Origin of the sequence: Halomonas sp. SL1, from assembly GCF_003030865.2 — a bacterium.
Classification (GTDB): Bacteria; Pseudomonadota; Gammaproteobacteria; order Pseudomonadales; family Halomonadaceae; genus Halomonas; species Halomonas halophila.
Map to the genome: position 1 here is coordinate 140,162 of NZ_PYUQ02000012.1, position 56,099 is coordinate 196,260.

Below are 56,099 nucleotides of genomic sequence, written 5' to 3' on the forward strand. Positions count from 1 at the left end.
GCGACAGCCTGGACATCCGCATCGAGGACACCGCGCCCGAGGCCAGCGACGACTCAGTAGTCACCGAGGAAGATACCTCGGTCACCTATGATGTCCTGAGCAATGACGATCAGGGGGCGGATGGTTCCAGCCTGACGTCGGCCAGTCTGGCGGCCGGATATGCGGGTGCCGGGACGGTGAGCATCGATCGGGACACCGGTGAAGTGACCTTCACCCCCACCTCTGGTTTCGAGGGTGAAGTAATCATTGACTACACCATCGCCGATGCCGATGGCGATACCAGTGACGCCAAGTTGCATGTGACGGTCAACGAGGATTCCAAGCCCGTGCTGTCGTCGCTTGTTGGTACCGATGGCGTGGTCGATGAGGCGGGCTTGCCAGACGGCAATCGTCCGGGTGATGGCTCGAATGTCACCAGCGGCACCTTCGGTGCCACCGTGGGTGGCGACGGACCGGCCAGCCTGACGATCAATGGCGTGGCAGCCAATGATGGCGGCACCTTCCAGGGAGAGTATGGCACGCTCGAGGTAACCGATAACGGCAATGGCGAATACGGCTGGGTCTATACCCTGACCGAGAACTCCACCGAGCATACCAGCCAAGGAACCGGCATCGACGGTGTTCAGGATGTCTTCGATATCGAGCTCGCCGATAGTGAGGGGGATACGACCAGTGGCGCGCTGAATATCGATATCATCGACGATGTGCCGAGGGTGGGATCGCCCACGGGTCAGCTCACGGTCGCCGTCAGTGAGCAGAGCATTGGCGACCTGGAGGCTCGTTGGGAGAATATGGATACCACTGGAGGTTGGTACAGCGTCGATCAGTACCGGGGCGAAGATGGTGTGTATCTGCGCTGGGGGAGTTACGCTGACGCCCGCTCTGGGTATGACTTTGAGTATGCCGATGGCGTGACAAGCAATACTGGCGTGACAACCGACTCTCTTTTCTCTCTGGGAACTTTAACTCACAACAATTTCCCGATTTCTGGCTACTCCGATATTCTTGAAACCATTGATATGGTGGTAGAGTTCACCGTAGATATCGATGGGGTGTCTCAGACTGTCGAAACAACTGTTGGCCTGAAGCACACGGAGACGGGGGGCGGATATTATGACGGTAATTATTATTCCAATGCCCCAGATAAGATAGAAATCACCAACCCCGATCAGCAGCAGACCATCACCGTCGGCGATCGGGAGTTCGTACTCAGCATCGAGGGCTTCCGGGATGAGGATGGTGAGCTGGTGGATACCGTCAGGACCTATGAGAACGGCTCCACGTCCTTCGATCTCTACGCCAAGATCTCGTCCACCGATGACCTGCCGACTTCGTCCGGCACCATCGCCGACGATATCGAAGGCTGGGGAGCGGACGACCTGGCCTCCGGCGATAGCCTGGTCTGGCAGGGGGGCATCCAGAACGGCGTCATCCAGGGCGATTACGGGACCCTTACGGTGGCCGAGGATGGCAGCTATACCTATGAGCTTGGCCGAGATGTCCGCGATGGCATGGACGTGGGCGAAACGCTGACGGACGACTTTACCTACACCCTGACGGACAACGACGGCGACCGCGTACAGGGCAACCTGGAAATCACGCTGAATGGTCAGGCCAACAACGTGCAGATGAGCACGCAGGCCTCGTCCGCCCGGGGGCTCGGGCTGCTGAACTTCGATGAGATCAGCCTGGCGCCGGAAAGCGAGCCATCGACGACCGATGTGCCCGCGTCCGGGAATGGCCGTGGCAAGGCCGAGGGACATGCCAAGGGGCGCGGCGGCAAAGAGTCGGCCGATACCGATGACGGGCAAGCCCTGCTGGCCGAGGATCTGCTGACCGATGGCCAGGACGACCTGTTCGTGAATGATGAGCCGGCGCCCGTGTCCCAGCCGTCCGACGTGAAGGACAATGGCCAGCAGGGGCCCGCGGTGGGCCCGAGCCATGATGACAAGGTGTTCGACATTCCGCACAATCCGATCGACTGAGGGGCGGGTTGCCTGGATGAAGAATCGCGAGGCTGCGCTGCACTATCGAGGGAGGTGGAGGCAAGGCGATGTATGTGAAACGTGATGGGGAAGGCGAGATCCTGCTGGTCAGTCGTGAGCTGACCCCGCAGTGCGACGAGTATCTCGCCGCCGATTCCCGCGAGCTGCTGGACTTCATGTTCGAACAAGAGTCGCGCAATGACCTGGCGCATTTTCAGGCGTCCGACCTGGCGTTCGTGCGGGTCCTGGAGGATGTCATCGAACTGCTGATGGACAAGGGCGTGATCCGGTTCACCGAGCTGCCGGAGGCGGCACAGCAGAAGGTCATGGAGCGCCAGTCGATGCGCCATCGTCTCAATGGCCTGCACCTCGTGGCGGACCAGGATGAGGACGACGGCGTGATATGACGGCCGGTGCCTTCCCGCCATGCCTGCGCCAGCCGCCGACCCCAGGGTCGGCGGCTGGCGTTGACGGCTAGCTCTCCGGCATATCGCTGTAGCGAACGCCTGGGCCCGTCACGCCGTCCAGGCCAAGCTCGAAGAGGGTGCGTGTCTCGTCCTCGGATTCGACGCCCTCGGCGATGGCGAGCATGCCCAGCGAGTGGCACAGCGTGGCCATGCCGCGCAGGATGGTTTGCTGGTTGTGGGCGTCCTGTATCCCCTGGACCAGGCTACTGTCGATCTTCAGGTAGGCCAGGCCCAGGTCATGCAGGTCGGCGATACGGGTAAACTCGGCTCCGACGTGTTCCAGCCCCACCTTGCAGCCAAGCGGGCGCAGCTCCCGACACAGGCTGCGGAAGCCATCCAGTTCGCGTATGGCCTGGTTGCCCGGCAGTTCGAGCCACAGTAGGTGGGCGATCTCCGGCCGCGCATGGAGTCGGGATCTGAGCTCCAGCACGAAGCGAACATCCCGAATCGAGGCCGCCGAAAGGTTGATGCCCACAGCCCGGCGGTGGTGGGCAATATCCTGCAAGGCGGCGTCCACCACGGCGAGGTCCAGCGTCGCTTCGAGCCCCAGTCGAGAAATCCAGGGAATGAAGACACCAGCCGGCTGCCATTGTTGCTGAAGGCGCAGGCGGGAAGGGCACTCGAAGTGCAGTAGCTTTCCCTGCTGATCCAGTACCGGGTAGTGGGCCAGGTAGACGCCCTCCTGGATGGCATCGCGCAGTGCCGCTCGCCATTCGGCATGACTGGTGAACAGGCTCCTGGGCCGTTTGTCATCGACGATGGCGAGACGGTGATGTGCGTGAGTTTCGGCCATGGAGAGCGTGCCATCGAGTTCCGCCAGGAGGGTGCTGCGTCGGTCGCCTTGCGCGTAGTGGCTGATCGCGCCCGGCAGTGAGAGGGGGCTCTCTCGTTGTTCGGCCAGTGCCTCCAGGCGTTGGCGTATCTCCCGATGTGCAAAATCCAGGTCGTGCAGCCCGGGCAGCAGCAGCGCAAAGTCACGGCCGTTGAGTCGCCCGGTCAGCCCGCTGCCATGTATCTGGACCAGTTGCTCGAGCGATCCGACCAGTTCTCGCAGCAGCACGTTCGCCTCATCATGGCCGAGTTGCTCGTTGAGTTGCTCCAGGCGCTCGACGCGGATCAATGTCAGGCAGCCGCTGGCCCGGAAGTCCTGGCTCTCCAGGTGGATCTGTAGCTGAGCCAGGAAGGCCTCGCGGTTCAGTGCCTCGGTGACGGCATCGTGCTGCAGGCGACGACGCAGGGCGTCGAGCTGCTGGCTCTCGCGGCTGAGCATTCCGCCCACGTCACCGGCCAGGCGGTTCATGGCCTCGACCACCTCGCCCAGTTCCCGGGTGCGTGGCACCTCGGAGGTGGAGAAACGGCGCATGCCGATATCCTTGGCCTGTTCGACCACACGATGGAGTGGGCGGCGGATGCTGCGCACCAGCCACCAACCCAGCAGCAGGCTGATCAGACCGGCCAGCAGGAACCACCCCGTCAGCTTCCAGGTGCTCTGCCACAGTGAACGATAGGCGTAGCTGTGCTGGCTCTCGACGGTCAGGGAGCCGAACTGCTGCCAGCCGTCCTGTATCACCGCGACGCCGGGGGCCACCTGGAAATCGACCAGCTCGACGAACCAGCTCGGTACGTCGCCGATCGCCTCATCGGCCTGGCGCGACTCGATGATCTCGCCATCGGGGGCGCGCAGCTCGATGCGACGGTAGTAGCCGGTGTCGAACTGGGCGGCGATCAGCAACTCGAGGGTGACGGCGTCCTTGGGCATCTGTGTCATGGTCAACGCCAGCGCATTGGCATTGTCGGCATTCTTGATGCGCACTTCCTGCTCGATATAGGCACGACTCGTGGATACGCCGATCAACAGGCTGGCCCCGAAGGACAGCAGCACGAGGCCCATGATGATCAGCCAGAGCTGCTTGATGAGTGACATGCATTATCCTCCTTGGATGAAACCCTGTCGTCGCATGCGGTCGATGGCGCTTCGCCAGCGCGAGAGGCGCGCGAGGGGGTCGGCGCGAGAGCGGCTGGAGCCGCCGGCCCACAGGCCGCTGCCGTTGAAGCTGAATAGCGGGTCGAGATCGGTGCGTCGGCTGGCCGGCGTGATCGACGTCACCAGATTGTCCAGCACCATGGGTTCCGCGCCGGGCGAGGCATAGTAGCCGAGCACCATGTGCGCCTGGGTGATCCGGCTGCGGCCGATGCTAGCCTTGACGTAGATCAGTCGCAGCTGTGACTCGGGCACGTCCAGCTCGCGCAGCGACACGTACTTGGCGATGGTGAAGTCCTCGCAGTCGCCGGCGCCGCGGCCCAGCGTCTCCAGCGGCGTTGCCCAGTAGTCTTCCTGACCCCAGACCCTTTCATCTTCCAGCCAGCGCACCCGGCGGTTGACGAAGTCGTTGACTCCGCGCAGCTGGGCGTCGATGTCGGCACCCCTCAGCTCGTCGAGCATCGCCAGCCATTCTTCCAGCACCGAGACGCCGTTCTCGCCATAGGCCTGACGCATGCTGACGCGCAGGCGCGCACGGTCGAGGCGTGCCTGAGCGTCGGCGGTATGCAGGCCCAGGACGCCCGCCGTCAGCAGACCGCCCAGCAGGGCCAGGCAGCGCCGGCGGCCGGGCGATATCGGGCCGGGGCGAAGGGCGTCGGACATGTCGTCCCGCTAATGAAGGATGGTGGCCTGCATCTTAGGCGGGTAGTGGCATCAATGCGAGAGCATGAATCGCGCTCAGGCGCGTCCCGGCCCTTGCCAGAGCCGCAGCCGGCCCAGCCAGTCGAGGTCGGCGGCCGCGCGCCGCAGGTCGGTCGCGGCATCATCCAGATCGAGCGCCTCCGGTGCCGCCAGATACAGCGACACGTCGATGCGATCGTCCAGGTAATGCAGGTCCAGGTCGATGCGGGCCCGCCAGGCCGGGGAATAGCCCCAGGCATCGTCGAGCAGCGACTCGACATCGTCACGCAGCGGCAGGCCCGGGCGCCGGCTGTGCTCGGTCTGGCCTTCGTCGTCCTCCGGGTCGATATGGAAGGTGATGTCGGCCAGATGAGGCATGGCCTCGCGCAGTCGGCGGCTGACGGCATTGCCGATCTCGTGGGCCTCGGACACGGTGACCCGCGGTGGCACCACGATATGCAGGTCGAGCAGGGCGTCGCCAGCGATGCGGCGGGTGCGCAGCTCGTGGACGCCATGGACACCGGGCACCGTCTCGGCGGTGCGCTTCAGCAGCGCCTGCTCGTCCTCGGGCAGCGCCGTGTCGATCAGCTCCTGGCTGGACTCCCACAGCAGGCGCCCGCCGATCCGGCCGACCATCACGCCGACGACGATCGCCGCCAGTGCGTCCATCCAGGCGTACCCCAGCTGGGTCGCGACCAGGCCGACCAGTACCACCAGGGTGGAGAGCGCGTCGGAACGGGAGTGCCAGGCGTTGGCCTCGAGCAGGCGTGAGCCGATACGCCGTGCGGCGCGCATCGTGTAGTGATAGATCGCTTCCTTGGCGAGTAGCGAGGCGAGCGCGATGGTGATCGCCCATCCGCCGGGGGCGGGGACCGCGTCGCCGCCGATCAGCCGGCCCAGGCTCGCCCAGGCGATGGCGCCGGCGACGAAGATCAGCACGCCGCCGAGCCACAGCGTGGCCAGGGTCTCGATGCGGCCGTGGCCGTAGGGATGTCCCTGATCGGGCGCCTGGCGGCCAAAATGCGTGGCCGCCATCACGAACAGATCGGTGAGGATGTCGGAGAACGAGTGAATGCCGTCGGCGACCAGTGCCGCCGAGCCCACCATCAGGCCGGCGATGAGCTTGGCCATGCCGACCAGGAAGTCCACCACCGCGCCGACCAGCGTGACCTTGTGGGCTTCCCGAGCCTGGGTGGCTCGCTGTTCGTGGCTCGGGGTCATTCAGGCTCTCCTGTCGGCGCTGGGGCGACGCTCCCTGTCACCCCACAGCATACGACAGCCGGGCTATATCCTGCCGTGAACGTGGCGTACCGGATTGGCGTACTGGGCCAGCCACCAGTCGCGCAGTTCCGCCGGCACCTCGGCCAGGCGAGCCTGGAAGCGGGCGCGGTCGGCGTCGGTGACCTCGCTCAGGTCGAGCAGCTCCGGGGCGTCCCCCAGCGCCTCGAGGGCCAGGTAGTGACTGGGGAAGAGGTGATAGCCGCCCAGTACCTGGCGGTCGATCTCCGCGGCGACCGCCTCGGGGCTGTCGAAGTCCGCCGAGAGCGGGGTGCCGAAGCGCAGGTGCACACGGCCCTTCTGACCGGTGATGCCGGCTACGATGGAGCGGATGTCCTCGAACTCGCTCTTGTCGTAGCCGCCGCTGGTGTGCACGGCATGCAGCTCGCGGGCCTTCTGGACGTCGCAGGGGTCGTACTCGTAGCTGATCGATACCGGCACCACGCGCAGCTCGGCGATGGCCTCGCCGATGCCGGCATCGCGGTCCTCGCTGCGTCGCGCCATGCTCAGCATCTTGACGATCGCCGGGTCGGTGCCGTCGATGCCGTCCTTGGCGCGGCCTTCGCGCTGGGCCATCCAGATCGAGTGGTTGTCGCCGGTGATCGAGTGGCGGATATAGGCCGAGAGCTTCTGATAGGCGGCCAGCATGGCGCGCTTGCCGCGGGCACTGCGTGGCACGATGAAACTCTTGTTGAGCCGCATCAGGTCGGTGACATAGGGCTTCTGCAGCAGGTTGTCGCCGATGGCGATGCGCACCGTGTTGCGATCCGCCAGATAGAGGGCGTAGTTGACGAACGCCGGATCCAGCGAGATGTCGCGGTGGTTGCCGATGAACAGATAGGCCGTGTCGGGTTCCAGCCGTTCGAGGCCATCGACGCGAAAGTCGGTGGTCGAGTTGCGGATCATCCGCTGCATGTAGGACGCGATGCGATCCTGGAAGCCGCGAACGGTGGTGACGCCGCGCACCTCGCGGCGTACCGCGGCGCTGGCGATGGCCCGCGACAGTCGCGGCATCCACCTGGCCAGGCGCGGCAGGCGGAAACGGGTCAGGGCATCGAGCAGTTCCGGATCACGGGCGAGGCGCTCGAGGACCTCGGGCACTTCGTCGTCATGATAGGGCCGAATCTCGGCCCAGGGATCGTTGTCGTGTTGGTCTTGCATGGTCGTCATGAGCGCGGGGCCGTGTCGGTCAGGCGGAAGGGGTGGCCTGGCCGGCCTGGGCTTCGCCGCCCAGCCAGGCCAGCAGGCGCTCGATGCCGTCGGCCAGCGCCTGGGTCATCAGCATGAAATCGGTTTCCAGTCGCACCAGGGCGTCGTCGCCGTCGTCGGTCTGGCCGGCCTCGTCGATCAGGGCGTCGTCGAAGCGCAGCGACTTGACCGCCAGGTCGTCGTGGAGCACGAAGGTCAGCCGGCCCTCCAGGCCCAGCGCCATCTTGCTGGCCTGGCGGCCGCTCTCCAGCAGCTGCTGGATCTCGTCGCTGTCGAGGTCGACCTGGCGGGCCCGCAGCACGCCGTCGTCGCCCTTGGCCTTGAGCTCGACCTGGTCGCCGAGTGCCATGTCCTCGGGCCGGGAGGCGGCATCGCCGAGCCAGGTGGTCATGGCGCGCATCGGCAGGGTCTGGCTGGCCAGTGGCGTGACCTTGAGGCTGCCCAGCGTCTCGCGCAGCAGATCGAGCAGCTCCTCGGCGCGCTTGCGGCTGCTGGTATTGACGGCGATCAGGCCGCGGCGGGTGTCCCACCACAGGTCGACCTTCTGGCTGCGAACGAAGGCTCGAGGCAGCAGTTCCTCGTAGACCTGCTCCTTGAGCGTGAGCTTTTCCTGGCGGCGCAGCTTGCGGCTCTCGGCGACCTCGATCGCCTCGACGCGCTCCTCCAGCTCTTCCTTGACCACGGCGGCCGGCAGCAGGCGTTCCTGGCGCAGGGCGGTGATCAGGCGCTGGCCCTGCAGCTCGTGGAGCAGCTGAGTGCCGGCCCGTCCGGCGGGGGCGCACCAGCCGAGGCGGCGCGCCTCACTGCCGCCCAGCGGGCGAAACGCCTGCTCGCCGAGCGCTTCCTCGAGGCGGGCGGCGTCCAGCTCGGGCGCGTCGTGCAGGCGATAGAGATGCAAGTGCTTGAACCACATGAATGAAGCGTTTCCTGGGCGAAAAGGAGGCACATTATGGCGAATGGGGAACGGGGGTGCCAGCACGCGAACGGCATCGGCTTCAAACTGCTGTTTGAATGTCGGCGGCGGGCCTGACTAGAATCGGTTTTCCTTCTTTCATGGTCCCGGGAGATTCTCATGGCTGATCGTCGTTCCACCATTTCGCTGCGCGTTCGCGGCTACCACCTGGACGGCTACGGCCACGTCAACAACGCCCGCTATCTGGAATTCCTCGAGGAGGGGCGCTGGAGCTTCTTCGACGAGCGCCCGGCGCTCGGCGAGGTGGTTCGCCGGGGGGAGGTGGCCTTCGTCGTCGTCAATCTCAACATCGACTACCGGCGTGCCGCCACGGCCGGCGACGAGCTCGAGGTCGTCACCGGCCTGGCCGAGCTTGGCAGCCGCAGTGCCCGCATGCACCAGGACGTGCGCCGGGCGCGTGATGGCAAGACCGTGGCCAGCGCCGACATCACCTTCGTGCTGCTGGACGTGGCCACCAACAAGGCGGTGAGCATCAGCGGCGATCTGTACGAGGCTCTGGCGCCGCTGGTTGTCGAATGAGGTGCCGCGGCGGCACGAGAAGGCGTCAGCGTCTCCTCTGGCGGGGTATCGCCGTCGCGGCATGCCAGGACGCCGTGAACGGCGATGGCCCGTCAGACCGCTGCTTTGCGGCGCCCGGAGTGGTATGATGCTCGGCTGAAATGGCGCGCCGTCTCACGGCCAGACGGCGCGCCAACCTCTTGCAGTGCAAAGGATTCGACGACCCATGGGTGACATCGCCAGAGAGATTCTGCCAGTCAACATCGAGGACGAGCTCAAGCAGTCGTACCTCGATTACGCGATGAGCGTGATCATCGGCCGTGCGCTGCCCGACGTGCGCGATGGCCTGAAGCCGGTCCACCGCCGTGTGCTGTACGCCATGCACGAGCTGGGCAACGACTGGAACAAGCCGTACAAGAAGTCGGCGCGCGTCGTCGGCGATGTCATCGGTAAGTACCACCCTCACGGTGACAGCGCCGTCTACGACACTATCGTGCGCATGGCCCAGGACTTCTCCATGCGCCACGTGCTGGTGGACGGCCAGGGCAACTTCGGTTCCATCGATGGCGACAACGCCGCCGCGATGCGTTACACCGAGGTGCGCATGGCCCGGCTCGCCCACGAGCTGATGGCTGACCTCGAGAAGGACACGGTCGACTGGGTCGACAACTACGACGGCACCGAGCGCATCCCCGACGTGTTGCCGACCAAGGTGCCGAACCTGCTGGTCAACGGCTCCTCGGGCATCGCCGTGGGCATGGCGACCAACATCCCGCCGCACAACATGACCGAGGTGATCGACGGCTGCCTGGCGCTGATCGACGATCACACCCTGACGGTCGACGACCTGATGGAGTACATCCCCGGTCCGGACTTTCCTACCGGCGGCATCATCAATGGCCGCGCTGGCATCCTCGAGGCCTATCGCACCGGCCGCGGGCGCATCTACGTGCGCGCCCGTCATACCATCGAGCATGACGACAAGACCGGTCGCGATCACATCATCGTCACCGAGCTGCCGTACCAGGTGAACAAGGCGCGGCTGATCGAGAAGATCGCCGAGCTGGTCAAGGACAAGCGCATCGACGGCATCGCCGAGCTGCGCGACGAGTCCGACAAGGATGGCCTGCGCGTCGTCATCGAGGTCAAGCGCGGCGAGTCCGGCGAGGTGGTGGTCAACAATCTCTTCGCCCAGACCCAGCTGCAGAACGTCTTCGGCATCAACATGGTCGCCCTCGAGGGCGGCGAGCCGCGCACGCACAATCTCAAGGAAGTGCTCGAGGCCTTCATCCGCCACCGCCGCGAGGTGGTCACCCGGCGCACCCTGTTCGAGCTCAAGAAGGCCCGCGAGCGGGGTCATATCCTCGAAGGTCTGACCGTCGCGATCTCCAACATCGACGAGGTGATCGAGCTGATCAAGGCCTCGCCGAACGCCGCCGAGGCCAAGGAGAAGCTGCTCGGCCGCAGCTGGTCGCCGGGTCAGGTCACCGGCATGCTCGAGCGGGCCGGCGCCCACTCCTGCAAGCCCGAGGACCTGGAGGAAGGGTTCGGCCTCAACGACGCGGCCACCGAGTATCGCCTCTCGCCGGCCCAGGCCCAGGCGATCCTCGAACTGCGCCTGCATCGCCTGACCGGCCTCGAGACCGAGAAGCTGCTCGACGAGTACCTGAAGATCCTCGAGCGGATCGCCGAGCTCACCGAGATCCTGGCCAGCGCCGAGCGCCTGCTGGAAGTGATCCGCGAGGAGCTCGTCGCCGTGCGCGATCAGTTCGGCGAGGCGCGTCGCACCGAGATTCAGGCCAGCCATCTCGACCTGTCCATCGAGGATTTGATCGCCGAGGAAGACATGGTGGTCACCGTGTCCCGCTCCGGCTACGCCAAGACCCAGCCGCTGTCCGACTACCAGGCCCAGCGTCGCGGCGGCCGCGGCAAGTCCGCCACCTCGATGAAGGACGAGGACGTCATCGAGCATCTGCTGGTGGCCTCGACCCACGACACCGTGCTGCTGTTCTCCAACCGCGGCAAGGTCTACTGGCTCAAGGTCTACGAGATGCCGGCGGCCAGCCGCGGCTCGCGCGGCAAGCCGCTGGTCAACCTGCTGCCGCTGGACGAGGGCGAGTCGATCAACGCCATCCTGCCGGTGCGCGAGTACGATCCCGAAAGCTACATCTTCTTCGCCACCGCCAAGGGCACCGTCAAGCGCACCAGCCTGGAACAGTTCTCCCGGCCGCGCAGCGTGGGCCTGATCGCCATCGAGCTGGAAGAAGACGACCGCCTGGTCGGTGCCGCCATCACCAGCGGTTCGGACCACGCCATGCTGCTGTCGTCCAACGGCAAGGCAATCCGCTTCGAGGAAAACGACGTGCGCGCCATGGGCCGCACCGCCCGCGGCGTGCGTGGCATGAAGCTGCAGGGCGGCGCCGAGGTGATCAGCCTGATCATTCCGCAGAGCCAGCGGATCGACACCGAGGGCGAGGACGCGTCGGTCGATAGCGTCGAGGACGTCAATGGCAACGGCGGACAGATCTACATCCTTACCGCCAGCGAGAACGGCTACGGCAAGCGGTCCCGCCTCGAGGAATTCCCGCTGCGTGGCCGCGGCGGCCAGGGCGTGATCGCCATGCAGACCAGCGAGCGCAACGGCGCCCTGGTGGCGGCGATGCAGGTCTACGGTGCCGACGAGATGATGCTGATCACCGACCGGGGCACCCTGGTGCGGACCCGCGTCGACGAGGTATCGATCAGCTCGCGTAACACCCAGGGCGTGATGCTGATTCGCCTGGGCGAGGCCGAGTCGCTGGTCAAGACGGTGCGCATCGACGAGCCCGAGGAAGACGCGGCGCCCGCCGAGGACGCAGAGGGTGACGAGAGCGGCGCCCCCGATGCCGAGGCCGGCGGTGAGCCGTCGGCCGCGGACGACGAGCAGTAATAGCTAACGGAACGACAACGCTGATGACACGCCATTTCAATTTCTGCGCCGGCCCTGCTGCCTTGCCGCAACCGGTGCTGGAACGTGCCCGAGACGAGCTGCTGGACTACCAGGGGCGCGGTCTCTCGGTGATGGAGATGAGCCATCGCTCCGCCGAGTTCGTGGCCATCGCCGAGCAGGCCGAACGCGACCTGCGCGAGCTGCTGGCGATTCCCGACAACTACCGGGTGCTGTTCACCCAGGGCGGGGCGACGCTGCAGTTCGCTTCCGTGCCCTTCAACCTGCTGGGCCGGGGCGGCAGCGCCAATTTCGTGCATACCGGGATCTGGGGCAAGAAGGCCATCGCCGAGGCGCGTCACCTGTTCGGTGCGGCGCCGGTGGTGGCCTCCAGTGAGGCGAACGGCCACAGCGCTGTGCCACGCCAGGCCGATATCGCGCTGACCGATGATGCCGCCTATCTGCACTACACCGCCAACGAGACCATCGGCGGTATCGAGTTCGATTACGTGCCGCAAGCGGTGCGCCCGGACGGCACCGAGGTGCCGCTGGTGTGCGACATGTCGTCGAGCATCCTGTCCGGGCCGCTCGATGTCTCGCGGTTCGGCGTCATCTATGCCGGTGCCCAGAAGAACATCGGCCCGGCGGGCCTGACGCTGGTGATCGTGCGCGACGATCTGCTCGACCAGGCCTGCGCCGAGATGCCGAGCCTGATGGGCTACAAGGCACAGGCCGAGGCGGGTTCCATGGTCAACACCCCGGCGACCTACGGCTGGTACCTGGCCGGTCTGGTGTTCCAGTGGCTCAAGCACGACATCGGTGGCCTGGTGGCCATGGATGCCCTCAACGCGCGCAAGGCCGAGAAGCTCTACGCCGCTATCGACGGCAGCGACTTCTACTCGAACCCAATCGCCCGGGCCAATCGCTCGCGGATGAACGTGCCGTTCGTGCTCGCCGACGACCGGCTCGACAAGGCCTTCCTGGCGGAATCGGAACATGCGGGACTGCTGAACCTCAAGGGCCACCGCAGCGTCGGCGGCATGCGGGCCAGTCTCTACAATGCCGTGCCCGAGGCCGCCGTGGACGCCCTGATCGACTTCATGGCCGACTTCGAACGACGCAACGGGTGAGGTGGGGGCGGGCGTCCATGCGGCGCCCGCCCTCGCGCCTGATATCTCCGTATGACAACGGGGCGTGGCCCCGAGACAAAGGGAACCACCGATGAGTGATGCCCCCATCAATCTCGATTCGCTGCGGCAGCGGATCGACGAGCTGGACACCGACATCCTGCGTCTGATCAGCGAGCGAGCCGAGTGCGCCCGTCGCGTCGCCGAGGTCAAGACCCAGGGCGACCCCAAGGCCGTGTTCTATCGGCCCGAGCGCGAGGCCCAGGTGCTGCGCCGGATCATGGAGCTCAACCCCGGGCCCCTCGACGGCGAGGAAATGGCGCGCCTTTTCCGCGAGATCATGTCCGCCTGCCTGGCGCTCGAGCAGCCGGTCAAGGTCGCCTACCTGGGCCCCGAAGGCACCTTCACACAGCAGGCCGCGCTCAAGCACTTCGGCGAGAGCGCGGTGAGCCTGCCGATGGCGGCGATCGACGAGGTGTTCCGCGAGGTCGAGGCCGGCGCGGTGAACTACGGTGTGGTGCCGGTGGAGAATTCCACCGAGGGCGTGATCAACCATACCCTGGACTCCTTCATGGACTCCGGCATGGGTATCTGCGGCGAGGTGGTGCTGCGCATTCACCATCACCTGCTGGTGGCCGACACCACGCGTCGCGACAAGGTCTCGCGGATCTACTCGCACCCGCAATCCTTCGCCCAGTGTCGCAAGTGGCTGGATGCCCACTACCCCCACGCCGAACGTATTCCGGTATCCTCCAACGCCGAGGCCGCACGCCTGGTGAAGACCGAGTGGCACAGCGCCGCCATCGCCGGCGACATGGCCGCCAAGCTCTATGGCCTGACGCGACTGGCCGAGAAGATCGAGGATCGCCCGGACAACTCCACGCGCTTTTTGATCATCGGCAATCAGCCGGTGCCGATGTCCGGCGAGGACAAGACCTCCATCGTGGTCGCCATGCGCAACCAGCCCGGCGCCCTGCACGACCTGCTCGAGCCGTTCCACCGCCACCAGATCGACATGACCCGCCTCGAGACGCGTCCGTCGCGCAGCGGCGTGTGGAACTACGTGTTCTTCATCGACTTCAAGGGCCATCGCGACGAGCCCCGCGTCGCCGCGGTGCTCGAGGAAGTGCGCCTGCGCGCCGCCGAGCTCAAGATCCTGGGCTCCTACCCCCAGGGTGTGCTCTAGGATGCAGCAGAAGGCAATGCCCTCCCGGCTGCTGATCGTCGGCCTCGGCCTGATCGGCGGCTCGCTCGCCGCCGCGCTCCGCGCCGCCGGCTTCGGGGCGGATGAAAAGGGCGCCTCTGGCTTCGGGGCCGCTGAAAAGCGTGCCGAGATCCTGGCCTGCGATCCCGACGCCGACGAGATCGCGCGAGGCATCGAGATGGGGCTGATCGACCGCGGTGACACTCGGCTGGCCTCGCTGCTCGAGGACGTCGACCTGGTGGTGCTCGCGGTGCCGGTGCTGGCCATGCGCCAGGTGATGGGCGAGCTCGCCGCGGCCGGCGCCGTCGAGCAAGGCCTGGTGATCACCGACGTGGGCAGCACCAAGGGCGCCATCCGTGAGGCGGCCGTGGAGGTGTTTGGCGGCATGCCGGCGAGCCTGGTGCTGGGCCATCCCATCGCCGGCTCCGAGAAGAGCGGCGTGGCGGCGGCCAACCCCGGGCTCTATGTCGGCCACAAGGTGATCCTGACGCCCGAGCCGAGCACCGATCCCGAGGCGCTGGGCAAGGTGCGCACGCTGTGGGAGGCCGCCGGCGCCGAGGTGCTGGAGATGGACGTGGCGCGCCACGACGAGGTGCTGGCCCGCACCAGTCATCTGCCGCACCTGCTGGCCTTCTCGCTGGTGGATACCTTGGCACGCCAGGACGAGCGTCTCGACATCTTTCGCTACGCCGCCGGCGGCTTTCGCGACTTCACCCGCATCGCCGGCAGCGACCCGGTGATGTGGCGCGATATCTTCGTCGCCAATCGCGACGCCGTGCTGCATGCCCTCGACGACTTCGAGGCCGGTGTGGCCCGGCTGCGCGAGGCGGTCGAGGGCGGCGACACCGATGCCATGCTGGCGACCTTCGATCGCGCCAGTCATGCCCGGCACTACTTCGATTCCCTGCTTAACCAGACCAGTTACCAGGCGGAATACCAGATGCAAGCACAAGACCAGCTGCGCTACCGGGTCAGCCCCGGTGGCGGCGTGACCGGGCGCATCCGCGTGCCCGGCGACAAGTCGATCTCCCACCGCTCGATCATGCTCGGCGCCCTGGCCGAGGGCGTGACCGAGGTCTCCGGCTTCCTGGAAGGCGAGGACAGCCTGGCCACCCTGCAGGCGTTCCGCGAGATGGGCGTGGCCATCGAAGGGCCGCACCAGGGGCGCGTCACCGTTCACGGCGTCGGCCTGCACGGCCTCAAGGCGCCGGCGGGACCGCTCTACGTGGGTAATGCCGGCACGGCCATGCGCCTGTTCGCCGGGCTGCTGGCCGGCCAGTCGTTCGACACCGAGCTGACCGGCGACCACTCGCTGACCAAGCGCCCCATGGGGCGCGTGGCCGATCCGCTGCGCGAGATGGGCGCGGTGATCGAGACCGCCGAGGGCGGTCGCCCACCGATGAAGATCAAGGGCGGCCAGCCGCTCAAGGGCATCGACTACGACATGCCGATGGCCAGCGCCCAGGTGAAGTCCTGTCTGCTGCTGGCCGGACTCTACGCCGAGGGCGAGACCCGGGTGCGCGAGCCGGCGCCGACCCGCGACCACACCGAGCGCATGCTCAACGGGTTCGGTTATGATGTCGGGCGCGAAGGCGATACCTGCTGGCTGCAGGGTGGCGGTCGCCTGACCGCGGCGCCGATCGACGTGCCGTCGGACATCTCCTCGGCGACCTTCTTCCTGGTGGCGGCGGCCATCACGCCGGGGGCCGATCTGGTGCTCGAGCACGTGGGCACCAATCCGACCCGCATCGGGGTGATCAACATCCTCAAGCAGATGGGCGCCGACCTGCGCCTCGAGAACGAGCGCGAGGTAGGCGGCGAGCCGGTCGCCGACCTGCACATCCGCTATGCGCCGCTCAAGGGCATCGACATTCCGGTCGACCAGGTGCCGCTGGCCATCGACGAGTTTCCGGCGCTGTTCGTCGCCGCCGCCAACGCCGAGGGCACCACCCGGCTGCGCGAGGCCGCCGAGCTGCGCGTCAAGGAATCCGACCGCCTCAAGGCCATGGCCGATGGCCTCTCCGCGCTGGGCGTCGAGAACCGCCTCTATGAAGACGGCATCGATATCGTCGGTCGTCGCGAAGGGCAGGGCGGCGACGGCCCGAGCTACGGCGGCGGACGCATCGACAGCCTCGGCGACCACCGTATCGCCATGGCCTTCAGCGTGGCGGCGCTGCGTGCCTCCGGCGAGATCGTCATCGACGACTGCGCCAACGTGGCCACGTCCTTCCCCGGTTTCGTGGACCTGGCCCGCCGCGTCGGGCTGACTCTCGCCGAAGAGCAGGAGGCCTCATGAGCGATCAGGCGCCGGTACTGACCATTGACGGCCCGGGCGGAGCCGGGAAGGGCACCATCAGCCGGCTGGTGGCCGAGCGGCTGGGTTGGCACCTGCTGGACAGCGGGGCCCTCTACCGGCTGACCGCCCTGGCCGCCACCAAGCACGACGTGGCCCTGGACGACGAGCCGGCGGTGGCGGCGATCGCCGAGACGCTGGATGTGGTGTTCCTGGCCGAGAACGGCGAGGCGAGCGTCCTGCTCGAGGGCGAGGACGCGACCCGCACCATTCGCACCGAACAGGTCGGTGACGCCGCCTCGCGCGTGGCCTCGCTGCCGGCGGTGCGCGAGGCGCTGCTCAAGCGCCAGCGCGACTTCCGCCAGGCCCCGGGGCTGGTCGCCGACGGGCGCGACATGGGCACCGTGGTGTTCGTCGAGGCGCCACTGAAGATCTTCCTCACCGCCAGCGCGGAGGAGCGGGCGCGGCGGCGCCAGCGCCAGTTGCGAGAGGCAGGGGTGGATGCTAGTCTATCGAGTCTTCTCAAGGAGATTCAGGCACGCGATGCACGCGATATGCAGCGCAGCGTGGCCCCGCTCGTACCGGCCGAAGACGCCGTCGAGCTGGACACCACGAGCCTGACGATACCGGAAGTGGTGGATCGGCTGACGGAGCTGCTGGCCCGGCGTGGGCTCGCCTCCGACACCTGAGCTCCCTTGCGGCGCCCCCGGAACGATGTGATGACGTGGTCGGGCACCTATGTGTCCCGTGAGCCCGGCCAGGTCGAACCAGCGCCAACATCCCCGGGGGCAGTCTGAAATGGCCCGTACTCGCTGGTGGTACGGAGGAGCGGCCCTGCCGCACAACGTTGATCACGTAGGAACATCATGAGCGAAAGCTTTGCTGAACTGTTTGAACAGTCTCTCCAGGACATCAACATGGAGCCGGGCGCCATCGTCGCGGCTGCCGTCGTCGACATCGAGGGTGACTGGGTCACCGTCAATGCCGGCCTGAAGTCCGAAGGTCAGATCCCCGCGGCCCAGTTCCGCGACGACAACGGCGAGCTGACCATCGCCGTCGGCGACGAAGTCCACGTCGCCCTGGAAGCCGTGGAAGACGGCTTCGGCGAGACCCGTCTGTCTCGCGAGAAGGCCAAGCGCGCCGAGGCCTGGAAGGTTCTGGAAGCGGCCTTCGAGAAGGAAGAGATCGTCAAGGGCGTGATCAACGGCAAGGTCAAGGGCGGCTTCACCGTCGACGTGGATTCCATCCGCGCCTTCCTGCCGGGTTCCCTGGTCGACGTGCGTCCGGTGCGCGACACCACGCACCTCGAGAACAAGGAACTGGACTTCAAGGTCATCAAGCTCGACCCGAAGCGCAACAACGTTGTCGTTTCCCGTCGTGCCGTTCTCGAAGCCGAGAACAGCGCCGAGCGTGAAGCCCTGCTCGCCACCCTGCAGGAAGGCCAGCAGATCGTCGGTATCGTCAAGAACCTGACCGACTACGGCGCCTTCGTTGACCTGGGCGGCGTCGATGGCCTGCTGCACATCACCGACATGGCCTGGAAGCGCATCAAGCATCCGAGCGAGATCGTGTCCGTGGGCGACGAAGTCAGCGTCAAGGTGCTGAAGTTCGATCGCGAGCGCAACCGCGTCTCCCTGGGCCTGAAGCAGCTGGGCGAGGATCCGTGGGTCAACATCAAGGCTCGCTACCCGGAAGGCACCAAGGTGCACGCCACCGTCACCAACCTCACCGACTACGGCTGCTTCGCCGAGCTGGAAGAGGGTGTCGAGGGTCTGGTTCACGTCTCCGAAATGGACTGGACCAACAAGAACATCCATCCGTCCAAGGTCGTTCAGGTCGGTGACGACGTGGACGTCATGGTGCTGGATATCGACGAAGAGCGTCGTCGTATCTCCCTGGGTATCAAGCAGTGCACCGCCAACCCGTGGGAAACCTTCAACGCCCAGTACAACAAGGGCGACCGCGTTGCCGGTACCATCAAGTCGATCACCGACTTCGGTATCTTCATCGGTCTGGAAGGCGGCATCGACGGCCTGGTTCACCTGTCCGACATCTCCTGGACCGAGACCGGCGAAGAGGCCGTTCGCAACTTCAAGAAGGGCGACGAGGCCGAAGCCGTCATCCTGTCCATCGATCCGGAGCGTGAGCGCATCTCTCTCGGTATCAAGCAGCTGGACAGCGATCCGGTCGCCGAGTACCTGGCCGTCAACGACAAGGGCTCCATCGTCACCGGCCGTGTGGTCGAGGTCGATGCCAAGGAAGCTCACGTCGAGCTGGCGACCGATGTCGTGGCCGTGCTCAAGGCCTCCGAGATCAGCGCCGACCGCGTCGAAGATGCGCGCAACGTGCTGAACGAGGGCGACAGCGTCGAGGCCCGCATCGTCGGCGTCGATCGCAAGAATCGTCAGATCAGCCTGTCCGTCAAGGCCAAGGATCAGGACGACACTCGTCGCAACATGACCAAGCTGCGCGAACAGCAGGAAACCGACCAGGATGGCCCGACCACCATCGGCGACCTGATCAAGCAGCAGATGGGTCAGGACTGAGATTCCCGGGCTCTGCCCACGCAGTGAATCTTGGCAAGACCGGAGGCGCCGCCCGCGAGGGCGGCGCCTCTTTTTTCGTTTGGGGTCTTGTCCGAGAGGCCGGGCGTCTTCCGTTTGTGAGCCAACCGATGACAGGCGTTGAATCGCTGCTATATAAAAAGCGTTAATAAAATGCATTTTATGAGTGAGTTGGCGCTTTATATTTAAACGCCTCGGTGCGTGAGTTAAGCATTGTGTAAACGTTGCGTTATATGCCGATAGACGCAATAATGTCGAGGCATTCCCGAGACTCCTCCCTAGACAAGGAATTTTTACATGTCCTCACTGCTCAGCAACTACATGCAGAAAGAACAGCAGCTCAAGCAACTTCAGGACGAACTCGATCGACTGGAGAATGACGAGCGCCTCAAGGCCGAGCTGGAATTCAAGACCAAGCTCGAAGCCCTGATGAAGGAATTCGACAAGAGCGCCAATGACGTCATCGAACTGCTGAATCCGAAGCCTGGCGCCGCGCCGAAGGCCGCAGCCCCCAGTGCCGGCACCCGTCGCAAGCGCAAGCTGAAGATCTACAAGCATCCGCAGACCGGCGAAGTCGTCGAGACGCGCGGTGGCAATCAGAAGACCCTGAAAGCCTGGAAGGACGAGTTCGGTGCCGAGACCGTCGAGTCCTGGCTGGTACGCACCGAAGATTGAGCACGATCGTCGGTCGAGCGACATCGGCAGACGGCAAGAGCATTCAGTAAAGACGCCGCCCGAAGGGGCGGCGTCTTTGCGTGCATCACAGCAGTGGGATGCGAAGTTCCAGACCGTGGCCGGCCTGCAGCAGCAGCGGCGCGTCGCCACTGATGGGCTCTCCCTCTCCGGAAACTCCGCGACAGGCCATGTAGAGCACGGCGGCGTCCAGTTGGCCGATGTCCTGCAGTGGCACGCAGGCGTGGCGCTGAGCCGGCAGATGAAGCGTGCGGAAGGCCGGCGGTAGTGCCAGGTTGGCGTCTCCGCCGCTCAGCTGCACGCCCAGGTCGAGTCGGGGCAGGGCGCCTTCCAGCGGTCGGTCGTGAAAGATGGCCACGGGGTGAGCCTTGTCGAGCCGAGCCGGCAGCGCTTCGGCGCCCGGGGTGTGACGCAGCCAGTCGCGCAGGTCGTCGCGAAGCCTGTCCGGGCGGTAGAGGCGTGTCAGCACGGCCTTCTGCGAGGGCTGTTCCCGAATGTCATAGTGAAAGTCTTCCGTCGCGTTCAGCCGGCGCTTGAGCGAGACGCGCACCGCCTGGCGAAACCGACGCGGAGACTGTTCGTAATGGCGCTGAAAGGCGCGTGAGAATGCGGAGTGATTCCGGTAGCCGCAGACGCCGGCAATCTGATTGATGTTGCTGGAAGTGTGAATCAGCAGGCGTGCCGCCTTCTCGAGCCGTAACCGGTCGCGATAGGCGCCCGGCGATAGTCCGAAATAATGTCGGAACCGGCGCCTGACCTGTGATGAGGAATAGCCCATCTTGCTGGCCAGCTCTTCGATTCCCTTCTGGCTGCCCATCGTGTCTTGCAGCCATATTTCCGCGCGCATCATGTCCTGGCACATGGCCTTCCCCTCGTACTGCGTTGTTCCCCGTGCGCCGCTAGTAATCCTTGGCTAGCAGATCTTGTGCCGGAATGTTGCCTGCGGTGGCAGTTGATATCGTTGTAGGGCCACAGTCACTGTTTTATGCCGCCTAACGGGGGGCGAAGGCAAGTTTGCCTCCGGGTATTGAGCGTTTCTGCACATAATGCGGGCGAGAACCGTCAGGCAGGTGCTTGTCGCAGAGCCGAGGGGTATAATCTCTGGGTATCTCGCCTGGCCATGGCCCTCGTTGTCGTCCTTCTCTGGCCAGGCCTTGAACCGACTGGTTTGCGAATGAAACAGCACAAATTTCAAAAGCCCATGGATGAGCGTGAGAAGTTACGCAAGTTCCGTGAACTCGATGATGCCTTCGCCGAGGCATTGCGCGAACTCGAGACCCCCGGCGCGGCCCCGGATATTCCCGCCGAGCCTTCCTCTACGGATGCACCGCATGCACGGCAGGTGGAATCGTCGGAGAGCCGCCAGCAGCTCTTCGAGCGCCGTCTCCGTGAGCTGATGCAGGATTATTCCCAGCAGGAAGACAGCGTCAGCGATCTGCTGCAGACGCTTCAGTCACTCGGGCGTATTGCCTGAGGCGCCTCACCTGAGACCCGGTGCGGCCGTCAGCGGCGGTAGCGATAGACCCTGAGGCTCGGGAGCAGCGGCTCCTGTTCCAGTCGCTCGTCGCGGCGACGCGCACGCGTGCGCGTCTGGGGCGGGTGGTCGGGGGGCAGGTTGTGATCCGGCAGACGCCCGTCGTCGGCCGGGACGAACAGCGGCAGTGCCACGTTCATGGCGCGTCGCCGATGGCCGTCTTCCAGGGGCTCGCGAAAGAACAGGTTGGCCCGCATCAGTGGCGCCTGGGTCTGCACCTGAGCCAGGGGCTCGCCGTCCGGAATGCCGGCCAGCTGACGCAGCTGGATGCGCACGTGCGGGGCGTCGGTATCCAGGGCCAGCAGCTTCTGTTCGGCCTCGCGCACGCTCAGTCGCTTGATGGAGCGCCCGCTCGAGTACCAGGCGAAGCGCACCCTGGCCACCGGCGCCGGGGCCAGCGGAATGGCTCGCCAGCACTGCTTGAGATGCAGCCTCGCCAGGCCGCTGCCACGTAGATGGGTATGCAGCTCGGGATGGCGAAAGGGCAGCACCGCCTTGATCTCGGGCAGCAGTGAGGGCTCCTCCTCCCGGATCCTGGCCAGCAGGTCGGCGAACGCCTGCTTGGTGTCGTTGACCCGCCGGGCGGCCTCCATGACCGCCGGCGTGGCGGCCACCAGGCCAACATGACTGCGCGTGCTGCGTCCGTCCTGCCCATCCTGATACCAGACGTCCAGCAGCGCCTCGTGCAGCCAGGCGGCATCGGCCTGTTCACGCCCGAAGGCCCAGGCCTGGCCACCCTCGTGACGCCAGGTGTTGACCAGTGTCTCGCTGGCCTCGACCAGGCCATCGAAGGCGGCCTCCAGTCGGGCCAGCAGCTGGTATTCGGGCGCGGGGGTGGGCATCGGCTCAGACGCCGCCGTCGCGGTCGGCGCGGGCCAGCAGGGCGTCGATGTCGGTCTCGTCCATGGCGGGCTCGCCGGCGATGCGATGCGATTCGTCGGCCCAGGCGCCCAGGTCGAGCAGGCGGCAGCGCTTGCTGCAGAAGGGGCGGTAGGGATTGTCCTCGCTCCAGGCCACCTTGGTGCGGCACTGGGGGCAGGCGACCTCGAGGGGGCGCTCGGACTCGGCTTGGCTCATAGGGATTCTCTCGGCGTCAGTCAATCGAGGAAAGGATGACGAATCAGCGCGCCGGGGGCAAACCGGAAAGCGTTCGATAGTGCCGGTCCAGCTCGGCCACCCGGGCGGCCAGGCCGGCCTCGTCGGTGGCGTTGTCCAGCACGTCGTCGGCGCGGGCCAGGCGCGTGTCGCGGGGCATCTGGGCGGCCACGATGGCGCGGGCCTGGGCGTCGTCGACGCCATCGCGGGCGGCGGTGCGTTCGATCTGCAGCGTCTCCGGCACATCGACGACCAGCACCCGGTCGACCAGTGTGTGCTGGCCCGACTCGAACAGCAGCGGCGAGACCAGCAGCGCGTAGGGGGCCGGGCTTTCGCGAAACTCGGCGAGGCGTTCGAGCAGGCGTTCGCGGATGCGCGGATGCGTCACGGATTCCAGCCAGCGCCGCTCGGCCTCGTCGGCGAACACGATCTCGCGCAGGGCTCGGCGATCCAGGCGGCCGTCCGTCTGCAGCACTTTCGTGCCGAAGCGCTCGGCGATGGCGGCGAGGGCAGGCTCGCCGGGCTCGACCACCTCGCGGGCGACGTCGTCGGCGTCCACCCAGGGAATGTCGTGCGCGGCGAAGGCGCGGGCCACGGTGGACTTGCCGGACGCGATGCCGCCGGTCACGCCGATGATCAGGGTCGTGTCGCTCATCTCTCTGTCATCTCCCATCACATCATCAGGGTCAGGTAGTGGGCCATCAGCGGCTCACCGACCAGCAGCGCGATCCAGCCGGCCGCGGCGAGCCAGGGGCCGAAGGGCATGGGGGCGCCGCGCAGGCGCGGCACGGCCAACTGGACGATCACGCCGACGATGGCGCCGGCCCCGGCGGCCAGGATCAGCACCAGCGGCAGGTAGACCCAGCCCAGCCAGGCGCCCAGCGCGGCGAACAGCTTGAAGTCGCCGTAGCCCATGCCTTCCTTGCCGGTCACCAGCTTGAACAGCCAGTAGAAGCCCCACAGCGAGAGATAGCCGGCCATGGCGCCGATCACCGCGCTCGGCAGCTGCAGCGGCTGGAACAGCAGCTGGTACAGCAGGCCGGCCCACAGCAGCGGCAGGGTCAGGGCGTCCGGCAGCAGCTGGGTGCGCAGGTCGATGGCCGCCATCGCCAGCAGGCTCAGGCAGGCGCCGAGGACGAACAGCCCCTCGAGGGTGGGGCCGAACAGTGCCGTCACCGCGAGCGTCAGCAGGGCGCCGGCCAGCTCCACCAGTGGATACTGGGGGCTGATGCGGGTGCCGCAGCGAGCGCAGCGCCCGCGGCGTTTCAGCCACCCGATCAGCGGCAGGTTGTCGTGCCAGGCGATGGGGGCCTCGCAACGTGGGCACATCGAGCGCGGCGTGGCCAGGTTGAAGGTCGAGGTGTCTTCCGCCTCGAGCTCCAGCGCCTCGCGGGCCTCGGCCCGCCACTCCCGCATCAGCATCACCGGCAGGCGAGTGATCACCACGTTGAGGAAGCTGCCGAGGCACAGGCCGACGATCGCGGCCAGCGGCCACAGCAGGCTAGGGGGAAGATCGACAGGCAAGGGATGCTCCTTATCCGCGAGGAGAGGGGGGTAAAGGGTGATGCGCATATTCTACGGAGGTGGCGACGGCTTGTCCGGGGTCTTCTATCTTCACATGCGAGGCGATATCGGGGCGGACTGTCGTCGGCGCCGGCTTTGGTCTAGAATCGCCTCCCTTCATCCGTCAGGAAGGCGAACATGACCCAGACGCTCGGACCGGTGATGCTGGACCTGGAAGGGACGCAGCTGCGCGATGAGGAGCGAGCGCTGCTGGCGCGACCGGCGGTCGGTGGCGTGATCCTCTTCGGCCGCAACGTCGAAGACGCCGCCCAGGTACGTGAGCTGTGCCGCTCGATCCGCCAGGTGCGCCCTGAACTGCTGCTGGCCATCGACCAGGAAGGCGGGCGGGTGCAGCGCCTGCGCGAGGGCGTGACCCGGTTGCCGGCTATGGGGCGGCTGGGTCGCGAGCACAAGGCGGCCCCCGAGGTCGCGCGGCGCCTGTGCCAGGATGCCGGCTGGCTGCTTGGCATGGAGATGGCGGCCTGCGGGCTGGATCTCAGTTTCGCCCCGGTGCTCGACGTCGACGATGGCCAGTCCACGGTGATCGGCGACCGCAGCTTCGGCGCCGATCCTGAGGTCGTGACGCGCCTGGCCGGCGCCTTCGTCGAAGGCCTGCACGAAGCCGGCATGGCCGCGGTGGGCAAGCATTTTCCCGGCCATGGCGGTGTGGTTGCGGACTCCCACCACGAGCTGCCGGTGGACGAGCGGTCCTTCGAGGCGCTGCGCGAGCGCGATCTGGTGCCCTTCGCTGGGCTGTCGGCACGTCTGGGAGGCGTGATGCCCGCTCACGTGGTGTACTCGGCCTTCGATCATCGGCCCGCGGGTTTCTCGCCCGCCTGGCTCGGGATGCTGCGCGAGTCGCTGGGCTTCAAGGGCACGATCTTCTCCGATGACCTGAGCATGGCCGGTGCGACCTGCGCCGGGGCGCCCGCCGAACGCGCCCGCCAGGCCCTGGAGGCCGGCTGCGACATGCTGCTGGTGTGCAACGATCGCGCCGCCGCCCTCGAGGTGGTCGAGGCCTGCGAGGGACGCACCACCAAACGCGCCGCCAAGCTGCGCTACGGCCGGGCCCGGCCCGATCTCGACGCGCTCGGCGCGCTGTCCCGCTGGCGTCGGGTGCATGCGCACCTCGAGGCCATGGCCGCCGACTGACGGTTCCCTGAATTTCGACATACGACGAGCTTCCGATGCCCAAACTCGATGCCAATGCCCTTCCGTCCCTGGCGGACATGCGTGAGGTCATGGATTCTGCCGATTGCCTGATCAGCCAGGAGGAGGTCGAGCGTGCCCTGGATCGCATGGCCGACGAGATCGCCAGCGATCTCGGCGACAAGCTGCCGGTCTTCTACTGCGTGATGAACGGCGGCCTGATCACCACCGGGCACCTGCTGACCCGCCTTGGTTTCCCGCTCGAGGTCGATTACCTGCACGCCACGCGCTATCGCGGCGGCACCCGCGGTGGCGAGCTGTTCTGGCGCGTCTCGCCGGAAGTGCCCATGGCCGGCCGCCACGTGGTGATCGTCGATGACATCCTCGATGAGGGCTCCACGCTCGCCGCCATCCTCGACTACTGCCGTGAGGCCGGTGCCGCCAGCATCTCCACCGCGGTGCTGGTCGACAAGCGTCACGATCGCAAGGCGATGCCGGATCTCAAGGCCGACTACTGCAGCCTCGAGGTCGAGGATCGCTACGTGTTCGGCTTCGGCATGGACTACAAGGGTTACTGGCGCAACGCGCCGGGGATCTTCGCGCCCAAGGGCATGTGATCACGCCCCTCGTTCGACGGTCACCGAGACGATAAAACCCCGCGAGCCCGAGGCTCGCGGGGTTTTTTTCGGCCTTGAGGATAGCCGTTACAGCGTCATGAACGGCGAGGCCTGCTGGTCACGGAACTGATAGACCTCGTAGGGTGCGTTCTGCGGTCCCGGCATGCCCGGGGTGCCGCTCGGCATGCCGGCCAGGCCGATGCCGTCGGTGTCGGGCCGCTGCTCGAACAGCGCCTCCACGGCGGCCATCGGCACGTGGCCTTCGATCACGTAGTCGCCCATCTCGACGGTGTGGCAGGAGCCCTGGCCGTAGGGGGCGCCGGCGTCCTGCTTGATCTCGCCGAGGGGCTGGTCATCGACCACGGTCACGTCGATCCCCAGGCGCTCCAGATGGCGCGCATAGCCGTCGCAGCAGCCGCACTGGGGATTCTTGTAGAGGATGGCGGTGTCCGGCAGTGCCGCGTGGACGGTGGTGGCCCCCAGGGCGAGACCGGCGGTCAGCAGCAGGTGTGAGAAGGCGGGTTTCATGAGCGATCTCCCTTGTGAGAGGTGAACAGATACTTGATGAGCGCGGCGATGCCGAGCCCCAGCAACAGCAGGCCGGCCAGTGGCATCAGCCAGCCGAACACGCCCATGTGGCCCATGGTGGCAAAGCATTCGTTATACATGGTGCGACTCCCTTGGCGCCGTCGTCGACGGGCCGATTCGTGCAGTGAGTGTCGGTTTTCGGGCATGGCCCGGGGGAGTCGTCAGGTTCGCGGGGGGCGACGCGGTGGCTGCGGGATGTGGTCACTGACGAGCGTGGCCACGGGGGCGGCCATGGCGTCAGGGGCCATGACCGCGGGGGAAAGCGAGGTGGCCGGGGCGGCACAGCCGCCGCAGGCATCACTGACATCGGGCCGCTCGTCGAACGACATCGACATCTGTGCACACTCGACCTGGCAGGCCGCTGTGGTCGCATGACCGGGCAGGGACGCGAGGGCAAACGCCAGCACCACCAGCAGCGCGATGAGGCGCTGCCAGGGGCGGTGGTGGGGGTGCGATGTCCTGGCCGGTGAGATCATGCGTCGGTCTCGAAGGGGCAATTTCGAAGGGTTCAAGTCGCATTGAAGCGCGACACGGCCCGCCGATGCAATCCCCGGCGGGCCGTCGAGTCTGCGGCGTGGCTGGCTGAGCTCAGCCGAGCCCCAGCTCGTGCGTCGCTTCCTCGCGCATCTTGAACTTCTGGATCTTGCCGGTGACGGTCATCGGAAACTCGTCGACGAACTTCACGTAGCGCGGGATCTTGTAGTGGGCGATCCTGCCCTGGCAGAAGGTCTTGAGCCCGTCTTCGTCGAGGGGCTGGTCGTCGGCAAGCTTGACCCAGGCCATGACCTCTTCGCCGTATTTATCGTCCGGCACGCCGATCACCTGGACGTCCGAGATCGCCGGGTGGGTGTAGAGGAAGTCCTCGATCTCGCGCGGATAGATGTTCTCGCCGCCGCGGATGATCATGTCCTTGATGCGCCCGACGATGGCCACATAGCCGTCGTCGTCCATGGTGGCCAGGTCGCCGGTGTGCATCCAGCCGGCTGCGTCGATGGCCTTGGCGGTCGCCTCCTCGTTGTGCCAGTAGCCGAGCATCACGCTGTAGCCCCGGGTGCACAGCTCGCCGGGCTCGCCGCGCGGGACCGCGGCACCGGTGCCGGGATCGACCAGCTTGACCTCCAGATGCGGATGGATGCTGCCGACGGTGGTCACGCGTTTCTCGAGCGGTGCATCGGTGCGGGTCTGCAGGCTCACAGGACTGGTCTCGGTCATGCCGTAGCAGATGGTTACGCCCTGCATGTGCATGCGCTCGATCACCTTGCGCATCACCTCGATGGGGCAGATCGAGCCGGCCATGATGCCGGTGCGCAGGCTGGAGAGATCGAAGTGCTCGAATTCGGGATGCTCCAGCTCGGCGATGAACATGGTCGGCACGCCGTAGAGCGCGGTGGCGCGCTCCTCGGCCACCGCCGCCAGGGTGGCCTGCGGATCGAAGCCGTCACCGGGATAGATCATCGCCGCGCCGTGGGTCATGCAGCCGAGATTGCCCATCACCATGCCGAAGCAGTGGTAGAGCGGCACCGGGATCACCATGCGGTCGGCCTCGGTGAGGTCGAGGGTGCGGGCGACGAAGAAGCCGTTGTTGAGGATGTTGTGGTGGGAGAGTGTGGCGCCCTTGGGGGCGCCGGTGGTGCCGGAGGTGTACTGGATGTTGATCGGCTCGTCGAACTCGAGCCCGGACTGACGCTCGGCCAGCTGCTCGTCACTGATCCGGTCGGCGTGGGTGAGCATCGTCTCCCAGCTGTGCATGCCGAGCCGTGCCCGGGCGCCATCCAGGCAGATCACCCGCTCGAGCTCGGGCAGGGTGGCGCTCTTGAGGTCGGCGGGGGTGGCGTCATCGAGCTCCGGCACCAGTTCGGCCAGCATCGCCACGTAGTCGGTGGTCTTGAACTGCCCCTGCAGGATCAGCGTCGAGGTGCCGGACTGGCGCAGTGCATACTCCAGCTCGTGGGTGCGGTAGCTGGGATTGATGTTGACCAGGATGGCGCCGATCTTGGCGGTGGCGAACTGGGTGATGGCCCACTCGGCGCAGTTGGGCGACCAGATGCCGACCCGGTCGCCCTTGGCCACGCCCAGCGCCATCAGGGCGCGGGCCGCGCGGTCGACGTTGGCCTGAAGCTCCCGCCAGCGATAGCGCAGGCCCTGGTGGCGGCTGATCAGGGCGTCCCGGTCGGGAAAGCGGGCGACCGTGTCGTCGAAGCAGTCGCCGATGGTCTGGCCCTTGAGGGGCGTGTCGCTGATGCCGCTCAGATAGCTGGCGTGTCGGGTCTGGCGTGGCATGGTGGCTCTCATTGTTGTGTTATCTCGGGACATGGCTGTGTTGTCTCGGGAAACCCTGCCGCACTGGTCGCTCCGGTTACGGGGTGTCCTCCAGCTGGCGCAGCACCTCTCGCGCCCGCTGATCCACATCGTCGATCTCCAGACGCATCAGGCGGATATCCTCGAGCTGGCGCTCCAGGTTGGCCCGCTTCTCCGCCAGCAGCTCCAGCAGCCGCCGCAGCTGGCGCGCGTTGCCGTCCGGCATGGCGTCGTACATCATCACCACCTCGCGGATCTCGGCCAGCGAGAAGCCCAGCCGCTTGCCGCGCAGGGTCAGCTTGAGGCGCACGCGATCCTTCTCGCGGTAGATGCGCTTCTGCCCCTGGCGGGTGGGGGCCAGCAGCCCCTCCTGCTCGTAGAAGCGAATGGTGCGGGGCGTGACCTCGAAGATCTGGGCCAGCTCGCCGATGGTGTAGGTGCGCTGCTGCCGGGGCAGGGCGTCGTTCTCGCTGTCCTGTGCCTGGGAGGGCGTTCGCGTCATGTCGATCGTTCCTGTAGCCGGGTGGTCCACCGGCGGTTTCCCACCTCGTCCGAGAAACCCTAGACGAGGTTTACGTTAACGTAAAGTGCTTGTTAGACCATGGCGGGATATGGGATAACCCGAGCAGTTGCTAGGTTGGCGATAGCCGCAGGGAAGGACCCGCGGGTGCGCATCGCCGGCCCGGCATTCGGCCGTTCCCGATTCTCTCGACGGAGGTGTCACCATGGATTTTGCGCTGACCGAAGACCAGCGAGCGCTGGCCGATGCGGCCGCCGACTTTGCCCGGGCCGAGCTGGCCGACCATGCCGCCGACTGGGATGCCCGCAGCCATTTTCCCGTCGACGTCATTCGTCGGGCCGGCGAGGCCGGCTTCCTCGGCCTCTACACGCCGGAGGAACACGGCGGGCTTGGACTGTCGCGACTCGATGCTTCGCTGATCTTCGAGCGCCTCGCCCAGGGCTGCATCGCCACCACCGCCTATCTCACCATTCACAACATGGTGACCTGGATGGTCGCCAGCTGGGGCAGCGATGCCCTGCGCGAGCGCTATCTGCCGGCCATGATAGCGGGTGAGGCCCTGGGCTCCTACTGCCTCACCGAGCCGGGCGCCGGCTCGGACGCTGCCAGCATCACCACCCGGGCGGTGCGCGATGGCGATGACTATGTCATCAGTGGCTCGAAGATGTTCATCTCCGGCGCCGGTGCCACCCAGGTGCTGGTAGTGATGGCGCGCACCGGCGAGCCGGACAGCGGCGCCGGCGGCATCTCGGCGATCCTGGTGCCGGCCGATGCCGCCGGCATCGAGGTCGGCAAGAAGGAAGACAAGATGGGCTGGAAGAGCCAGCCCACCTGCCTGATCAGCTTCGACGGCGTGCGCGTGCCGGTGGGCAACCGGCTGGGCGAGGAGGGCGAAGGCTTTCGCTTCGCCATGAAGGGGCTCGATGGCGGCCGGCTCAATATCGCCAGCTGCTCGCTGGGCGCGGCCCAGCAGGCGCTCACGCTGTCGCGGGACTACCTGGGCGAGCGCAAGCAGTTCGGGCGCGAGCTGGCGAGTTTCCAGGCGCTGCAGTTCAAGCTGGCCGACATGGCCAGCGAGCTCACCGCGGCGCGGCTGATGGTGCGTCACGCCGCCTGGCGGCTCGACCAGGGCGACCCGGAGGCCACCGCCCACTGTGCCATGGCCAAGCGCTTCGCCACCGACATGGGCTTCAACGTCTGCAACGAGGCCCTGCAGCTGCACGGTGGCTATGGTTATATCCGCGAATATCCCCTCGAGCGGCTGGTACGCGACACGCGCGTGCACCAGATCCTCGAGGGCACCAACGAGATCATGCGGCTGATCGTCGCCCGTCGGTTGCTGGCCGACGGCGTCGTCGAGGGCCTGCAGTGACCTGACACCATGGCAGCGACCGGCTGACGGTTGTCGCCCCTGTACGGACTATCTCGCACGGACTATCTCACACGGACTATCAGGAGACAGTGATGTCGGACCCCGTGGTCAGCTTCGACGAACTCCCCACGCGCGGCGGCGGCCGGATCGGCGTGGCGACCCTCAATGCGCCCAAGGCGCTGAATGCGCTGTCGCTGGAGATGATCCGGCTGCTGGAAGACAGGCTGGAGGCCTGGGCGCTGGATGAGCGGGTGGTGGCGGTGTGGCTGGAAGGCACCGGCGGCAAGGCCTTCTGTGCCGGCGGCGACGTGGTGGCGCTGTATCGCTCGCTGGCCGATGACGAAGCCCGTGACGAGACCTTCGCCACGCGCTACTTCACCGCCGAGTACCGGCTGGATCACCGCATCCACACCTATCCCAAGCCGCTGCTGGTGTGGGGTGACGGCATCGTCATGGGCGGCGGCCTGGGGCTGCTGGCCGGCGGCTTCCAGCGTGTGGTCACCGAGACCACTCTGATCGCCATGCCCGAGATCACCATCGGGCTCTACCCGGACATCGGCGCGAGCTGGTTCCTCAATCGCATGCCGCCCGGCATCGGCGCCTACCTGGGGCTGACCGGCGCCCAGCTCAACGCCCGCGATGCCCTGGACCTGGGGCTGGCCGATCGCTTCGTGCCCCGCGAGCGCCGCGATGACCTGCTCGCTGCCCTGGCCGAGGCCGATCATGGCGATCACTCCCCGGCGGCTTGCCGGTTGGCCGTGGAAGGCGTGCTCGACCGCTTCGAGGCTCGCGAGCAGGCGCCGGAGGGGCAGGTCTGGCCGCGGCGTGATCATCTGCAGTCGCTGGTCGGCGAGACGAGTGCCGCCGATGCCGTGGCGCGCATTCTTGCCGACGACCGCGACGATGCGTGGCTCACGGCCAATCGCGCGCGCCTCGCTGCCGGCTGCCCGCTGACCGCGCACCTGGTATGGCGGATGCTCGAGCGGCATCGCCATACCGGGCTGGCCGACGCTTTCCGCGACGAGCTCGGGCTCTCGGTGCAATGTTGCCAGCGCGGCGATCTGGCCGAGGGCGTGCGCGCGCTGCTGGTCGACAAGGACAAGTCACCCCGCTGGTCCCATGCCGACGTGGCCAGCGTGCCCGAGGCAGACCTCCAGGCGATGCTGGCCTCGCCGTGGTCGAGTGAAGCGCATCCGCTGAGAGATCTTGGGGTGGGTCAGCGTATCGGTTAATGGCGTCTGGAGACGCCCAGTGCAGGTTTATCCCATTAGAACAAGACAAGGAGCCACGCCATGAACATCGCCTTTATCGGACTCGGCAACATGGGATCGCCCATGGCCGCCAACCTGCTGAGCGCGGGGCACGACGTCTGCGTCTTCGACCTGGTCGAGGCCGCCATGGCGGACCTCGAGGGGCAGGGGGCCAGGCGCGCCGACAGCGCCGAGGCGGCCTGTCGCGACGCCGAGGTGGTCATTTCCATGCTGCCGGCGGGCGCCCACGTGCTCGGCCTTTATCTGGGCCGCGACGGGGCGCCCGGGTTGCTCGATGCGCTGACGCACAAGCCGCTGGTGATCGATGCCTCGACCATCTCGCCGGACGATACGTGCCGGGTCGGCGCAGCGGCCGCCGAGCGCGGGCTGACCTATCTGGACGCGCCGGTCTCCGGCGGCATCGGCGGCGCCAAGGCTGGGACGCTGACCTTCATCGTCGGTGGGAAGGAGGCGGGATTCGAGCAGGCCCGGCCGGTGCTCGAGGCCATGGGCAAGAACATCTTTCACGCCGGCGAGGTCGGCGCCGGTCAGGTCGCCAAGATCTGCAACAACATGCTGCTCGGCATCCTGATGAGCGGCACCGCCGAGGCGCTGGCGCTGGGGGTGAAGAACGGGCTCGATCCGGCGGTGCTGTCCGAGATCATGAAGCAGAGCAGCGGCGGCAACTGGGCGCTCAACGTCTACAACCCCTGGCCGGGGGTGATGGAGGGCTCGGCGGCGTCGCGCGACTATCAGGGCGGCTTCCTGACCGACCTGATGGCCAAGGACCTGGGGCTGGCCTGGGAGCTGGCGCTCAAGACCCGGGCCAGCGTGCCCATGGGCTCCCAGGCGCGCAACCTGTTCGCGCTGCACAGCGCCCAGGGCAGCGGCCAGCTCGATTTCTCCAGCATCCAGTGGCTGTATCGGGCGGGAGAGTAGCCTCCGCTAGATCCGCTTGGTCACTTCACTTGGCCACACCACTTGGGGTCAGACCCCTCACCGTTTACCCGTGATGCAGCTCTTCCCCGCCGTCGGAGAACGACGGCGGGGTATTGGCGCTGACGATCACGCATTCCTCGTCGCCGACGTTGCGAAAGCGGTGGGGCAGCCGTGAATCGAAGTAGTAGCCATCCCCGGCCGACAGCTCCTCCACCTCGCCGTTGACGGTGATCTCGATCCGTCCAGAGATCACCACGCCGCCTTCCTCGCCCTCGTGTTCCAGCATTTCCTCGCCGCTGTCGGCCCCGGGCGGATAGCGTTCGTGGAGCACCGACATGCGTCGATCCGGGCGGCGTGCGGCCACCAGACGCCACGACAGCTGGCCGTCGCCGATCTCGGTGAGTTCCGACGCCTTGTAGAAGGGCCGGGGATGGCTGGTCTCCTCGCCGGCGAAGAAGGTGCTGATCGACACCGGCAGGGCATCGAGGATCTTCTTCAGCGAGCTCACCGAAGGGCTGACGCTGTTCTGCTCGATCAGCGAGATGCTGCTGTTGGTCACCTGGGCGCGCTTGGCGAGCTCGCGCTGGGAGAGCCCTTTCTCCTTGCGCAGCTGGCGCAGCCTTGCGCCGACATTGAAGCCTTCATCCATCGTGGTCTTTCGCGGCCGGGCCGCGATCCTGTTGCTGGTTGGGGCGTGGAAAATAATTGACGAATGATACCCTCTCCCCGTGCCGGCGATAAGTCGGCATTCCCCCACGGGTCGGTTTCGGAACGCAAGTTGACCCTATGGTCATGGCACCCGCCGCGACGCTGAGGCATCATGACGCGATATGCAGAACGTCTGGACGGAGCCTGTTCGTGATCGATCGTGATGCGCTCACCGGCCTGGTACTGGCCGGCGGGCAGGGGCGTCGCATGGGGGGATGCGACAAGGGCCTCGAGGCCTTCGCGGGTCGCCCCCTGATCGCCCATGCCGTCGCGCCGCTGGTCGGGCGCGTGGCGGAGCTCCTGATCAGCGCCAACCGCCATCCCGAGGCCTACGCCCGGTGGGCCGATCGGGTCGTCGCCGACGTCGAGGCGGGCTACATGGGCCCGCTGATGGGCCTCTACAGCGGGCTGCGGGCGGCTGCCACCGACTGGGTGGTGTTGGTGCCCTGCGATTGCCCGGCGCTGCCGGACGATCTGGTGGCGCGGCTCATCGCGGGCCGAGGCGACGCCGATATCGCCGTGGCCCACGACGGCGAGCGGCTGCATCCGGTCGTGGCGCTGATCCGACGCGACCTGGTCGACGACCTGGGCGAGGCCCTCGCCGTCGGCGAGCGCAAGGTGGAGCGCTGGTTCGCTCGCCATGCCTGGTGCGCCGTCGACCTGTCGGACCGTGCCGACGCCTTCGCCAACCTCAATACCCTGGATGACAAGCGGCGCATGGAAAGGCGCCGCAGGGAGACGCCGCGCCCATGAGCGATATACCCATCGGGGCCGTACCCCTGGAGGCCGACCTGCCGCTGCTGGGCATCGCCGCCTGGAGCGGCACCGGCAAGACGACCCTGCTGGAGCGACTGCTGCCCGCGCTGCGCCAGCGCGGCCTGCGCGTGGCGGTGATCAAGCACGCCCATCATGCCTTCGACGTGGACCAGCCGGGCAAGGACAGCCATCGCCTGCGCCAGGCCGGCGCCGAGCCCATCCTGGTGGCGTCCTGCGCCCGGGTCGCGCTGATGATGGAGACCCCCGATCGCGAAGAGGCCGATCTCGCCGAGCTGATCGAGATGGTGCGCCCCCAGCGGCCGGACCTGGTGCTGGTGGAAGGCTTCAAGGCCTGGCCGTTGCCCAAGCTCGAGCTCTACCGCGAGGCGGTGGGCAAGCCGTTGCGCGCGGCCGGGGACGGCTGGATCGTGGCGGTGGCCAGCGACGGGGCGCCTGAGTTGCCCGACGACGTCGAGCGGCTGGACCTGAACGATCTCGACGGCCTTGCCGACTGGGTCGCCGACTGGCCCACGCGCTGGGCCGGTCGGCGTGGCCCGCGAGGCGAGGGCACGGCATCATGACGCTGTCCTGTTTCGACCTCGACGAACGGACCCTGTCGCCGGACGAGGCTCGAGAGGCCCTGCTGGGCCTGGTGTCCGGCCCGCTGCCCGCCGAATCGGTGTCCCTCGGTGCCCTGCACGGCCGGGTGTTGGCCGCCGCGCTGGACTCTCCCATCGACGTGCCTCAGAACACCAATGCCGCCATGGACGGTATCGCCCTGGCGTGGACATCCGGCGAGGGGACGTCGCGCTGGCATCGGGTCGGCGAGGTGCTGGCGGGGCGCCGGCGCGAGACGCCGCTTGGTCCCGGGGAATGCGTGACCATCACCACCGGGGCACCGCTACCGCCGGGCGCCGATACCGTGATCATGGGCGAACAGCTGAACGCGTACGGCGATGCCGTCGAGGTCGAGCGCCCCGAGACCGTTCGCCTGGGCCAGAACGTGCGCCAGGCCGGCGAGGATATCGCCCGCGGCCAGCGGGCGCTGGCCGCCGGTACCCGGTTGGGGGCGGCCGAACTGGGCCTGCTGGCCTCGCTGGGATTCGCCGAGGCGGCCGTTCATCGTCGGCCACGGGTGGCGATCTTCTCCACCGGCGACGAGGTCACCGCCCCGGGCGAGCCGCTGCCCGCGGCCGGCATCCATGATGCCAATCGTTTCTCGCTGGCCGGCCTGCTGACGGAACACGGTGCCGAGGTCATCGACCTGGGCATCCTGGGCGACGATCGCGACGCCCTGGTCGCGTCCCTCGACGGCGCCGCCCGCCACGCCGACCTGGTGCTGACCAGCGGCGGCGTGTCGGCAGGGCAGGCCGACTACACGCGCCAGGCGCTGGAGTCGGTCGGTCGGCTGGCCTTCTGGCGCATCGCCCTTCGCCCCGGCCGGCCGCTGGCCTGCGGCACGCTCGGCGAGCGCGAGGTGCCGTTCATCGGGCTGCCCGGCAATCCGGTGGCGGCGATGGTCACCTGCCTGCAGTTCGTGGCGCCGCTGCTGAAGCGGCTGCAGGGGCGTCACGATCTCGCCCCCCGGCGCGACACCGCCCTGGCCGAGGTCGCGCTGACAGGCCGCGTCGGTCGCACCGACTTCCTGCGTGCCACCTGCCGCAGCGACGCCGAGGGGCGGCGCTGGGTGCGGCCCACCGGTGCCCAGGGCTCCGGTATCCTGTCTTCCATGGTGGCCGCCGACTGCCTGATCGAGATCGACGCGGCCCGCGCCGCGGTCGAGCCCGGCGAGCCGGTGGTCATCCAACCCCTTTTCCGACTGACATGAGGCGCCCTTCATGAGCCTGACTCACCTCAACGCCCGCGGCGAAGCCCACATGGTCGATGTCGGCGACAAGGCCGAGAGCCGTCGCGAGGCGCGTGCCTCCGGGACGATCCGCATGCGTCCCGAGACCCTGGCGCTGCTGGCCGATGGCGACCTGCCCAAGGGCGACGTGCTGGCCACGGCGCGTATCGCCGGCATCCAGGCCGCCAAGCGCACCCACGAGCTGATACCGCTGTGCCATTCGCTGGCGCTGTCCAAGGTGAGCGTGGACTTCGAACTCGACGAGGCCAATGCCAGCGTCCACGTTTCCGCCACTTGCCGGCTCAACGGTCGTACCGGCGTCGAGATGGAGGCGCTGACCGCCGTGTCCGTGGCCTGCCTGACCCTCTACGATATGTGCAAGGCGGTGGACAAGACGATGGAGATCGGCGAGATCCGCCTGGAGGCCAAGACTGGCGGCAAGTCCGGTGATTACGCCCGAGAGGCCGAGGCCGACGAGGTGCCCATCGTGACCGGGGAGGGCGAGGCCGGTGAGGTCTCGCTGGGCGCGCGCTGCGCCGCCGGCGAGCCCTGTATCCTGGTCAAGTGCCTGGCCGAACTCCGCGAACGACTGGGCGTCGGCGAGGTGTCGCTGCCCTTCGACGCGCTCGAACGAGCCGACGTGGGCGGGCTCAAGGCCGCCCTCAAGGCCATGGACAAACGCTTCGCCGGCCTCGAGGAAGGGCGCGTGCTGTGCGCCGTGAATCAGGTCATGGCGGGCAATGCGACGCCGCTGACCGCCGAGGACGAAGTGGCCTTCTTTCCCCCGGTGACCGGAGGCTGACCATGTCACGTGTGCGAGTACAACAACAGGCCTTCGACGCCGGCGAGGAACAGCGCCGGTTGATCGAGACGCGCACCGATATCGGCGCCGTGGTCGCCTTTACCGGCCTGGTGCGTGACTTCAACGAACGCCCGGACGTGCAGGCACTGAGCCTGGAGCATTATCCGGGTATGACCGAAGCCGCCCTCGAGGCGATCGTCGACGAGGCCGAATCTCGCTGGCCTCTGCAGGGCATGCGGGTCATTCATCGTGTCGGCCGTCTTGGGCCCGGGGATCCCATCGTGCTGGTGGTGGTCGCCAGCGCCCATCGGCGGGCGGCCTTCGAGGCCTGCGATTTCATCATGGATTATCTCAAGACCCGTGCTCCCTTCTGGAAGAAGGAGCACACCGCCAGCGGTGACTACTGGGTGGCCGAGCGCCAGACCGATCATCGCGATGCCAAGCGCTGGGAGGTGTCATCATGACCGATGAGCTCATCGACGACTTCGGTAGACGCGTGCGCTACGTGCGCATCTCGGTCACCGATCGCTGTGATTTTCGCTGCGTCTATTGCATGAGCGAGGAGATGACCTTCCTGCCGCGAGCCCAGGTGCTGACCCTCGAAGAGCTGACGCTGGTGGCCCGGGCTTTCACCGAGCTCGGGGTGGAAAAGGTTCGCCTGACCGGCGGCGAGCCGCTGGTCAGGCGCGACATCGACCGTCTGGTGGAGGACATCGGTGCACTGCCGGGGCTCAAGGACTTCGCCATGACCACCAACGGTGCGAGCCTGCCCAAGTATGCCCGTCGCCTGCGCGAGGGCGGCCTCGAGCGGCTCAACATCAGCATCGACTCCCTGGACCCCGAGCGTTTCCGGCGGCTGACGCGCACCGGCGATCTGCAACGAGTCATCGACGGCATCCGCGCCGCCAAGGCGGCCGGCTTCGAGCGGATCAAGCTCAATGCGGTCATCCTCAAGGGCCGCAACGACGACGAGGTCATCGATCTGGTGGACTTCGCGCGCCGTGAGGGGCTCGATATCAGCTTCATCGAGGAGATGCCGCTGGGCGAGGTCTCGGACCATGGGCGCGAGGAGACCTTCTGCTCCAGCGACGAAGTGCAGGCGCTGGTCGAGACACGCCATACGCTGCTGCCGACCACCGAGTCGACGCTCGGGCCGTCGCGCTACTTCCGCATGCCCGACAGCGATACTCGGGTGGGCTTCATCTCGCCGCACAGCCACAACTTCTGCTCCAGCTGCAATCGGGTTCGCGTCACCGCGGAAGGCCGGCTGCTGCTGTGTCTCGGCAACGAGCATTCGGTGGACCTGCGGGCCGTGGTACGCCGCCATCCCGGCGATATCGAGGCCCTCAAGGCCGCCATCGTGGCGGCCATGCCGCTCAAGCCCGAGCGCCATCATTTCACCACCGATGGCGATGTGCAGGTGGTGCGCTTCATGAACATGACCGGCGGCTAGTCATTGCCTTTCGGCGCCGGGCCGGAGAATCGTCTATTGCCCCGGTGCCGTTTTCCTGCTTGCTAATCCCCTTGCTTTTTTCTCTTCGCGGTTCACGGTTTCGTCTACTTTCCCGGCGACTATTCCCGAGCACCGGCCCTCGGCTTTTCTTGCCAAAAACGCTGTTGAGCATATACTTTTAATGGTATCGGCCGAATGTGGCCGACCATCAACCTGCGTCCTGGAGGGGGCAATGTCCGAGCAGACCCTGGAGCGTATCGCGCGCAACAAGAACGTGGCCCGTGCGGCGGCCCGCCAACTCAGCATGGAGCAACTCCATAAGCTGGCCGAAGTGATTGGTGAAGTCATCGAACAGAAGAATGACGAGGAGCGTCAGCGCCAGGAAGAGGAAGCAGAAAAGGCTCGCAAGCTCGCCGAAATCCGCGAGCAGATCAACGAGGCGGGCCTTTCCGTCGAGGATCTCGTGCCGGAACAGCCCCAGCGCAAACGCGGCCGTCCGCCGAAGAAGGCCGCCGACAAGGCGTAAATTCAGCGCTGAGTGACAAGAAAACCCCGAAGGTTTGGCCTTCGGGGTTTTTCTTTTGTGGCGAATCTATCTTGGGAGCGGGCTCCGGTATCTGCCGGCCGCACAGTCTCAGCCCGACACTTCCGCTTCGGCCGCGAGTATCTGCAGATGGATCTCGGGCATTCGGCGCATGTGGTCGCCGAACCAGGCGAGCATGCGTGGCCGCAGGGCGAGGCGCAGGTCGGCCAGGGATTCCACCTGGATGTCGTCCAGGCAATCGTCGAGCCAGTCGATGAAGGCGTCTTCGTCCAGCGGGCTCGTCTCGCTGGCATCGAGCAGCAGGCGTCCGATGCGGGTCCAGCCCTGTTCGGTGGCCATCACCGTGAGCGCCAGGTGCAGCTGGCCCTGGCCATGCCGGGCCTCTCCGCCGCCGAGGCCGGGCAGTCGGGCGACCTCGTCCTGATGGATGATGCGCGGCGTCTGGGCATGGCGAGTCTCCAGGTGGAGGCCCTCGCCGTCCAGGCGAATCATGTCGCCGTTGCGCGGGATCAGCGGCGCCGCAATGCCGAGCGACTGCGCCAGGCTCTGGTGGGCCTGCTGGTGGCGGGGTTCACCGTGCACCGGCAGCAGATGGCGGGGGCGCGTCCAGCCGTAGAAGGTGGTCAGTTCATCCTGGGCCGGGTGGCCGGAGGCATGCAGCTCCGCGTGGTTGCTCTCGTCGAGCAGCGACACGCCGAGATGTCTCAGGCCGCGCTTGAGACGCTCGATCAGGCGTTCGTTACCGGGAATCGCCTTGGAGGAGAAGATCACGCTGTCGCCGGCTTCCAGCTCGACGTGTGGGTGTCGACCGCGGGCCAGGCGCGACAGTGCCGCGCGGGGCTCGCCCTGGCTGCCGGTGGCGATCACCAGTACCTCCTCGGGGGGCAGGTAGCCCATGTCGGAAATCGGCACCAGCGGTGGCATGTCATCCAGATAGCCGAGACCACGCGCCACGCCGACCATGCGTTCCATGGAGCGCCCCATCAGTGCGACACGCCTACCACAGCGCGCGGCGGCGCGACCGATGGCCAGCACCCGGGCCAGATTGCTGGCGAAGCAGCTGACCACCACGCGTCCCCGGCAGCCTTCGATGGCCTGAGCCAGGGCATCGGCGACCTCACCCTCGCTGCGGGAGTGGCCGGGTAACGGCGCATTGGTGGAGTCGCCCACCACCAGGTCGACCGGCGCCAGGGCGCGGTACAGTTCGGCCTCGACGGCGGGGCCGATCAGCGGTTCGGGATCGAGCTTCCAGTCGCCGGTATGCAGCACACGATGCGAGCCCGCGGTGATCAGCAGGGCGCAGCTTTCGGGAATCGAGTGGGTCAGCGGAAGGTAGCGCAGGCCGAAGGGGCCGACGCTCAACGCCTCGCCGGGCTCGATGACGTGAATCGCCGACTGCGACAGGCCGCGCTCGGCGAACTTGGCGCGCAGCAGCCCCGCGGCCAGCGGCGTGGCGTGGATCGGGCAACCCCATTGCGGCCACAACCAGGCCGCCGCACCGATATGGTCCTCGTGCCCGTGAGTGATGATCAGTGCTTCGGGGGCGATGCCCAGGGTGTCCAGGGTGGCAAGGTCCGGCACCTGCAGCGGGCTGTCCGGCAGGTCCTGGCGGATCATCATGCCACAGTCCACGGCGATCCAGCGGTCCTCGTGCTCCTTCTCTGCGTATCCGTAGAGATTGAGATTCATGCCGATCTCGCCGCAGCCACCCAGCGGCAGGAAATGCAGGGGCGGGCGGCGGCGGGGGCGGATCTGGACGCGGGGTTGTGGCATCAAGGGAACGTCGACGGAAAATGTGACGATCACTATACGGGATGGTGGCGCGGCGTCACAACGCGCCTCGTCAGGTGACGAAGGTCTGACTCGACGGACAGGATTTCGCTACAATGGGGGATTGTTCGATTCATCCAAACTACGGTCTTTCGATGTCACACTATTACCGTCTCGTGGTTTCCTGCCCCGACAATCTGGGGATCGTCTCGCGTGTTTCCAGCTTCATAGCCGGGCAGGGCGGTTCCATCACCGAGGCCAGCCAGCACTCCGACCTGGAGTCCGGGCGCTTCTTCATGCGCTACGTGATCCTCGCCGATTCCATCGGCATGTCCGCCGAGTCGCTGCGCGATGCCTTTGCGCCGATCGCCGACGAATTCGAGATGGACTGGTCGCTGACCGATACCCAGCAACGCCAGCGGGTAGTGCTGATGGTCTCCCGCGAGAGCCACTGCCTGGTGGACCTGCTCTATCGCTGGACCGCCAACGAGCTGGACTGCGACATCGCCGCGGTCATCTCGAACCATGAGGACATGCGTTCGCTGGTGGAGTGGCACGGCATTCCCTATCACCACGTACCGGTCGACCCTGCCGACAAGTCGGTCGCCTTCGCCGAGGTGCAGCGCCTGATCGACGAGAGTCGGGCCGACAGCATCGTGTTGGCGCGTTACATGCAGATCCTGCCGCCGAGCCTTTGCGAGCGCTACGCCGGCCGGGTGATCAACATCCATCACAGCTTCCTGCCGTCCTTCGCCGGGGCCAAGCCCTATCATCAGGCCTATCGGCGCGGCGTGAAGCTGATCGGTGCCACCTGCCACTACGTGACTCAGGAACTGGATGCCGGCCCGATCATCGAGCAGGACATCCATCGAGTCAGTCACTGCCACACGCCCAATGACCTGGTGCGCTTCGGCCGCGACGTCGAGAAGACGGTGCTGGCTCGAGGGCTGCGCTGGCATCTCGAGGATCGCGTGCTGGTGCATGGCAACAAGACGGTGGTGTTCGCCTGAATCGACCGGGCGCCGGAGCTATCGCCGGCGCCCGGTCGCTCACGCCCCGAGAGAGTGGCAGTACCGCCCGAGCGTCTTGTGACTTATCGGGCATCGTCGATTGTTTCCAGGCGTAACAAAATGTTCTTGCATGGAAACTTTAATCCGATAAGGCGTCGTTCCTGCCACGTGATGTGACGATGCGTCGCTGCCCGTTTTGGCATAATGGTAGGCGATTTCTGCCTGGCTACGACTTCCCATGACCATGACGGCTACTCCCGTGGCGCGTTCGGCTCGCCTGATCCGCCGACAGATGCTTCGCCATAATCGTTTCTTCGGATTGCACCAGCTCTGGTTCGGCCTGTTGCTGACGCCGGTGATGACCTATGGTCTGGCGCTTTTCTTCGATCCGACCGGCTGGTGGCTCCTCGGGGTCGGGCTGCTGGGTGCTCTGGTGCTGGTCGAGCTGATGTTCCTGCCGCGGCGCGTGGTGATCCATCGCCTGTCGGCCAAGGAAAGCTATGACGAACGGGTCCGAGAGGCCCTGCGTCATGGTGTGTCGTTGCAGGAGGTCAAGGTGGTGGATCGAGAGGAGACGCCGTGAAAGGCGACCCATGGCTCTACCCAGGTTGGGGTCAGACCCTTAAGTCCGCTTTGGAACTCTGTTCCAAAGCGGACTTAAGGGTCTGACCCCGTAGCGACTGACGGCTTCCAGCACACTTAAGGGGCTGACCCGGAGGCAGTCTTAAAACGCCAGCGTCAGCTGCTGGCGGGCGGCCTCGGGCTGTAGCCTGACGCCCACGCCCAGCAGTCGCACCGGGCGCGAGGCCCGGGCCCAGGCCTGTTCCAGCAGGCGATGATAGCTGTCGCGGTCGATGGCCTGGCCGCGGCTCTCCAGGGTGGTCAGGCTGAAGTCATCGAAGCGCACCTTCACGAACAGCCCGGCGATCGCCGGCTCCCCGTGGCGAGCCACCCGCAGGGCCAGCTTGTCGCACAGCGGTGCCAGCGCCTCCTGGGCGCTCGGCAGGTCTGGCAGGTCGCGGTCGAAGGTGGTCTCCACGCTGATCGATTTCCGCTCCCGCTCCACCTTGACCGGACGCTCGTCGATACCTCTGGCCAGCTCGAACAGCCGCTGGCCGAACTTGCCGAACTCCTCCAGCAGCCGTTCCCGCGGCAGGCGGCGCAGGTCCGCGCAGGTGGCCACGTCCAGCGCCTCCAGGCGGGCCCGGGTGGCGGGTCCTACCCCGTGCAGCTTGCCGACGGGCAGGCTCGCCACGAAGGCCTCGACACGGTCCGGCGGAATCACCGTCAGCCCGTCCGGTTTCTCCCAGTCACTGGCCACCTTGGCCAGGAACTTGGACGGAGCGGCACCCACCGAGACGGTGATGCCGGTGCGCGTCAGGCACTCCTGCTTGATCCACTGGGCCATCCAGGTGGCGCTGCCCTGGAAGCCCTCGACGTCGGTGACATCCAGATAGGCTTCGTCCAGCGACAGCGGCTCGACCAGCGGCGTGAGCTCATAGAACACGGCCTGAATCTGCCGGGAGACCTCGCGGTACTTGTCGAAGTCGCCCGGCAGCAGGGTGAGGTGAGGGCAGAGTCTCAGGGCCTGGGCCGTGGGCATCGCCGAATGGATGCCGAAGGCCCGGGCCGGATAGTTGCAGGTGGCGATGACCCCGCGATGTTCGCGCGAGCGGCCGATAGCGATGGGAATATCGCGCAGGCTCGGGTCGTCGCGCATCTCGACGGCGGCGTAGAAGCAGTCGCAGTCGGCGTGCAGGATCTTGCGCGTCAAAGCTTTTACCTCATCACTAGAGCGCTTTCTGAGCGCAGTCCAGAGCTAGGCCCGTTCCCTACGGGCCAACGCACTTCCCACATCCTTGTGGGTCGCAAGGCAAAGCTCGACGAGAGGCGGACCGGGCTCGCGCGCGAGTTGACGAGCCGTTCAATGAGCATACCGAGGAGAGCTTTAACGCCGTATGGACAAGCTCGGGAAGTGCCTAACCTAAAGCCTGGCCGTTGCCGCCGCGGATGACCCCTACACCGATGCCCTCGATCTCGAAGGCGTCATGGCGCAGGTCGACCTCGATGGGATCGAAGTCGGTATTCTCCGCCTCGAGACGTACCTTGTGGCCCTGGCGGTGGAAGCGCTTGACCGTCACCTCGTCTTCCAGGCGTGCGACCACGATCTGGCCGTCGCGGATGCGCTCCGTACGATGCACGGCAAGCAAGTCGCCTTCCATGATGCCCACATCCTTCATCGACAGGCCGCGTACCCGCAGCAGGTAGTCGGCCTTCGGGGTGAAGTATTCCGGGGGCAGCGGGCAGTAGCGGTCGATGTGCTCGGCGGCCAGGATCGGGCTGCCGGCGGCGACCTCACCGATGATCGGCAGACCCTGGCTCTGGCTCGGCTCCTCACCCGCAGCGCCCTCCGTGACCTCGGCTTCCTGGGCCGGCAGGCGAATGCCGCGGGATGTGCCACGGATGACACGGATGACACCCTTGCGCTCCAGGGCGCGCAGGTGTTCCTCGGCGGCATTGGGCGACTTGAAGCCCAGGGCGCGTGAGATCTCCGCTCGGGTCGGCGGATAGCCCAGCTCGTTCATGGTCTTGACGATGAAGTCATAGACGTTCTGCTGGCGTGACGTGAGGGGGCGAGTCATGCGGCCTCCGGAGCGGATGGAATGCGATTATTGATCAAGTATACAGCATGGCCATTCATCCAGTAAAAGTCTCGTGATGCCTCGCTGGCGTGGGCGCTGGCTCGCCATGCCGCCGCCGGCCCGATGCGTATCAAGCGTATGACGGTTGACCTCGAGGCCCTTGGCGCTGCACTCTCATGGAACATGGACAGTTTGAAACATGCGTTTCCTCACGCCTGAGACCACATAATACCGGATCGACTCGATGGCCCAGCCCGATACCGTCACTCGCATTCTCGATACCGCCGAGGTGTTGTTCGCCGAGCGCGGCTTTGCCGAGACCTCGTTGCGCAACATCACCAGCAAGGCCAAGGTGAACCTGGCCGCGGTCAACTATCACTTCGGTTCCAAGAAGTCGCTGATTCAGGCGGTGTTCGCCCGCTACCTGGACCCTTTTACCGAACGCTTCCATCGTGCGCTGGACGAGCTCGAGGCGCGGCACGCTCGTGATGGCAGCCGGATTCCGCTCGAGGAGCTGCTGGAGACCATGGCTCGCACGGTGCTCGAGGTGCCGGCCGAGCGCGACAGCCTGAAGGTATTCATGCGTCTGCTGGGATTGGCCTACAGCCAGGCCCAGGGGCATCTGCGCGGCTATATCCAGTCGCAGTACGGTGACGCCTTCAATCGGTTCATCGAGCTGGTACGGCTGGCCACGCCGGAGCTGCCCGACGCAGAACGCTTCTGGCGGCTGCACTTCATCCTCGGCTCGGTGATCTTCACGCTGTCCGGCCTGGATGCACTGCGCGACATCGCCGAGCACGACTACGGCGAGCGAGTCTCCGTTCACGAGCTGGTGCAGAAGCTGCGGCCGGTGGTGGTGGCAGCCATGCAGGCGCCGTTGCCGGAATAGCGCCGAGCTAATTCAATTCGGGATCAGACGATTAATTGACTTCTCCCATCTTGGGGTCAGACCCTTAAGTTTCCTTAGGCGCGAAGCGCCTAAGGAAACTTAAGGGTCTGACCCCGTTCAGGTGGGCCGCCGACGAGCACGCCCAGCACTTAAGGGTCTGACCCCGTTCAGGTGGCAGGTTAAATCACACTCCCCAGCTCGAAGATCGGCAGGTACATCGAGATCACCAGGCCGCCCACCAGCACGCCCAGCACCACGATGATGAACGGTTCGAGCAGCGAGGTGAGGGCGTCGACCTTGTTGTCGACCTCTTCCTCGTAGTAGTCCGCCACCCGGTTGAGCATGGCGTCCAGGGCGCCGGCTTCCTCGCCGATGCCGACCATCTGCACCGCCAGCGGCGGGAACTGCTCGGTCAGGCGCATGGCGAAGTGCAGCTGCTGGCCGGTGGCGACGTCGTCGCGGATCTGTTCCACCGCGCGCTCGTAGACCTTGTTGCCGGAGGCGCCGGCAGCGGTCTGCAGCGCCTCCACCAGCGGCACCCCGGCGCCGAAGGTGGTGGCCAGGGTGCGTGAGTAGCGGGCCACGCAGGACTTGTCGAGGATGTCGCCGATCACCGGGATGCGCAGCGCCAGGGCATGCATGCGGTAGGCGAAGGCCTCGGAGCGCTTGATGCCGGCGCGGATCAGGACGATGGCCGCGACTACCGCACCCAGCGCCCACGGCCAGTACTGCTGGGCCAGTTCGGAGAGCTGGATGGTCATGCGCGTCATCGCCGGCAGTTCGGCGCCGAAGCCGTGGAACAGGCTCTCGAACTGCGGCACCACCTTGATCAGCAGGATCGCGGTGACGCCGATGCCCACCGTGACCACCGCCGCCGGATACCACAGCGCCTTCTTTACCCGACCCTTGAGCGATTCCACCTTTTCCTTGTAGGTGGCCACCCGTTCGAGCATGCGATCCAGCGAGCCGGACTGCTCACCGGCTTCCACCAGATTGCAGAACAGCCGGTCGAAGTAGAGCGGGTGACGCCTCAGTGTCTCGGAGAAGCTGGCGCCGGCGGCCACCTCGTTCATCAGCTCCTGCACCAGGGCGCGCATGGCCGGCTTCTTCATGCTCTCGGCGACCACCTGGAAGGCCTGCAGGGCCGGCACGCCGGCGCGGATCATGGTGGCCATCTGGCGAGCGAACAGCATGATGTCGCGCGGCTTCACCTTGCCCATGCCGTTGCCGATGCCGCTCTTGCGGCGGATGGTCTTGACGATGATGTTCTGGCCGGAGAGTTCCTTCTCGACCTCGACGCGGCTCCTGGCGATGATCTCGCCGCTGACCTTGCGCCCCTGGGGCCCCTTGCCGGACCAGCGCCAGCGATACAGCTTGAGCTTCTGGGCCTTGTTCAGGCTGGCGGTTGCCATGGTGTGTTCCCCGCGTTGCGAATGTTTCTAGTCCTTGGTGACCCGGTTGACTTCGGCCAGGCTGGTCATGCCCTGCATGACCTTGAACAGGCCGCTGCGACGGAGGTCCGGGTGGCCCTCCTCGCGTGCCTGGGTGTCGAAGTCCATGGCGTTGCCATGGGTCATGATCAGCTGGCTCATGGCCTCACTGATCGGCACCACCTCGTAGATGCCGACCCGGCCCTTGAAGCCCTGGGTGCAGTGCTGGCATCCCACCGGTTCGTAGATGGTGGCGCTTTGTACTTCTTCCTCGCTGAAGCCCTGAGCCAGCAGCGCCTCGTGCGGGATGTCGGCGGGCTGCTTGCAGTCAGGGCACAGCCGCCGGGCCAGGCGCTGAGCGATGATCAGGCTCACGGAGCTGGCGATATTGAACGGTGCCACGCCCATGTTGGCAAGCCGGGTCAGGGTCTCGGCCGCGGAGTTGGTATGCACGGTGGACAGCACCAGGTGCCCGGTCTGGGACGCCTTGACCGCGATTTCGGCGGTTTCCAGGTCGCGGATCTCGCCGACCATCACCACGTCCGGGTCCTGGCGCAGAAAGGCACGCAGGGCGCTGGCGAAGTCCAGCCCGATCTTGGGCAGCACGTTGACCTGGTTGACGCCGGGGACCTTGATTTCCACCGGGTCCTCGGCGGTGCAGATGTTGCGTTCGATCTCGTTGAGAATATTGATCCCGCTGTAGAGCGTGACCGTCTTGCCACTGCCGGTGGGGCCGGTGACCAGGATCATGCCCTGGGGATGATCCAGCACGTCTTCGTACATGGTGCGCTGCTCGGGCGTGAAGCCGAGCTGTTCGATGCCCATCTGGGCCGAGCCGGGGTCGAGGATCCGCAGCACCAGCTTCTCGCCGTAGACCGTGGGCAGCGAGTTGACGCGGAAGTCGATGGAGCGGCTCGACGAGACCTTGAGCTTGATGGCGCCGTCCTGGGGCAGGCGGCGCTCGGAGATGTCCAGCCGGGCCATCACCTTGAGGCGCGCGGCGATGCGGCTGCGCATGGCGAAGGGCGGATGGGCCACGTCGTGCAGGATGCCGTCGATGCGGAAGCGCACCCGGTAACTGGTTTCGTAGGGCTCGAAGTGAATGTCCGAGGCGCCCCGGCGGATGGCATCGAGCAGGATCTTGTTGACGAACTTGACGATCGGCGCGTCGTCGCCGGCGGTCGCCGCTGCCTGCTGTTCGTCGCTGGCATCGACGGCGCCCTCGTCGAACTGCAGCTCGCCCACGGCGTCATCGACGTTCGACAGCTCGTCGAGCATCGAGGATTCGCTGCGCGCCAGATAGGCCTCCAGCACCGGGCCGAGCTGGTCGACAGGGGCCAGGATGCCTTCCAGCGTCAGGCCGGTGGCGAACTGCAGCTCGTCGAGCTGGGCCAGGGTGCTGGGGTAGGGCACCGCCACCGTGAGTCGGTGCCCTCGGCGATGCAGCGGCAGCACGCCGAGTTTGCGCAGCAGCCTGTCGGGGTAGTCGGCGGCGTCCGGCAGGCTTTCCAGTCGCAGCGCATCCAGATCGATGATCGGCAGGCCATATTCCCAGGCGGCCGTGAGCGTCGCGGAGCGGGCCTGGACGAGGCCCGTGGTGATCACGTGCTCCAGCAGCGAGGTCTCGGCATCCCGGGCTTCCTGCTCGGCACGCTGTGCTGCCGCTTCGGCCAGCAGGCCCTCCGCGACCAGCCGGTGCGCCAGTCCGCGCATGCCGCGGGCGCGGCCGGCGCCAGAAGACGGCTCCTGGGAAGAGGTCTGATGTTCGGTGGCGGGAGGGCGATAGTCGTTCATGAGGCTCCGGGGGACTGCCTGGTCGCCGTGGGCGAGCGGCGGGCCGACATCGTGAAAGGGCTTGAAGCCGATTCTAGTCGTTTCGTGTGGTCAGCGACCATAGCTGTCAGCAGTCCGTCATTCCCAAATAGTGGCTTCATGTATAAGATAATAGCATGAGTGAATTCTGATATATTAGGAAGTACGAGTACGAGAAGCTTGCAGGGCGACTGGCTGTAACTTAATGTAAGCGCCAAGACGGCGAGCTGTCGTCGTGCGAGAGGCGGGCACCGGCTCGCGTGACCTGAATCGAACGAGGGGTGTAGGTAATGGCAACACAGGGCATGAAACGAGGCATTCGGAGCGCTCAGGGCGGCTTTACCCTGATCGAGCTGCTGGTGGTTGTGGCGATTATCGGGATTCTGTCGGCGGTTGCGATTCCCCAGTTTAATCAATATCGAGAAGGTGCTGCTGAAAAGGCTTGCTCAATTGAGGCTAAGTCTTATGCTAATTCACTCGCAGCAGCAATTTACGATGAGGTAGATTCCAGTGAATTGCCAAGCTTCCCCAGTGGTGACACGGCATGTGATTATGGCAATGTGAATGAGCCCACAAGCATTGATGGAGAATTCACTGTTACACCAGCGTCCAATGCTAGCGATGCATCGATTACTGTTACAATTGCGACAAGTAATGTGGAGGTTTCAAGCTAAGGGATCTGGTCGCGCATAGATTCTAATTAATGGAAACGGCCGGCTCTTGCCGGCCGTTTTCTGTTAGGTTGAACGGAAGGATCGTGGATGAGCCACGATTAACGGCTGCGATAGCAAGGTGTCGTGAGCGCATTGAGATGCGTCTTCGATCAAGGATAACGATATGACAAGGACGCCTGCCGCGGCTTTTCTGCCACTTGCCGTGATCCTTTTCTGCTTGGCGGCAGGCGTCTTCCTGCCCTGGCAGCTATGGTCGCTGCCGCCCTATGACCTTCAGCGCGCCTTTCAGGGCGGAGCGCTGGCATGGCTGGTGGCGGTCGGTGGCTTTCAGGCCCGCCGGCCGCTTTACTGCTCCCTGGCGGCTGCCGCGTTTGCTCAGCGACTGGTGTCGGCCACCGTGGCGCTTCTGATGCTGTTGGCGGCAGCTCTCTCGCCGTTTCCCGGCATCGGGTTGCTGGAGCTGAGTTATCTGCTGGCACTGGGCGTTTCAGTAGCCGTGCTGGCGATCCATGCCGCCAGGCTCACGACGCTGTGCTGGATGTTGACGGGCGGGCTGCTGGCGCTGTTCATGCTGGCTTACGGGGTCTTTGCCATCGATCATGTCCGTGTGGCCTGGGCCGTGGCCGATCGCCATGACTTCGGGCCGGGGTTCGCCAATGTGCGTTTCTTCGCCGATGTGGCGGTGGGCGTGATGCCACTCTCACTGCTGTATGTCGTATCCCGTCAGGCGCCTTCCCGGGTCGCGGCGATGCTGTGTCTGGCACCGTTGACGGTTTGGTGGTGGCTGTTGTGGGTGTCCGAGAGCCGAGGGGCGCTACTGGGATTGGTCGTCGCCGGCCCGTGTGCGCTATGGCTGCTGGGACGTGGCGCCCGCTGGCCGGTCGGCCTGTTGGCGATCTCCGGTGTTATGGGCTTGCTGGGCTGGTGGTATCTGAACCCGCTTGGAGGCGCCGGCGACAGCGCTATCTTCGTTCGTGACATTACCTCGGGTAGCGGTCGACTGGCGCTGTGGCGGGATGCGCTTGCCTATTCGGTTGAGCACTTCCCGCTGGGCCTTGGCCCTATGGGGTTTGCCGCAGATGGCCACTTGCGTTCCGCTCATGTGCATAACCTGCTGCTCAATACCGCAGCGGAGTGGGGACTGCCGTTGGCGCTATTGTGGCTGGCGCTGATGCTGCTGGGCTGCCGAGCACTGATTCGAAAGGCGCGTGACATGCCCGAGAGCAGCAAGCCGGTATTTGCCTGTCTGGTGATGGCGTTCGTCGGCATGATGGTGAATGTTCAGGTGGCCGGAGCGCAGGTCGTGCCATTGAGTGCGTTGGTGATGGTGCTGGTCACGGGGCTGGTGTTCGGCTATCGCCCGGGCTCCGGCGCGAGCTCAGCCCCTCGCGCCAAGGCGCCTGTGCCCATCGGCGCGACGTTGGCATGGGCGGCGTCGGTGCTGATGATCATCTACCTGTTGATTGCTGGATTGGCGTTATATCGGCTGGCGGTGGATTCGACACCCGAATGTTTTCGAGAGCTTGGAAGGGCGTACTTATACCCGCGCTTCTGGTCGCAGGGACGCCAGGAGTGCATGCAGCTTGTCGCCCCTGAGCACTGGCTGTTCCGGCAATGAGTAGAGGCATCTCCGCAATGTTGTCGTCGCGGTCGGCATCTTCGCTGGTGATGGCAATCTGGATGCCGCCATGGGGTCAGACCCCTGGCGGCGGCGATATAGCGAGTGAAGTACCCAGTGACAGGCCCGGTGGCTTGGCCGGGGTCCGACCCCATGGAGACCCTCTTTAAACGGCCGTCGTCCACCCGATGTTCTACCCCGACAGCACCGTGGGCGGCCACAGCGCGATCTGCGGCCATACGCTGATGATCAGCGCGGCCAGGCACATCAGCAGGAAGAAGGGGGCGGCGGCCAGTGCCACACGGCCGATACTTTCGCCGGTCAGGCCCTGAAGCACGAACAGGTTGAAGCCCACCGGCGGGGTGATCCAGGTTTGGGGTCAGATCCCTAAGTAAATTGAGGGGTCTGACCCCTAAGCTGGTCTAAAGGCTTGCCGCGACGGGTCTGCTGTCGGATCTCGTCGAGCAGTCCAGCGGGAAGGTCGGTATCGAAGAGGTGGCGATAGCGCTCGCAGCGATGTTCAGGTCGGCAGGCGAGGTCGTGATAGGCGGCGTGGGCAGCAAATGCACGTGATTGGTCATCAGCACATAGGCATGAATCTCAACCTCGCAGATATGGCGAACCTCATCGAGCATGGCGAGGTATTGCATGGCATCACGGCGATGAACGAAACAGGCGCCGCGGTTGTTGCCGCGATGGATCACGTGCACGGGCGTTTCGGGCAGCAGCAGCCTGTGGGGCGGGCCATGGCGCACCCTCCGATGCTATGGGGATGGCGCTCAGTATAGTGGCCTCAGCCCGCTTTGGGGTCAGACCCCTAAGCAGGCTGAGGGGTCTGGCCCCAAATGGGGATTAGCCCGAGAGGGCGGCAGGCAGCCACAGGGCGATCTGCGGCCACACGCTGATGATCAGCGCGGCCAGGCACATCAGCAGGAAGAAGGGGGCGGCGGCCAGTGCCACACGGCCGATGCTTTCGCCGGTCAGGCCCTGAAGCACGAACAGGTTGAAGCCCACCGGCGGGGTGATCTGCCCCAGCTCCACCATGATCACCAGGAAGACGCCGAACCACAGCGGGTCATAGCCGGCCTGGATGATGATCGGCAGCGTGATCGGCAGGCTCATCACGGTGATCGAGATACCGTCCAGGAACAGGCCCAGCAGCACGTAGAACAGCGCCATGGCCAGCAGCAGGGCGATCGGCGAGAAGCCCTGCTGGGCGATCCAGCCGGCCAGATCGCTGGGCAGGTGCAGATAGCCCATGGCAGTCGAGAGCAGGGCGGCGGCCACCAGCAGGCTGCACACCATCACCGAGCTGATCAGGGCGCCGCGCAGGGCGTCCATGAACAGCGCCACCGTCAGCTGGCGCTCCCACACCAGCAGCGCCAGGGTGGCGGCGCAGCCCACCGCGGCGGCCTCGGAAGGGGTCGCGATGCCGGTGTAGATGGCGCCCAGCACGATCACGATCAGCCCCAGTACCGGCGACAGGTCGCGCAGCGCCTGGAGCACGCCGCTGCCGCTGTCCTCGGCCCTGGGAGCCAGGCTCGGGTTGAGCAGACAGCGCAGCCCCACGTAGCCGACATACAGCACGGCGATCACCAGCCCCGGCAGCACCCCGGCCATGAACAGCTTGCTGATCGAGACCTCGGCCTGCACGCCGTAGACGATCATCACGATCGACGGCGGGATCAGCAGCCCCAGGCTGCCGGCGCCGGCCAGCGAGCCGATCGACAGGTCGCGGTCGTACCGACGCTGCTCGAGCTCGCGGGTTGTGATCTTGCCGATGGTCGCCGTGGTGGCGGCGCTGGAACCGCTGACGGCGGCGAACAGCGTGCAGCCGAGCACGTTGGTGTGCAGGATGCCACCGGGCAGGCGACGGGTGAGCGGGGTCAGGCCGCGGAACAGCCGCTCGGAGATATTGGAGCGGAAGATCAGCTCGCCCATCAGGATGAACAGCGGGATCGCCGAGAGCTCCCAGCTGTTGGCGGCACGGAACAGGATCTTGGACAGGATCAGGCCGATGCGGTTGGCATCGAAGTCGCCGAGCCCCCATAGCGAGAGCATGGCGACGATGGTCAGGCCGGCGAACACCCAGCTGCCCAGCGCGAGCACGACGAGCAGCAGGCCGATGACGCCGGCCCCGACGAATAGCGTTTCCATTCAGAGGTCTCCGCCGTCGAAGGCGTGGCGCTGCACCAGGATGCGCAGCGAACGGATGACGAGCACCAGACACAGCAGGTAGAGACCGACCAGCACCGTGCCCTGGGGAATCCACAGCGGGGTCTGCGCCAGGGTCTCGCTGACGATGCCGCGCTGGAAGCTGCGCTGCACGGCGATGGTCCAGTAGTGGGCCAGCCAGCCGAAGGCCAGCAGCGCCGAGACGCTGGCGAACAGCTCCAGCGGCCAGCGCCACGCCCGGGGCAGCCGCTTGAGCACCAGCGCCACGCGGATCAGCCCGCCCTTTTCCAGGGCGTAGGGCAGGCCGAGGAAGGTCATCGCCGCCACGGCATAGCCGATGTACTCGTCGAGGATGAAGGTGGAGCGTCCGAACAGGCGCAGGCCGATCTCGAGCAGGATGTGGCCGAGCATGTAGACCACCAGCAGCATGGCCAGGCCGGCTCCCAGCGCCGCGAGGGCGCTGATCAGCCGGCCGAGGGCATCCACCAGCAGGGCGGCGACGCTGGGAAACGCGGCGCCGTCACGACGATGCTGTGAACTCATTGGGCGGTCTCTTCGTCGCTCTCCTGGCCGTCGTTCCCCTGATGAAATTCCTCGAGGATGCGGCTGGCACGCTCGCCGGTGCTCTCGACCCAGTCGTCGACCACCGGCTGTGCGGCCTCGGCGAGGGCGGCCTGGAACTCGGCCGGTACCGGATCGTGAATGTCGATGCCGTGCTCCTCGAGCTGGGCATAGTTCTCGGCTACGCGCTGCTTCACCACTTCCCAGTTGTGGGCGTCGGTTTCCTCGGCGGCCTGGAGCACGGCCTGCTGGTCTTCCTCGCTCAGCGATTCGAAGGCGTCGCGGTTCATGTGCACCATGTTGAGCGGTACGGCGTACTGGATCGCGCTGAAGTCGCTCAGGTGCTCCCAGAAGCTGCCGTTGGCGCCGGCCTCGGCGGAGGTCAGCACCGCCTCGATGCCGCCGGTGGCGAGCTGGGGCACCACGTCGGCCCAGGAGAGCTTCACCGGCGAGGCGCCGGCACTGACCAGGGTGGCGGTGCCGTTGCGGTCATAGCTGCGGATCTTGAGGCCTTCGAGCGCCTCCATGCTGGTGATGGGCTCCTCGGCCCAGATGCCGCTCGCCGGCCAGGGCGAGGCGTAGAGCAGGATCTGGTCGTTATCCTCGAATACCTTGGCGTATTCCGGGCGGGCGATCTCGTAGAGTCGATGGGCCGCATCGACGTCGTCGGCCAGGAAGGGCAGCGAGGACAGCAGGAAGATGGGGTCGATGCCGCCCAGCGTGCCGGAGAGGCTGTCGGCGATCTGCACGGCGTTGTCGGCCACGGCGTAGAAGTGATCGCCGGAGCGGAAGCCCAGCGCGCCCCCGGTGTGCAAGGTGATGTCGACCTCGCCGTCGGTCAGGGTCTCGACGCGGTCGATGAACCAGGCATCGCCCTCGGCGTGAATCGAGCTGGCGTTGTATTCGTTGGAGAAGTCCATGTCGGCAGCTTGGGCCGGCACTGAGGTGGCGAGGCCCAGGGCCAGCAGCGGCGCGGCGAGACGAGACGAACGGGCACCCTGCGGGCGTTTCGGGTAGACGGCCATCGATGCATCCTTATGTGTTTGTAATCATTGGCTCTGACAGCATCCAGAATCCGGCCGTGAAGGGGCGGTGCGTTTGCGACCTGTGCGGTTCCAATTGCGGCACGAGGGCAGAGGATAGCCGTCACGCCGGATCGTTCGAATCAGGCGATAGCCACGAGAAAGACGGTGATGATGGGCGCTGGGCAGAGCGGAGGATGATCGGAAACACGCAGGCGGTGGCGCGCTCACGGATGCGAGCAAGAGGCCGGGAAGGAATCGCTGCGAGACGTGTGGCTGGAGAGAATCGACAAGGCCGGTCTTGTTGTTGGAGGAGGCCTTGAAAACAAGAGGTATTGTGCTTGTTGTCGCGCCGTTGGCTTGTTGTCGTTCGAATGGCCGCCCTTGGACGGCCATTCGAACTCGAGCCGGCGTGTTCAACTGGTCCCTATGGGGCCTTTTTTGTGTCTGTTCGCCGAGAATGATGGAGGGCTGGCGGGCATCGAACAACGCGACCTTAGTGGTAGGGCAAAGACCAGGGCGCTGAGCCCTGGCTGATGGGGCTCGTTCGGCATCTTCGTTCGGACTGTGGCACCATGGTGGCCGGGAGATAGGCACAGGGCGCCTGATGAAGAGGGAGATAGCGACATGCAGGACGTGATTCAGGCGTTTCACGATATTCAGCCCGCCCCGGCCAATCCGGCCCAGGCGGTGAGCTTTGGCACGTCCGGCCATCGCGGCCGTTCCCTGGCGGGCTCGTTCAATCGCGCGCATATCCTGGCCGTGGCCCAGGCCGTGGTGGACTACCGCCGCCAGGCCGGCATCACCGGCCCGCTGTATCTGGGCCGTGACAGCCACGCGCTGTCGCGCCCGGCCTGGGAAACGGCGCTGCAGGTGCTGATCGCCAACGACGTGGAAGTGCGCATCGAGCGCGACGGCGAGCTGACCGCCACTCCGGTGGTGAGCCGGGCGATCCTCGCCCATAACGCCGAGGCCGATGCGCCCTGTGCCGACGGCCTGATCGTCACGCCGTCACACAATCCGCCCGAAGACGGCGGCATCAAGTACAACCCGCCCCATGGCGGCCCCGCCGAAGGCGACGTGACCGGCTGGATCGAGCGCCGCGCCAACGAGCTTCTGGCCCAGGAACGCGAGGCGGTGGCCGAGGTGGCGCTGGAAGAGGCGCTGGCCCAGGCCGTGCGCCACGACATGGTAGGCGAGTACGTCGATGGCCTGGCCTCGGTGGTGGATCTGGGCGCGATCAAGAACGCCGGCCTCACGCTGGCCGTCGACCCCATGGGCGGCACCGCGCTGCCGGTGTGGCAGGCCATCGTCGAACGCCACGGCCTTATCCTCGAGGTGGTCAACACCGAGGTCGATGAAAGCTTCGCCTTCATGCCGCCGGACCATGACGGCAAGATCCGCATGGACTGCTCCAGCTCGGCGGCCATGGCCCACCTGCTGGCGATGAAGGAGCGCTTCGACCTGGCCTTCGGCAACGACCCGGATGCCGACCGCCACGGCATCGTCGACGCCGCCGGTCTGATGAACCCGAACCATTACCTGGCCGTCGCCATCGACTACCTGCTGACCCATCGCGACGG

The 56,099-nt window shown here is 66.2% G+C and carries 55 protein-coding genes (1 of these 55 cut by a window edge); 29 read left to right on the forward strand and 26 right to left on the reverse strand.

The window, feature by feature from the left end; genetic code table 11:
- The coding region (locus C9J49_RS06940; RefSeq protein ID WP_181454256.1) for an Ig-like domain-containing protein at positions 1-1,985 on the forward strand (1,985 nt) is incomplete at its 5' end.
- Positions 1,986-2,053: 68 nt separating this feature from the next.
- The gene (locus C9J49_RS06945; protein ID WP_107181775.1) at positions 2,054-2,392 is read left to right on the forward strand and encodes a tryptophan synthase subunit beta like protein; all 339 of its coding nucleotides are present in this window, start codon (positions 2,054-2,056) and stop codon (positions 2,390-2,392) included.
- A 67-nt stretch (positions 2,393-2,459) separates the two neighbouring features.
- Here the strand turns inward: C9J49_RS06945 and C9J49_RS06950 are convergent, their stop codons facing one another.
- The 5 genes from C9J49_RS06950 to C9J49_RS06970 form a co-directional block, all read right to left on the reverse strand.
- Entirely contained in the window at positions 2,460-4,376 is a 1,917-nt protein-coding gene (locus C9J49_RS06950) for an EAL domain-containing protein (protein ID WP_107181776.1), read from the reverse strand.
- Between the two features lie 3 nt (positions 4,377-4,379).
- Positions 4,380-5,096: a transglutaminase-like cysteine peptidase gene (locus C9J49_RS06955; protein ID WP_107181777.1), complete on the reverse strand. Its 717-nt coding sequence runs from the start codon at positions 5,094-5,096 to the stop codon at positions 4,380-4,382.
- Between the two features lie 75 nt (positions 5,097-5,171).
- On the reverse strand, positions 5,172-6,335 hold the full coding sequence (locus C9J49_RS06960; RefSeq protein ID WP_107181778.1) for a cation diffusion facilitator family transporter: 1,164 nt from the start codon (positions 6,333-6,335) through the stop codon (positions 5,172-5,174).
- A gap of 63 nt (positions 6,336-6,398) precedes the next feature.
- The gene (locus C9J49_RS06965; RefSeq protein ID WP_107181779.1) at positions 6,399-7,553 is read right to left on the reverse strand and encodes a 1-acyl-sn-glycerol-3-phosphate acyltransferase; all 1,155 of its coding nucleotides are present in this window, start codon (positions 7,551-7,553) and stop codon (positions 6,399-6,401) included.
- A 28-nt stretch (positions 7,554-7,581) separates the two neighbouring features.
- Positions 7,582-8,514, reverse strand: coding sequence for a recombination-associated protein RdgC (locus C9J49_RS06970; protein WP_016856473.1), 933 nt, complete (start codon positions 8,512-8,514; stop codon positions 7,582-7,584).
- A 159-nt stretch (positions 8,515-8,673) separates the two neighbouring features.
- Between C9J49_RS06970 and C9J49_RS06975 the strand changes: the two genes are divergently transcribed.
- From C9J49_RS06975 to C9J49_RS07010, 8 genes are all read left to right on the forward strand, one after another.
- On the forward strand, positions 8,674-9,093 hold the full coding sequence (locus C9J49_RS06975) for a thioesterase family protein (RefSeq protein WP_046078524.1): 420 nt from the start codon (positions 8,674-8,676) through the stop codon (positions 9,091-9,093).
- A 205-nt stretch (positions 9,094-9,298) separates the two neighbouring features.
- A complete protein-coding gene (gene gyrA / locus C9J49_RS06980; RefSeq protein WP_107181780.1) occupies positions 9,299-12,001 on the forward strand; it encodes a DNA gyrase subunit A in 2,703 nt (900 codons plus the stop codon).
- A gap of 23 nt (positions 12,002-12,024) precedes the next feature.
- Entirely contained in the window at positions 12,025-13,128 is a 1,104-nt protein-coding gene (gene serC / locus C9J49_RS06985; protein ID WP_107181781.1) for a 3-phosphoserine/phosphohydroxythreonine transaminase, read from the forward strand.
- A gap of 91 nt (positions 13,129-13,219) precedes the next feature.
- Positions 13,220-14,311: a prephenate dehydratase gene (gene pheA, locus C9J49_RS06990; RefSeq protein ID WP_035599783.1), complete on the forward strand. Its 1,092-nt coding sequence runs from the start codon at positions 13,220-13,222 to the stop codon at positions 14,309-14,311.
- Between the two features lie 16 nt (positions 14,312-14,327).
- Complete coding sequence (locus tag C9J49_RS06995; RefSeq protein WP_258393820.1) at positions 14,328-16,625, forward strand: bifunctional prephenate dehydrogenase/3-phosphoshikimate 1-carboxyvinyltransferase; 2,298 nt, start codon at positions 14,328-14,330, stop codon at positions 16,623-16,625.
- Positions 16,622-17,311: a (d)CMP kinase gene (gene cmk / locus C9J49_RS07000; protein WP_046078529.1), complete on the forward strand. Its 690-nt coding sequence runs from the start codon at positions 16,622-16,624 to the stop codon at positions 17,309-17,311. Before C9J49_RS06995 ends, cmk begins: the two co-directional genes overlap by 4 nt.
- 177 nt (positions 17,312-17,488) lie before the next feature.
- The gene (gene rpsA / locus C9J49_RS07005; RefSeq protein ID WP_035593551.1) at positions 17,489-19,168 is read left to right on the forward strand and encodes a 30S ribosomal protein S1; all 1,680 of its coding nucleotides are present in this window, start codon (positions 17,489-17,491) and stop codon (positions 19,166-19,168) included.
- A 315-nt stretch (positions 19,169-19,483) separates the two neighbouring features.
- Complete coding sequence (locus C9J49_RS07010; RefSeq protein WP_035593549.1) at positions 19,484-19,861, forward strand: histone-like nucleoid-structuring protein, MvaT/MvaU family; 378 nt, start codon at positions 19,484-19,486, stop codon at positions 19,859-19,861.
- 85 nt (positions 19,862-19,946) lie between these two features.
- Here C9J49_RS07010 and C9J49_RS07015 read toward each other — a convergent pair whose 3' ends face one another.
- On the reverse strand, positions 19,947-20,741 hold the full coding sequence (locus C9J49_RS07015) for a helix-turn-helix transcriptional regulator (RefSeq protein ID WP_107181783.1): 795 nt from the start codon (positions 20,739-20,741) through the stop codon (positions 19,947-19,949).
- A 312-nt stretch (positions 20,742-21,053) separates the two neighbouring features.
- Between C9J49_RS07015 and C9J49_RS17135 the strand changes: the two genes are divergently transcribed.
- Complete coding sequence (locus C9J49_RS17135; protein WP_035593546.1) at positions 21,054-21,353, forward strand: hypothetical protein; 300 nt, start codon at positions 21,054-21,056, stop codon at positions 21,351-21,353.
- A 29-nt stretch (positions 21,354-21,382) separates the two neighbouring features.
- Here C9J49_RS17135 and C9J49_RS07025 read toward each other — a convergent pair whose 3' ends face one another.
- From C9J49_RS07025 to C9J49_RS07040, 4 genes are read right to left on the reverse strand one after another with little or no spacing between them, the layout of a single operon-like run.
- Positions 21,383-22,255: a DNA replication terminus site-binding protein gene (locus C9J49_RS07025; protein ID WP_107181784.1), complete on the reverse strand. Its 873-nt coding sequence runs from the start codon at positions 22,253-22,255 to the stop codon at positions 21,383-21,385.
- A gap of 4 nt (positions 22,256-22,259) precedes the next feature.
- Entirely contained in the window at positions 22,260-22,490 is a 231-nt protein-coding gene (yacG, locus tag C9J49_RS07030; protein ID WP_035593542.1) for a DNA gyrase inhibitor YacG, read from the reverse strand.
- A 43-nt stretch (positions 22,491-22,533) separates the two neighbouring features.
- A complete protein-coding gene (gene coaE / locus C9J49_RS07035; protein WP_107181785.1) occupies positions 22,534-23,163 on the reverse strand; it encodes a dephospho-CoA kinase in 630 nt (209 codons plus the stop codon).
- Positions 23,164-23,180: 17 nt separating this feature from the next.
- Positions 23,181-24,032, reverse strand: a complete 852-nt coding sequence (locus C9J49_RS07040) for an A24 family peptidase (RefSeq protein WP_107181786.1) — start codon at positions 24,030-24,032, stop codon at positions 23,181-23,183.
- A gap of 177 nt (positions 24,033-24,209) precedes the next feature.
- Between C9J49_RS07040 and nagZ the strand changes: the two genes are divergently transcribed.
- Positions 24,210-25,223: a beta-N-acetylhexosaminidase gene (gene nagZ, locus C9J49_RS07045; RefSeq protein ID WP_107181787.1), complete on the forward strand. Its 1,014-nt coding sequence runs from the start codon at positions 24,210-24,212 to the stop codon at positions 25,221-25,223.
- 35 nt (positions 25,224-25,258) lie between these two features.
- The gene (locus tag C9J49_RS07050) at positions 25,259-25,837 is read left to right on the forward strand and encodes a hypoxanthine-guanine phosphoribosyltransferase (RefSeq protein ID WP_035593534.1); all 579 of its coding nucleotides are present in this window, start codon (positions 25,259-25,261) and stop codon (positions 25,835-25,837) included.
- 87 nt (positions 25,838-25,924) lie between these two features.
- On the opposite strand, the gene C9J49_RS07055 is transcribed toward C9J49_RS07050, so the two are convergent.
- The 5 genes from C9J49_RS07055 to C9J49_RS07070 form a co-directional block, all read right to left on the reverse strand.
- Entirely contained in the window at positions 25,925-26,365 is a 441-nt protein-coding gene (locus C9J49_RS07055) for a DUF411 domain-containing protein (protein WP_107181788.1), read from the reverse strand.
- Positions 26,362-26,505 carry a hypothetical protein gene (locus C9J49_RS17140; RefSeq protein WP_181244327.1) on the reverse strand — a complete coding sequence of 48 codons (144 nt, stop codon included), beginning with the start codon at positions 26,503-26,505 and terminating at the stop codon, positions 26,362-26,364. The genes C9J49_RS07055 and C9J49_RS17140 overlap by 4 nt, the downstream gene beginning before the upstream one ends.
- Before the next feature lie 81 nt (positions 26,506-26,586).
- On the reverse strand, positions 26,587-26,901 hold the full coding sequence (locus tag C9J49_RS07060) for a hypothetical protein (protein WP_107181789.1): 315 nt from the start codon (positions 26,899-26,901) through the stop codon (positions 26,587-26,589).
- Positions 26,902-27,013: 112 nt separating this feature from the next.
- Positions 27,014-28,705 carry an AMP-binding protein gene (locus C9J49_RS07065; protein ID WP_107181790.1) on the reverse strand — a complete coding sequence of 564 codons (1,692 nt, stop codon included), beginning with the start codon at positions 28,703-28,705 and terminating at the stop codon, positions 27,014-27,016.
- A 76-nt stretch (positions 28,706-28,781) separates the two neighbouring features.
- Positions 28,782-29,225: a MerR family DNA-binding transcriptional regulator gene (locus C9J49_RS07070; protein ID WP_035593526.1), complete on the reverse strand. Its 444-nt coding sequence runs from the start codon at positions 29,223-29,225 to the stop codon at positions 28,782-28,784.
- A gap of 223 nt (positions 29,226-29,448) precedes the next feature.
- Between C9J49_RS07070 and C9J49_RS07075 the strand changes: the two genes are divergently transcribed.
- The 3 genes from C9J49_RS07075 to mmsB all read left to right on the forward strand — a co-directional run bounded on the left by C9J49_RS07075 (position 29,449) and on the right by mmsB (position 32,804).
- A complete protein-coding gene (locus tag C9J49_RS07075) occupies positions 29,449-30,615 on the forward strand; it encodes an acyl-CoA dehydrogenase family protein (RefSeq protein ID WP_107181791.1) in 1,167 nt (388 codons plus the stop codon).
- A 92-nt stretch (positions 30,616-30,707) separates the two neighbouring features.
- On the forward strand, positions 30,708-31,847 hold the full coding sequence (locus tag C9J49_RS07080) for an enoyl-CoA hydratase/isomerase family protein (RefSeq protein ID WP_107181792.1): 1,140 nt from the start codon (positions 30,708-30,710) through the stop codon (positions 31,845-31,847).
- Positions 31,848-31,907: 60 nt separating this feature from the next.
- Positions 31,908-32,804 carry a 3-hydroxyisobutyrate dehydrogenase gene (gene mmsB, locus C9J49_RS07085; RefSeq protein WP_107181793.1) on the forward strand — a complete coding sequence of 299 codons (897 nt, stop codon included), beginning with the start codon at positions 31,908-31,910 and terminating at the stop codon, positions 32,802-32,804.
- 64 nt (positions 32,805-32,868) lie between these two features.
- Here mmsB and C9J49_RS07090 read toward each other — a convergent pair whose 3' ends face one another.
- Positions 32,869-33,453: a cupin domain-containing protein gene (locus C9J49_RS07090; protein WP_035593518.1), complete on the reverse strand. Its 585-nt coding sequence runs from the start codon at positions 33,451-33,453 to the stop codon at positions 32,869-32,871.
- Positions 33,454-33,662: 209 nt separating this feature from the next.
- Here C9J49_RS07090 and mobA point away from each other — a divergent pair, with 209 nt between their 5' ends.
- The 7 genes from mobA (at position 33,663) to C9J49_RS07125 (ending at position 38,895) form a co-directional block, all read left to right on the forward strand.
- The gene (gene mobA, locus C9J49_RS07095; RefSeq protein WP_258393804.1) at positions 33,663-34,265 is read left to right on the forward strand and encodes a molybdenum cofactor guanylyltransferase MobA; all 603 of its coding nucleotides are present in this window, start codon (positions 33,663-33,665) and stop codon (positions 34,263-34,265) included.
- Positions 34,262-34,849, forward strand: coding sequence for a molybdopterin-guanine dinucleotide biosynthesis protein B (gene mobB, locus C9J49_RS07100; protein WP_107181794.1), 588 nt, complete (start codon positions 34,262-34,264; stop codon positions 34,847-34,849). The genes mobA and mobB overlap by 4 nt, the downstream gene beginning before the upstream one ends.
- Complete coding sequence (gene glp / locus C9J49_RS07105; protein ID WP_107181795.1) at positions 34,846-36,096, forward strand: gephyrin-like molybdotransferase Glp; 1,251 nt, start codon at positions 34,846-34,848, stop codon at positions 36,094-36,096. Before mobB ends, glp begins: the two co-directional genes overlap by 4 nt.
- A 10-nt stretch (positions 36,097-36,106) precedes the next feature.
- On the forward strand, positions 36,107-36,916 hold the full coding sequence (gene moaC, locus C9J49_RS07110) for a cyclic pyranopterin monophosphate synthase MoaC (RefSeq protein WP_046078545.1): 810 nt from the start codon (positions 36,107-36,109) through the stop codon (positions 36,914-36,916).
- 2 nt (positions 36,917-36,918) lie between these two features.
- Entirely contained in the window at positions 36,919-37,380 is a 462-nt protein-coding gene (gene moaE / locus C9J49_RS07115; protein ID WP_046078546.1) for a molybdopterin synthase catalytic subunit MoaE, read from the forward strand.
- A complete protein-coding gene (gene moaA, locus C9J49_RS07120) occupies positions 37,377-38,369 on the forward strand; it encodes a GTP 3',8-cyclase MoaA (protein WP_046078547.1) in 993 nt (330 codons plus the stop codon). Before moaE ends, moaA begins: the two co-directional genes overlap by 4 nt.
- Positions 38,370-38,601: 232 nt before the next feature.
- Positions 38,602-38,895: an H-NS family nucleoid-associated regulatory protein gene (locus C9J49_RS07125; protein WP_035593505.1), complete on the forward strand. Its 294-nt coding sequence runs from the start codon at positions 38,602-38,604 to the stop codon at positions 38,893-38,895.
- Positions 38,896-39,003: 108 nt separating this feature from the next.
- Here C9J49_RS07125 and C9J49_RS07130 read toward each other — a convergent pair whose 3' ends face one another.
- Positions 39,004-40,602: a ribonuclease J gene (locus C9J49_RS07130; protein WP_107181928.1), complete on the reverse strand. Its 1,599-nt coding sequence runs from the start codon at positions 40,600-40,602 to the stop codon at positions 39,004-39,006.
- Between the two features lie 236 nt (positions 40,603-40,838).
- Here C9J49_RS07130 and purU point away from each other — a divergent pair, with 236 nt between their 5' ends.
- Complete coding sequence (gene purU, locus C9J49_RS07135) at positions 40,839-41,693, forward strand: formyltetrahydrofolate deformylase (protein WP_035593503.1); 855 nt, start codon at positions 40,839-40,841, stop codon at positions 41,691-41,693.
- Positions 41,694-41,931: 238 nt separating this feature from the next.
- Entirely contained in the window at positions 41,932-42,276 is a 345-nt protein-coding gene (locus tag C9J49_RS07140; protein ID WP_046078549.1) for a hypothetical protein, read from the forward strand.
- Positions 42,277-42,417: 141 nt separating this feature from the next.
- Here the strand turns inward: C9J49_RS07140 and dinB are convergent, their stop codons facing one another.
- Entirely contained in the window at positions 42,418-43,467 is a 1,050-nt protein-coding gene (gene dinB / locus C9J49_RS07145) for a DNA polymerase IV (protein WP_107181796.1), read from the reverse strand.
- A 205-nt stretch (positions 43,468-43,672) separates the two neighbouring features.
- On the reverse strand, positions 43,673-44,335 hold the full coding sequence (gene lexA / locus C9J49_RS07150; RefSeq protein ID WP_046078550.1) for a transcriptional repressor LexA: 663 nt from the start codon (positions 44,333-44,335) through the stop codon (positions 43,673-43,675).
- 244 nt (positions 44,336-44,579) lie between these two features.
- On the opposite strand from lexA, the gene C9J49_RS07155 reads away from it, so the two are divergent.
- Positions 44,580-45,224, forward strand: coding sequence for a TetR/AcrR family transcriptional regulator (locus C9J49_RS07155; RefSeq protein WP_046078551.1), 645 nt, complete (start codon positions 44,580-44,582; stop codon positions 45,222-45,224).
- Between the two features lie 179 nt (positions 45,225-45,403).
- Here C9J49_RS07155 and C9J49_RS07160 read toward each other — a convergent pair whose 3' ends face one another.
- On the reverse strand, positions 45,404-46,636 hold the full coding sequence (locus C9J49_RS07160; RefSeq protein ID WP_107181797.1) for a type II secretion system F family protein: 1,233 nt from the start codon (positions 46,634-46,636) through the stop codon (positions 45,404-45,406).
- Between the two features lie 27 nt (positions 46,637-46,663).
- Entirely contained in the window at positions 46,664-48,448 is a 1,785-nt protein-coding gene (gene pilB, locus C9J49_RS07165; protein ID WP_107181798.1) for a type IV-A pilus assembly ATPase PilB, read from the reverse strand.
- A 308-nt stretch (positions 48,449-48,756) separates the two neighbouring features.
- On the opposite strand from pilB, the gene C9J49_RS17410 reads away from it, so the two are divergent.
- Together C9J49_RS17410 and C9J49_RS07175 are read left to right on the forward strand one after the other, a co-directional pair.
- Positions 48,757-49,140 (forward strand): prepilin-type N-terminal cleavage/methylation domain-containing protein, encoded by a 384-nt coding sequence (locus C9J49_RS17410; protein WP_309250818.1) that lies wholly within the window; start codon positions 48,757-48,759, stop codon positions 49,138-49,140.
- 163 nt (positions 49,141-49,303) lie between these two features.
- Complete coding sequence (locus C9J49_RS07175; RefSeq protein WP_107181799.1) at positions 49,304-50,758, forward strand: O-antigen ligase; 1,455 nt, start codon at positions 49,304-49,306, stop codon at positions 50,756-50,758.
- Positions 50,759-50,951: 193 nt separating this feature from the next.
- Here C9J49_RS07175 and C9J49_RS07180 read toward each other — a convergent pair whose 3' ends face one another.
- The 5 genes from C9J49_RS07180 to C9J49_RS07200 all read right to left on the reverse strand — a co-directional run bounded on the left by C9J49_RS07180 (position 50,952) and on the right by C9J49_RS07200 (position 54,519).
- Positions 50,952-51,113, reverse strand: a complete 162-nt coding sequence (locus tag C9J49_RS07180; protein WP_237022376.1) for a hypothetical protein — start codon at positions 51,111-51,113, stop codon at positions 50,952-50,954.
- Between the two features lie 67 nt (positions 51,114-51,180).
- Entirely contained in the window at positions 51,181-51,468 is a 288-nt protein-coding gene (locus tag C9J49_RS17240; RefSeq protein WP_202020712.1) for a transposase, read from the reverse strand.
- Between the two features lie 142 nt (positions 51,469-51,610).
- Positions 51,611-52,915, reverse strand: a complete 1,305-nt coding sequence (locus C9J49_RS07190) for a TRAP transporter large permease (protein ID WP_107181800.1) — start codon at positions 52,913-52,915, stop codon at positions 51,611-51,613.
- Positions 52,916-53,476, reverse strand: a complete 561-nt coding sequence (locus C9J49_RS07195; protein ID WP_107181801.1) for a TRAP transporter small permease — start codon at positions 53,474-53,476, stop codon at positions 52,916-52,918.
- Positions 53,473-54,519, reverse strand: coding sequence for a TRAP transporter substrate-binding protein (locus C9J49_RS07200; RefSeq protein ID WP_107181802.1), 1,047 nt, complete (start codon positions 54,517-54,519; stop codon positions 53,473-53,475). The genes C9J49_RS07195 and C9J49_RS07200 overlap by 4 nt, the downstream gene beginning before the upstream one ends.
- Before the next feature lie 564 nt (positions 54,520-55,083).
- Here C9J49_RS07200 and pgm point away from each other — a divergent pair.
- On the forward strand, positions 55,084-56,099 hold the 5' portion of the coding sequence (gene pgm, locus C9J49_RS07205) for a phosphoglucomutase (alpha-D-glucose-1,6-bisphosphate-dependent) (protein WP_258393805.1). It continues 619 nt past the right edge of the window; 1,016 of the gene's 1,635 nt are visible here — the first part of the coding sequence; the start codon lies at positions 55,084-55,086; its stop codon lies off the right edge, out of view.

Coding starts and splice junctions, on each gene's coding strand:
- C9J49_RS07195 (WP_107181801.1), bottom strand. CDS start 53,476: ATGAGTTCACAGCATCGTCGTGACGGCGCCGCGTTTCCCAGCGTCGCC.
- mobB (WP_107181794.1), top strand. CDS start 34,262: ATGAGCGATATACCCATCGGGGCCGTACCCCTGGAGGCCGACCTGCCG.
- C9J49_RS07075 (WP_107181791.1), top strand. CDS start 29,449: ATGGATTTTGCGCTGACCGAAGACCAGCGAGCGCTGGCCGATGCGGCC.
- C9J49_RS07125 (WP_035593505.1), top strand. CDS start 38,602: ATGTCCGAGCAGACCCTGGAGCGTATCGCGCGCAACAAGAACGTGGCC.
- C9J49_RS17135 (WP_035593546.1), top strand. CDS start 21,054: ATGAAACAGCACAAATTTCAAAAGCCCATGGATGAGCGTGAGAAGTTA.
- C9J49_RS06950 (WP_107181776.1), bottom strand. CDS start 4,376: ATGTCACTCATCAAGCAGCTCTGGCTGATCATCATGGGCCTCGTGCTG.
- purU (WP_035593503.1), top strand. CDS start 40,839: ATGTCACACTATTACCGTCTCGTGGTTTCCTGCCCCGACAATCTGGGG.
- C9J49_RS17410 (WP_309250818.1), top strand. CDS start 48,757: ATGGCAACACAGGGCATGAAACGAGGCATTCGGAGCGCTCAGGGCGGC.
- C9J49_RS07010 (WP_035593549.1), top strand. CDS start 19,484: ATGTCCTCACTGCTCAGCAACTACATGCAGAAAGAACAGCAGCTCAAG.
- cmk (WP_046078529.1), top strand. CDS start 16,622: ATGAGCGATCAGGCGCCGGTACTGACCATTGACGGCCCGGGCGGAGCC.
- lexA (WP_046078550.1), bottom strand. CDS start 44,335: ATGACTCGCCCCCTCACGTCACGCCAGCAGAACGTCTATGACTTCATC.
- C9J49_RS07200 (WP_107181802.1), bottom strand. CDS start 54,519: ATGGCCGTCTACCCGAAACGCCCGCAGGGTGCCCGTTCGTCTCGTCTC.
- nagZ (WP_107181787.1), top strand. CDS start 24,210: ATGACCCAGACGCTCGGACCGGTGATGCTGGACCTGGAAGGGACGCAG.
- C9J49_RS07070 (WP_035593526.1), bottom strand. CDS start 29,225: ATGACGCGAACGCCCTCCCAGGCACAGGACAGCGAGAACGACGCCCTG.
- yacG (WP_035593542.1), bottom strand. CDS start 22,490: ATGAGCCAAGCCGAGTCCGAGCGCCCCCTCGAGGTCGCCTGCCCCCAG.
- C9J49_RS07130 (WP_107181928.1), bottom strand. CDS start 40,602: ATGAATCTCAATCTCTACGGATACGCAGAGAAGGAGCACGAGGACCGC.
- serC (WP_107181781.1), top strand. CDS start 12,025: ATGACACGCCATTTCAATTTCTGCGCCGGCCCTGCTGCCTTGCCGCAA.
- C9J49_RS07140 (WP_046078549.1), top strand. CDS start 41,932: ATGACCATGACGGCTACTCCCGTGGCGCGTTCGGCTCGCCTGATCCGC.
- C9J49_RS17140 (WP_181244327.1), bottom strand. CDS start 26,505: ATGTATAACGAATGCTTTGCCACCATGGGCCACATGGGCGTGTTCGGC.
- moaC (WP_046078545.1), top strand. CDS start 36,107: ATGAGCCTGACTCACCTCAACGCCCGCGGCGAAGCCCACATGGTCGAT.
- C9J49_RS07175 (WP_107181799.1), top strand. CDS start 49,304: ATGACAAGGACGCCTGCCGCGGCTTTTCTGCCACTTGCCGTGATCCTT.
- C9J49_RS06960 (WP_107181778.1), bottom strand. CDS start 6,335: ATGACCCCGAGCCACGAACAGCGAGCCACCCAGGCTCGGGAAGCCCAC.
- C9J49_RS07155 (WP_046078551.1), top strand. CDS start 44,580: ATGGCCCAGCCCGATACCGTCACTCGCATTCTCGATACCGCCGAGGTG.
- C9J49_RS07050 (WP_035593534.1), top strand. CDS start 25,259: ATGCCCAAACTCGATGCCAATGCCCTTCCGTCCCTGGCGGACATGCGT.
- rpsA (WP_035593551.1), top strand. CDS start 17,489: ATGAGCGAAAGCTTTGCTGAACTGTTTGAACAGTCTCTCCAGGACATC.
- pilB (WP_107181798.1), bottom strand. CDS start 48,448: ATGAACGACTATCGCCCTCCCGCCACCGAACATCAGACCTCTTCCCAG.
- C9J49_RS07065 (WP_107181790.1), bottom strand. CDS start 28,705: ATGCCACGCCAGACCCGACACGCCAGCTATCTGAGCGGCATCAGCGAC.
- mmsB (WP_107181793.1), top strand. CDS start 31,908: ATGAACATCGCCTTTATCGGACTCGGCAACATGGGATCGCCCATGGCC.
- C9J49_RS06945 (WP_107181775.1), top strand. CDS start 2,054: ATGTATGTGAAACGTGATGGGGAAGGCGAGATCCTGCTGGTCAGTCGT.
- C9J49_RS07090 (WP_035593518.1), bottom strand. CDS start 33,453: ATGGATGAAGGCTTCAATGTCGGCGCAAGGCTGCGCCAGCTGCGCAAG.
- moaA (WP_046078547.1), top strand. CDS start 37,377: ATGACCGATGAGCTCATCGACGACTTCGGTAGACGCGTGCGCTACGTG.
- C9J49_RS06965 (WP_107181779.1), bottom strand. CDS start 7,553: ATGCAAGACCAACACGACAACGATCCCTGGGCCGAGATTCGGCCCTAT.
- C9J49_RS07160 (WP_107181797.1), bottom strand. CDS start 46,636: ATGGCAACCGCCAGCCTGAACAAGGCCCAGAAGCTCAAGCTGTATCGC.
- C9J49_RS07080 (WP_107181792.1), top strand. CDS start 30,708: ATGTCGGACCCCGTGGTCAGCTTCGACGAACTCCCCACGCGCGGCGGC.
- C9J49_RS06975 (WP_046078524.1), top strand. CDS start 8,674: ATGGCTGATCGTCGTTCCACCATTTCGCTGCGCGTTCGCGGCTACCAC.
- C9J49_RS07015 (WP_107181783.1), bottom strand. CDS start 20,741: ATGTGCCAGGACATGATGCGCGCGGAAATATGGCTGCAAGACACGATG.
- moaE (WP_046078546.1), top strand. CDS start 36,919: ATGTCACGTGTGCGAGTACAACAACAGGCCTTCGACGCCGGCGAGGAA.
- pheA (WP_035599783.1), top strand. CDS start 13,220: ATGAGTGATGCCCCCATCAATCTCGATTCGCTGCGGCAGCGGATCGAC.
- C9J49_RS06995 (WP_258393820.1), top strand. CDS start 14,328: ATGCCCTCCCGGCTGCTGATCGTCGGCCTCGGCCTGATCGGCGGCTCG.
- coaE (WP_107181785.1), bottom strand. CDS start 23,163: ATGAGCGACACGACCCTGATCATCGGCGTGACCGGCGGCATCGCGTCC.
- C9J49_RS06955 (WP_107181777.1), bottom strand. CDS start 5,096: ATGTCCGACGCCCTTCGCCCCGGCCCGATATCGCCCGGCCGCCGGCGC.
- C9J49_RS07060 (WP_107181789.1), bottom strand. CDS start 26,901: ATGATCTCACCGGCCAGGACATCGCACCCCCACCACCGCCCCTGGCAG.
- C9J49_RS06970 (WP_016856473.1), bottom strand. CDS start 8,514: ATGTGGTTCAAGCACTTGCATCTCTATCGCCTGCACGACGCGCCCGAG.
- glp (WP_107181795.1), top strand. CDS start 34,846: ATGACGCTGTCCTGTTTCGACCTCGACGAACGGACCCTGTCGCCGGAC.
- C9J49_RS07055 (WP_107181788.1), bottom strand. CDS start 26,365: ATGAAACCCGCCTTCTCACACCTGCTGCTGACCGCCGGTCTCGCCCTG.
- C9J49_RS07190 (WP_107181800.1), bottom strand. CDS start 52,915: ATGGAAACGCTATTCGTCGGGGCCGGCGTCATCGGCCTGCTGCTCGTC.
- C9J49_RS07025 (WP_107181784.1), bottom strand. CDS start 22,255: ATGCCCACCCCCGCGCCCGAATACCAGCTGCTGGCCCGACTGGAGGCC.
- gyrA (WP_107181780.1), top strand. CDS start 9,299: ATGGGTGACATCGCCAGAGAGATTCTGCCAGTCAACATCGAGGACGAG.